Annotated in this window: 50 protein-coding genes and 12 pseudogenes (1 of these 62 running past the window's edge); 31 read left to right on the forward strand and 31 right to left on the reverse strand. The window is 68.8% G+C overall.

Annotation, left to right across the window (positions count from 1 at the left end):
* The 5 genes and pseudogenes from BG418_RS08040 to BG418_RS08060 all read right to left on the reverse strand — a co-directional run.
* Positions 1-1,620, reverse strand: a pseudogene (locus tag BG418_RS08040) (hypothetical protein); the annotation flags it as partial.
* A gap of 170 nt (positions 1,621-1,790) precedes the next feature.
* Positions 1,791-2,789 carry an ALF repeat-containing protein gene (locus BG418_RS08045; protein WP_317453557.1) on the reverse strand — a complete coding sequence of 333 codons (999 nt, stop codon included), beginning with the start codon at positions 2,787-2,789 and terminating at the stop codon, positions 1,791-1,793.
* A gap of 110 nt (positions 2,790-2,899) precedes the next feature.
* Positions 2,900-3,517, reverse strand: a complete 618-nt coding sequence (locus tag BG418_RS08050) for an RICIN domain-containing protein (protein ID WP_188273041.1) — start codon at positions 3,515-3,517, stop codon at positions 2,900-2,902.
* Between the two features lie 35 nt (positions 3,518-3,552).
* Positions 3,553-4,104, reverse strand: a complete 552-nt coding sequence (locus BG418_RS08055; protein ID WP_188273042.1) for an RICIN domain-containing protein — start codon at positions 4,102-4,104, stop codon at positions 3,553-3,555.
* A gap of 56 nt (positions 4,105-4,160) precedes the next feature.
* Positions 4,161-5,738 (reverse strand): AbfB domain-containing protein, encoded by a 1,578-nt coding sequence (locus BG418_RS08060; protein WP_188273043.1) that lies wholly within the window; start codon positions 5,736-5,738, stop codon positions 4,161-4,163.
* An 894-nt stretch (positions 5,739-6,632) separates the two neighbouring features.
* Between BG418_RS08060 and BG418_RS08065 the strand changes: the two genes are divergently transcribed.
* Positions 6,633-7,115 (forward strand): hypothetical protein, encoded by a 483-nt coding sequence (locus tag BG418_RS08065; protein WP_188273044.1) that lies wholly within the window; start codon positions 6,633-6,635, stop codon positions 7,113-7,115.
* A gap of 373 nt (positions 7,116-7,488) precedes the next feature.
* On the opposite strand, the gene BG418_RS08070 is transcribed toward BG418_RS08065, so the two are convergent.
* On the reverse strand, positions 7,489-7,995 hold the full coding sequence (locus BG418_RS08070) for an RICIN domain-containing protein (RefSeq protein ID WP_188273045.1): 507 nt from the start codon (positions 7,993-7,995) through the stop codon (positions 7,489-7,491).
* A 288-nt stretch (positions 7,996-8,283) separates the two neighbouring features.
* Positions 8,284-8,710: pseudogene (locus BG418_RS08075) on the reverse strand (IS5 family transposase); the annotation flags it as partial.
* Between the two features lie 73 nt (positions 8,711-8,783).
* Between BG418_RS08075 and BG418_RS08080 the strand changes: the two are divergent.
* The 5 genes and pseudogenes from BG418_RS08080 to BG418_RS08100 all read left to right on the forward strand — a co-directional run.
* Positions 8,784-8,930: pseudogene (locus BG418_RS08080) on the forward strand (VWA domain-containing protein); the annotation flags it as partial.
* A gap of 246 nt (positions 8,931-9,176) precedes the next feature.
* Positions 9,177-9,980, forward strand: a complete 804-nt coding sequence (locus BG418_RS08085) for a GNAT family N-acetyltransferase (protein ID WP_317453558.1) — start codon at positions 9,177-9,179, stop codon at positions 9,978-9,980.
* Between the two features lie 727 nt (positions 9,981-10,707).
* Positions 10,708-11,970, forward strand: coding sequence for a hypothetical protein (locus tag BG418_RS08090; protein WP_188273047.1), 1,263 nt, complete (start codon positions 10,708-10,710; stop codon positions 11,968-11,970).
* Complete coding sequence (locus tag BG418_RS08095) at positions 11,967-13,772, forward strand: ATP-binding cassette domain-containing protein (protein WP_188273048.1); 1,806 nt, start codon at positions 11,967-11,969, stop codon at positions 13,770-13,772. The genes BG418_RS08090 and BG418_RS08095 overlap by 4 nt, the downstream gene beginning before the upstream one ends.
* A 78-nt stretch (positions 13,773-13,850) precedes the next feature.
* The gene (locus BG418_RS08100) at positions 13,851-14,150 is read left to right on the forward strand and encodes a hypothetical protein (RefSeq protein ID WP_188273049.1); all 300 of its coding nucleotides are present in this window, start codon (positions 13,851-13,853) and stop codon (positions 14,148-14,150) included.
* A gap of 16 nt (positions 14,151-14,166) precedes the next feature.
* Here the strand turns inward: BG418_RS08100 and BG418_RS39675 are convergent.
* Positions 14,167-14,274, reverse strand: a pseudogene (locus BG418_RS39675) (IS5/IS1182 family transposase); the annotation flags it as partial.
* 129 nt (positions 14,275-14,403) lie between these two features.
* On the opposite strand from BG418_RS39675, the gene BG418_RS08105 reads away from it, so the two are divergent.
* Positions 14,404-14,877: a hypothetical protein gene (locus BG418_RS08105; RefSeq protein ID WP_188273050.1), complete on the forward strand. Its 474-nt coding sequence runs from the start codon at positions 14,404-14,406 to the stop codon at positions 14,875-14,877.
* A gap of 13 nt (positions 14,878-14,890) precedes the next feature.
* On the opposite strand, the gene BG418_RS08110 is transcribed toward BG418_RS08105, so the two are convergent.
* Positions 14,891-17,065, reverse strand: coding sequence for a ricin-type beta-trefoil lectin domain protein (locus tag BG418_RS08110; protein WP_188273051.1), 2,175 nt, complete (start codon positions 17,063-17,065; stop codon positions 14,891-14,893).
* Between the two features lie 945 nt (positions 17,066-18,010).
* Here BG418_RS08110 and BG418_RS08115 point away from each other — a divergent pair.
* Positions 18,011-19,162 (forward strand): protein-L-isoaspartate O-methyltransferase, encoded by a 1,152-nt coding sequence (locus BG418_RS08115; RefSeq protein WP_188273052.1) that lies wholly within the window; start codon positions 18,011-18,013, stop codon positions 19,160-19,162.
* Positions 19,163-19,309: 147 nt separating this feature from the next.
* Here the strand turns inward: BG418_RS08115 and BG418_RS08120 are convergent, their stop codons facing one another.
* Positions 19,310-20,068: a DeoR/GlpR family DNA-binding transcription regulator gene (locus BG418_RS08120; protein ID WP_188273053.1), complete on the reverse strand. Its 759-nt coding sequence runs from the start codon at positions 20,066-20,068 to the stop codon at positions 19,310-19,312.
* A gap of 49 nt (positions 20,069-20,117) precedes the next feature.
* Between BG418_RS08120 and BG418_RS08125 the strand changes: the two genes are divergently transcribed.
* Both BG418_RS08125 and BG418_RS08130 read left to right on the forward strand, forming a co-directional pair.
* Entirely contained in the window at positions 20,118-20,501 is a 384-nt protein-coding gene (locus BG418_RS08125) for a DUF4406 domain-containing protein (protein WP_188273054.1), read from the forward strand.
* Positions 20,498-21,175, forward strand: coding sequence for an NUDIX domain-containing protein (locus BG418_RS08130; RefSeq protein WP_188273055.1), 678 nt, complete (start codon positions 20,498-20,500; stop codon positions 21,173-21,175). The genes BG418_RS08125 and BG418_RS08130 overlap by 4 nt, the downstream gene beginning before the upstream one ends.
* Before the next feature lie 60 nt (positions 21,176-21,235).
* On the opposite strand, the pseudogene BG418_RS08135 reads toward BG418_RS08130, so the two are convergent.
* Together BG418_RS08135 and BG418_RS08140 are read right to left on the reverse strand one after the other, a co-directional pair.
* Positions 21,236-21,694, reverse strand: a pseudogene (locus BG418_RS08135) (transposase); the annotation flags it as partial.
* Between the two features lie 198 nt (positions 21,695-21,892).
* Complete coding sequence (locus tag BG418_RS08140) at positions 21,893-22,333, reverse strand: hypothetical protein (RefSeq protein WP_223184537.1); 441 nt, start codon at positions 22,331-22,333, stop codon at positions 21,893-21,895.
* 500 nt (positions 22,334-22,833) lie between these two features.
* On the opposite strand from BG418_RS08140, the gene BG418_RS08145 reads away from it, so the two are divergent.
* Positions 22,834-23,175, forward strand: coding sequence for a cyclic-phosphate processing receiver domain-containing protein (locus BG418_RS08145; RefSeq protein ID WP_188273056.1), 342 nt, complete (start codon positions 22,834-22,836; stop codon positions 23,173-23,175).
* Positions 23,176-24,051: 876 nt separating this feature from the next.
* A complete protein-coding gene (locus BG418_RS08150; protein WP_188273057.1) occupies positions 24,052-24,657 on the forward strand; it encodes a dihydrofolate reductase family protein in 606 nt (201 codons plus the stop codon).
* 58 nt (positions 24,658-24,715) lie between these two features.
* Here the strand turns inward: BG418_RS08150 and BG418_RS08155 are convergent, their stop codons facing one another.
* The 5 genes and pseudogenes from BG418_RS08155 to def form a co-directional block, all read right to left on the reverse strand.
* A complete protein-coding gene (locus tag BG418_RS08155) occupies positions 24,716-25,114 on the reverse strand; it encodes a GerW family sporulation protein (protein WP_188273058.1) in 399 nt (132 codons plus the stop codon).
* Positions 25,115-25,604: 490 nt separating this feature from the next.
* Complete coding sequence (locus BG418_RS39685; protein WP_223184538.1) at positions 25,605-25,760, reverse strand: hypothetical protein; 156 nt, start codon at positions 25,758-25,760, stop codon at positions 25,605-25,607.
* An 18-nt stretch (positions 25,761-25,778) separates the two neighbouring features.
* Positions 25,779-26,541, reverse strand: a pseudogene (locus BG418_RS08165) (IS5 family transposase); the annotation flags it as partial.
* 164 nt (positions 26,542-26,705) lie between these two features.
* Entirely contained in the window at positions 26,706-27,557 is an 852-nt protein-coding gene (locus BG418_RS08170; RefSeq protein WP_223184539.1) for an MOSC domain-containing protein, read from the reverse strand.
* Positions 27,558-27,617: 60 nt separating this feature from the next.
* Complete coding sequence (gene def, locus BG418_RS08175) at positions 27,618-28,280, reverse strand: peptide deformylase (RefSeq protein WP_188273059.1); 663 nt, start codon at positions 28,278-28,280, stop codon at positions 27,618-27,620.
* A gap of 111 nt (positions 28,281-28,391) precedes the next feature.
* Here def and BG418_RS08180 point away from each other — a divergent pair, with 111 nt between their 5' ends.
* Positions 28,392-28,973, forward strand: a complete 582-nt coding sequence (locus BG418_RS08180; protein ID WP_188273060.1) for a helix-turn-helix domain-containing protein — start codon at positions 28,392-28,394, stop codon at positions 28,971-28,973.
* A gap of 409 nt (positions 28,974-29,382) precedes the next feature.
* Complete coding sequence (locus BG418_RS08185) at positions 29,383-29,796, forward strand: nuclear transport factor 2 family protein (protein WP_188273061.1); 414 nt, start codon at positions 29,383-29,385, stop codon at positions 29,794-29,796.
* Positions 29,797-29,963: 167 nt separating this feature from the next.
* Here BG418_RS08185 and BG418_RS08190 read toward each other — a convergent pair.
* Positions 29,964-30,104, reverse strand: a pseudogene (locus BG418_RS08190) (IS5/IS1182 family transposase); the annotation flags it as partial.
* A 67-nt stretch (positions 30,105-30,171) separates the two neighbouring features.
* On the opposite strand from BG418_RS08190, the gene BG418_RS08195 reads away from it, so the two are divergent.
* Both BG418_RS08195 and BG418_RS08200 read left to right on the forward strand, forming a co-directional pair.
* On the forward strand, positions 30,172-30,648 hold the full coding sequence (locus BG418_RS08195) for a hypothetical protein (RefSeq protein ID WP_188273062.1): 477 nt from the start codon (positions 30,172-30,174) through the stop codon (positions 30,646-30,648).
* Between the two features lie 165 nt (positions 30,649-30,813).
* Positions 30,814-31,128, forward strand: coding sequence for a hypothetical protein (locus BG418_RS08200; protein WP_188273063.1), 315 nt, complete (start codon positions 30,814-30,816; stop codon positions 31,126-31,128).
* A gap of 504 nt (positions 31,129-31,632) precedes the next feature.
* Here BG418_RS08200 and BG418_RS08210 read toward each other — a convergent pair.
* Positions 31,633-32,142, reverse strand: coding sequence for a hypothetical protein (locus BG418_RS08210; protein WP_188273064.1), 510 nt, complete (start codon positions 32,140-32,142; stop codon positions 31,633-31,635).
* Between the two features lie 391 nt (positions 32,143-32,533).
* On the opposite strand from BG418_RS08210, the gene BG418_RS08215 reads away from it, so the two are divergent.
* Complete coding sequence (locus BG418_RS08215) at positions 32,534-33,631, forward strand: bile acid:sodium symporter (protein WP_188273065.1); 1,098 nt, start codon at positions 32,534-32,536, stop codon at positions 33,629-33,631.
* Positions 33,632-33,716: 85 nt separating this feature from the next.
* On the opposite strand, the gene BG418_RS08220 is transcribed toward BG418_RS08215, so the two are convergent.
* The gene (locus BG418_RS08220; protein WP_188273066.1) at positions 33,717-35,045 is read right to left on the reverse strand and encodes a HAMP domain-containing sensor histidine kinase; all 1,329 of its coding nucleotides are present in this window, start codon (positions 35,043-35,045) and stop codon (positions 33,717-33,719) included.
* A 173-nt stretch (positions 35,046-35,218) separates the two neighbouring features.
* Here BG418_RS08220 and BG418_RS08225 point away from each other — a divergent pair, with 173 nt between their 5' ends.
* From BG418_RS08225 to BG418_RS08245, 5 genes are read left to right on the forward strand one after another with little or no spacing between them, the layout of a single operon-like run.
* The gene (locus BG418_RS08225) at positions 35,219-35,851 is read left to right on the forward strand and encodes a hypothetical protein (RefSeq protein ID WP_188273067.1); all 633 of its coding nucleotides are present in this window, start codon (positions 35,219-35,221) and stop codon (positions 35,849-35,851) included.
* 5 nt (positions 35,852-35,856) lie between these two features.
* A complete protein-coding gene (locus BG418_RS08230) occupies positions 35,857-36,537 on the forward strand; it encodes an ABC transporter ATP-binding protein (protein ID WP_188273068.1) in 681 nt (226 codons plus the stop codon).
* Positions 36,524-37,186 (forward strand): ABC transporter ATP-binding protein, encoded by a 663-nt coding sequence (locus BG418_RS08235; protein ID WP_188273069.1) that lies wholly within the window; start codon positions 36,524-36,526, stop codon positions 37,184-37,186. The genes BG418_RS08230 and BG418_RS08235 overlap by 14 nt, the downstream gene beginning before the upstream one ends.
* Complete coding sequence (locus BG418_RS08240; protein ID WP_188273070.1) at positions 37,183-39,840, forward strand: FtsX-like permease family protein; 2,658 nt, start codon at positions 37,183-37,185, stop codon at positions 39,838-39,840. Before BG418_RS08235 ends, BG418_RS08240 begins: the two co-directional genes overlap by 4 nt.
* Positions 39,841-39,866: 26 nt before the next feature.
* Complete coding sequence (locus BG418_RS08245) at positions 39,867-40,619, forward strand: response regulator transcription factor (protein WP_188273071.1); 753 nt, start codon at positions 39,867-39,869, stop codon at positions 40,617-40,619.
* 347 nt (positions 40,620-40,966) lie between these two features.
* On the opposite strand, the gene BG418_RS08250 is transcribed toward BG418_RS08245, so the two are convergent.
* Positions 40,967-41,227 (reverse strand): hypothetical protein, encoded by a 261-nt coding sequence (locus BG418_RS08250; RefSeq protein WP_188273268.1) that lies wholly within the window; start codon positions 41,225-41,227, stop codon positions 40,967-40,969.
* 538 nt (positions 41,228-41,765) lie between these two features.
* On the opposite strand from BG418_RS08250, the gene BG418_RS08255 reads away from it, so the two are divergent.
* Positions 41,766-42,494, forward strand: coding sequence for an acyl-CoA dehydrogenase (locus BG418_RS08255; protein WP_188273072.1), 729 nt, complete (start codon positions 41,766-41,768; stop codon positions 42,492-42,494).
* A 48-nt stretch (positions 42,495-42,542) separates the two neighbouring features.
* On the opposite strand, the gene BG418_RS08260 is transcribed toward BG418_RS08255, so the two are convergent.
* The 5 genes and pseudogenes from BG418_RS08260 to BG418_RS08280 form a co-directional block, all read right to left on the reverse strand.
* On the reverse strand, positions 42,543-43,460 hold the full coding sequence (locus BG418_RS08260; RefSeq protein WP_188273073.1) for an SDR family oxidoreductase: 918 nt from the start codon (positions 43,458-43,460) through the stop codon (positions 42,543-42,545).
* A 206-nt stretch (positions 43,461-43,666) separates the two neighbouring features.
* Positions 43,667-44,299, reverse strand: a pseudogene (locus tag BG418_RS08265) (alpha/beta fold hydrolase); the annotation flags it as partial.
* 664 nt (positions 44,300-44,963) lie between these two features.
* The gene (locus BG418_RS08270) at positions 44,964-45,419 is read right to left on the reverse strand and encodes a heme-binding protein (RefSeq protein ID WP_188273074.1); all 456 of its coding nucleotides are present in this window, start codon (positions 45,417-45,419) and stop codon (positions 44,964-44,966) included.
* A gap of 18 nt (positions 45,420-45,437) precedes the next feature.
* Positions 45,438-45,755 (reverse strand): NIPSNAP family protein, encoded by a 318-nt coding sequence (locus BG418_RS08275; RefSeq protein ID WP_188273075.1) that lies wholly within the window; start codon positions 45,753-45,755, stop codon positions 45,438-45,440.
* Positions 45,756-45,781: 26 nt separating this feature from the next.
* The gene (locus tag BG418_RS08280; protein ID WP_223184540.1) at positions 45,782-46,765 is read right to left on the reverse strand and encodes an NADP-dependent oxidoreductase; all 984 of its coding nucleotides are present in this window, start codon (positions 46,763-46,765) and stop codon (positions 45,782-45,784) included.
* A gap of 154 nt (positions 46,766-46,919) precedes the next feature.
* On the opposite strand from BG418_RS08280, the gene BG418_RS08285 reads away from it, so the two are divergent.
* Complete coding sequence (locus tag BG418_RS08285; RefSeq protein WP_188273076.1) at positions 46,920-47,357, forward strand: helix-turn-helix domain-containing protein; 438 nt, start codon at positions 46,920-46,922, stop codon at positions 47,355-47,357.
* Here the strand turns inward: BG418_RS08285 and BG418_RS41115 are convergent.
* A pseudogene (locus tag BG418_RS41115) lies at positions 47,335-47,538 on the reverse strand (hypothetical protein); the annotation flags it as partial. The gene BG418_RS08285 and the pseudogene BG418_RS41115 overlap by 23 nt on opposite strands.
* Here BG418_RS41115 and BG418_RS08290 point away from each other — a divergent pair.
* Positions 47,537-48,103, forward strand: coding sequence for a TetR family transcriptional regulator (locus tag BG418_RS08290; protein WP_188273077.1), 567 nt, complete (start codon positions 47,537-47,539; stop codon positions 48,101-48,103). The pseudogene BG418_RS41115 and the gene BG418_RS08290 sit on opposite strands and share 2 nt — an antisense overlap.
* 165 nt (positions 48,104-48,268) lie before the next feature.
* On the opposite strand, the gene BG418_RS08295 is transcribed toward BG418_RS08290, so the two are convergent.
* The 4 genes and pseudogenes from BG418_RS08295 to BG418_RS08310 form a co-directional block, all read right to left on the reverse strand.
* Positions 48,269-48,823: a GNAT family N-acetyltransferase gene (locus BG418_RS08295; RefSeq protein WP_188273078.1), complete on the reverse strand. Its 555-nt coding sequence runs from the start codon at positions 48,821-48,823 to the stop codon at positions 48,269-48,271.
* 376 nt (positions 48,824-49,199) lie between these two features.
* Entirely contained in the window at positions 49,200-51,044 is a 1,845-nt protein-coding gene (locus tag BG418_RS40795; protein ID WP_398998115.1) for an FtsX-like permease family protein, read from the reverse strand.
* Positions 51,041-51,788 (reverse strand): annotated as a pseudogene (locus BG418_RS08305) (ABC transporter ATP-binding protein). The gene BG418_RS40795 and the pseudogene BG418_RS08305 overlap by 4 nt, the downstream one beginning before the upstream one ends.
* Positions 51,785-52,312, reverse strand: a complete 528-nt coding sequence (locus BG418_RS08310) for a PadR family transcriptional regulator (protein ID WP_317453561.1) — start codon at positions 52,310-52,312, stop codon at positions 51,785-51,787. The pseudogene BG418_RS08305 and the gene BG418_RS08310 overlap by 4 nt, the downstream one beginning before the upstream one ends.
* Before the next feature lie 635 nt (positions 52,313-52,947).
* Here BG418_RS08310 and BG418_RS08315 point away from each other — a divergent pair.
* From BG418_RS08315 to BG418_RS08340, 6 genes and pseudogenes are all read left to right on the forward strand, one after another.
* A complete protein-coding gene (locus tag BG418_RS08315; protein WP_188273079.1) occupies positions 52,948-53,208 on the forward strand; it encodes a hypothetical protein in 261 nt (86 codons plus the stop codon).
* 58 nt (positions 53,209-53,266) lie between these two features.
* A pseudogene (locus BG418_RS08320) lies at positions 53,267-53,359 on the forward strand (IS5/IS1182 family transposase); the annotation flags it as partial.
* Between the two features lie 741 nt (positions 53,360-54,100).
* A complete protein-coding gene (locus BG418_RS08325; protein ID WP_188273080.1) occupies positions 54,101-54,436 on the forward strand; it encodes a hypothetical protein in 336 nt (111 codons plus the stop codon).
* Positions 54,437-54,567: 131 nt separating this feature from the next.
* The gene (locus BG418_RS08330) at positions 54,568-55,212 is read left to right on the forward strand and encodes a CbrC family protein (RefSeq protein ID WP_188273251.1); all 645 of its coding nucleotides are present in this window, start codon (positions 54,568-54,570) and stop codon (positions 55,210-55,212) included.
* A gap of 57 nt (positions 55,213-55,269) precedes the next feature.
* Positions 55,270-55,524: pseudogene (locus BG418_RS08335) on the forward strand (transposase); the annotation flags it as partial.
* 39 nt (positions 55,525-55,563) lie between these two features.
* Positions 55,564-55,718: the 5' portion of a hypothetical protein gene (locus BG418_RS08340; protein ID WP_188273081.1), read on the forward strand. It continues 355 nt past the right edge of the window; the window shows 155 of its 510 coding nt (coding positions 1-155); it begins with the start codon at positions 55,564-55,566; the stop codon falls past the right edge of the window.

Raw genomic sequence — 55,718 nt, forward strand, 5'->3', positions numbered from 1 at the left:
CGCCGTACGTGCCTCGGCCTCCGCCCGTGCCCGTGCGGCCGCCGCGTTGTCGCGCTCCTTCTCGGCGCGGGCCCGCGCCGCCGCAGCCAGGTCGCGCTCGCGCTCGGCGATGGCGCGCTGCTCAGCCGCGATCTTCGCCTGGCGCTGGGCCTCGACGCGGGCCTCGCGGGTCTTCTTGGCGTGCTCCCAGGCCTGCTTCTCGGCCTTCTCGGCCTCGATGCGGGCCGTCTTGGCGCGGGCGGCCGCGTCGGCGGCGATCTTGGCCTGCTTGTCGGCGGCCTGGGCCAGCGTGGCCGCGGCCTTGGCGTGCTGCTCGGCGTTGGCGCGCCACTGCTTGGCCTGCTCCTCGTGGAGTTCGGCCTGGTTCTTGGCGTTGAGGCCCTTCGCGTCGGCCTCGGTGGCGTCGACCGCGTGCTGGGCGGTCGTGCTCGCCTTGACGGCCGCGTCCGCCGCCGCCGCGATACCGGAGGCGACCTCGGACCACTGCGTGCCGTAGGTGAGGCCGGTCTCGACGAGGACGTCGGCCTGGACCTTGGCCTGCGCGGCCGCGACCTGGGCGGCCTTCGCCGCGTCGGTGGCGATACCGACCTGGCGGGCGACCTCGGCCTTGACACTGTCGTACGAGGAAAGGTTCTTGCCAGCCCGGTCGGCGGAGAGCATACGGTCCGCCTGGCGCGCCTGACCGGCCGCGGAAGTCATCGCGTTGGACGCTTCCTTGAGGGCCTTGACCGCGTTGCCGTGGGCCGTGATCAGCTTGGTACGGGCGTCGGCGGCGCGGGCAGCCTTCTCGGCCAGGTCGCGCAGCTTGTCCGCGGCCTCCTGAGCCTCCTTCAGCGCCTTCTCGTGGGCGGCCCGGTCGTCTGCATCCTTCTGGGCCGCGACCTGGTAGCCCTTTTCGAGGAACTCGGCGATGGCCTTGTCGTCGTTGGTGGCCAGGGCGGCCGCGGCGGCCTTCTTGACCTCGGGCCCACCGGAGGCGACGAGCATCTCGACGCGCTTGCGCAGCTCCGCCGCGCGGTCCTTGGCGGTCTGCTCGTTCTTCTTGTCCTGCGCCCGGGCGATGTCCGCTCCGAACGCCAGGAAATCAGCACGTGACTTGGCGTCGGACTTCAGGACGCGCTCGACCTCGGCGTTGAACACCGGGCCACCGGTGCCCCGCAGCGCCTCGATCTGCTCACGGTTCTTCGTGTCGGTGCCGTCACGCTTGTCCTTGGCGCGCCGGCGCGCCTCGGCCTCGCCGTGCTCCAGGAACTCCTTGACCGCGTTCGGGTCGCTGCTCTCCAGCGCCTTCTTCGCGGCGTCGCGGACCTCGTCCTCCTCGTCGAACTCCGCGTAGTCCTCGACGAGTTGGCGGTCCCGCTCGGCGCTGATCCTGTCCAGCTCCGACTGCGGGGCGGCCGCCGGCGCACCAGGCGCCTTCGGCAGGGCCGCGGCCACGCGGTCCAGCGTGGCCAGGGTCTTGGTGTACGACGCCTGTTCGGCGTGGGCCGTCGTGGCGGCGGTGGCCTCGCTCGTCGAGCCACCGAGGATCGCCAGGACCAGGGTCGCCGACAGCGTCCCCGAGGCTGCCGCCGCCGTACGGCCTCGTAGCCTTCCGGCCCTCGGCCAGAATCTACCCATCACGGGATGAATTCCCCTCAATTGTGGAAACAGAAAGCACCCCCTGCCCCAGGCATCACCGCGATGGAGGGCAGGGAGGATCGGAAAAAGACAAAGAGAAAGAGCCGCGCGGCGGCTCAGGTGTCCGGCCGGCAGGTCACGCCGGCCGGACACCGGGGCGATCGATGCGATCAGCCCTTCACGCGGTTCTCCGCTTCCCGGGCCCGCTCGAACATGTCCTTCCAGAAGCCGGCCGACACGGCTGCTCCCGCCTGTTCCTCGGCCCAGGACGTCCCGTTGGCCTGAGCGGGATCGGTGATGCCCTGCCAGAGCCCGTTCGCGGACTCCTTGGCGGCCTTGGCGATGTTCCGCCAGTTCTCCGCCTGGGCAGCGGCGGCCTCCTGCTCCGCCTGCCACGCCTGCTGCGCAGAACCCGCGTGCTCGGACACGGCCTTCCACGCGGCTTCCGCCTCGGCCCGGGCCTTCGCGGCGTCGGCGGCGCCCCTGACAGCCTCCTCGGCGGCCGCCGCCTTCGCGATCAGCTGCGTCAGACCCGCGCGCCGCGCCGTCTCCGCGTCGCTCACGTACAGCCGGAACGCCTCCAGGTCCAAGGACCCGCCGGTGGCCCAGCCGTAGTGGTAGAACTCGGCGATGTCCGCGTCCGTGGCACCCGCCCGCAGCGCCCACCGCGCCGCCACCCGCACCTGCTCACCGGGGGCGTGTTCGGCGAGTGTGCCGACGAACTCACGGTCCCCGGCGGCGACTTCCAGCTTGTGCTGGACGTCGGCCTCACGGGTCGCCCGGTCGCGCTTCTGGGCCTCCGCGTAACCGCTCTTCACGAAGGCGGCACGGTCGGCGTCCGAGCCCTTCAGGGCCTTTTGCGCCGCCGCGCGCACGGCCGGGGAGAACTCGGCGGTGTGCGTGGCCACGACCCGTTCGCAGAAGCTCCGGTTCTGCGAACGCGAGTCCTTCAGGCGCTGCTTGGTGTACGCGTAACCGCCGCCGGGTGCCATCCACTCGGCGATCGCCTCGTCCCCCCGCGAGCTGCGCAGCGCGTTCCACGCGGAGACGCGCAGCTCGGCGGGCAGCTTCGAGGTCGCGATCGAGTGGACGTAGTCGCGGGCGCTCTGCGCCGCGGCGGCCTTCAAGGCCGCCGCCGGGTCGGCCTGCTGCTCCACCGCGACGGACACGGGCGCATCCGCCCATGCCGGTGCCACTCCTGACGCCAGGACGCCCCCGCCGGCCAGCAGAGCGACCATGGTCGCCCGCGCGACCCACCGCTGACGTATCACCGCCGGCCTCACTTGACCGGCTTGATCTGCCACAGCTGGGCGTCGGTCTGGTTGCAGTACCAGGACTGGGCCTTGACGCCGTTCTCCGTCTTGGAGTTGACGATGTCCAGGCAGCGGTCCGCGGTGTGCGTGGGGCGCAGCTGGAAGAGCTTCTTCGCCGGGTCAACGAGCACGGCCTGCCAGCGCATCTGCGCCCCGCCGGTGCACGTCCACTGCTGGACGGCGGCGCCGGCCTTGGTGCCGCTGTTCTCGACCTCCAGGCACTTGTTGCCGGTCACCGACCGCAGCTCGTACGAGGCGCTGGCCGTGGGCACCATGCGCCACTGCTGGGCGGTGTTGGCGGGGTTGCAGGCCCACTGCTGGGCGGGCAGGCCGTCGTTGATCGCACCGTTGTTGATCTCCAGGCACTTGCCGCTGTGGGCGACCTGCAACTGGACGACCGCCTCGGGCAGCTTCACGCGCGCGGCCGCCTCGGCGGTGTTGGCGCGGGCGGTGTTGGCGGCTTCCTGGGCGGCCCGGGCGGCCTCGGCCGCGTCCTGGGCGTCGGCGTGGGCGATGTTCGCGGTGCCCGCCAGGGCGGCGACGCCGGCGGTGACGGCCAGCGCGGCACGGATGATCCGAGTCATCAAGTGATCCGTTTCGTCTCGAAGTTCGGGGGTGCTCAGGCCTTGACCGGCTTGATCTGCCACTGCTGGGCCGTGGTGCCGTTGCAGTACCAGAGCTGGGCGTTCGCGCCCTCGTTGAGAGAGCTGCTCTTGATCTCCAGGCAGCGGGCCGGAGCGTGCGCGGGGCGCAGCTCGTACAGGTCCTTGGTGATGTCCACCAGGATCGGGCGCCAGTGCATCTGGGCACCGCCGGTGCACCACCACTGCTGGACGTTCGCGCCGCCCGTGGTGCCGCTGTTCTCCACTTCGAGGCACTTGCCGCTGTGCTTGGGCCGCAGCTCAAGGGTCCCGTCGCCGGTGGGCACCATGTCGAAGAGCTGGCTGTCGACGCCGTCGGCGCACTTGGTCTGCACCGCGTTAGCGCCGTTGCGCAGACTGCCCTTCTCGATGGTCAGGCACTGGCCGCTGTGGGCCGCCTGCAGCTGCACGGTGGCCGTTCCAGCCGCAGGGGCAGCCGTGTTCTCGTCGGCCTGGGCGGCGGTGAGGCTGCCGGCCAGGGCTGCGGCGCCGGCGGTGAGGGCCAGCGAGACTCGGATGATCCGAGACATCGGGTGTTCCGTTCTGTTCAGGTCTGCTGAGAAAAAAGGGGGGTGGCCGGGCCGGATCAGGGCGCGAGCGGGCCGGCCAGCTTCCAGGTGGCGTCCTGCGCGAAGTCCTTGCCGCCGTCGAAGCGGTTCTTGCCGTCCTTGTCGGCCGCGTAGACGTCACCGTCGAAGTGCCGCAGCCAGCGGTTCGGCTGACTCGCCGACTCGAAGGACTTGCCGGACCCGGCAAGTCCCGGGCGGGCGCACCAGGTTGCGGCGTTGGCGGAGCCGTCGCTGCCGTCGTGCGCGGCGGCGACGACCCGCAGGCCCTTCAGCGTCAGGTAGGAGCCGCGCTCACGGGCCGACTCGAAGGAGTAGCAGTCGGCCTTCTTGGCGAGGGCGGGCACGACGACCCAGGTGGCGTCCTCGCGGTCGGCCTGCTTGCCGTTGGGGCCGACGGGCGCCACGAATGCCTCACCGGCGTCCACGCGGGACTGCCGGACGAAGAAGCCGACCGGCTTGCCGCTGGCGGGCTGAAGCGACTGGCGCATGGCGCGGTACTGGTTCTCCTCCTTGAGGAAGTCGACCACGCCCTCGTCGCTGCCGCTCAGCACCTTGTCCGCCTTGGCCACGAACCAGGGGTTCACCCCGGTCTTGCCCATGGCGGCCGCGATCTGCTTCAGACGCAGCTTGTTGGCCTCGGCGACCTTCTGCCGCCGATTCTCGGCGTCGGCCTTGTACGCCTTCTCGGCGCCGGCGTGGATGAACTCGCGCCAGTCGGCCGGGTTGGAGCTCAAGGCCGCCTTCTGGGCGGCCGCGTAGAGCTCGGGACCGTTGGCGGCCACGGCCTGGCGCAGCAGCTCGCGGATGAAGTTGTCGTCGCCGAGGCCGAGCATGGCCTCGGAGGGCGTGAGGTTGAACAGCGCCGCCGTGCTCTTGCGCGCGGCCAGCTCCTGACGGCGCTGCGCCTCCTCGCGGTTCTTCTCCTCAAGTTCCTTGAGCTCGTTGGCGACGTCGCGCTGGTGGGCTTCGCGGGCGCCGTTGGTGATGAACTCGCGCCAGGCGGCCGCGTCACGGGCCAGCGCGCCTGCCGCGGCCGCCTTGACCTGCGGGCCTGCGGCCTCGTGCTTCATGACGGCCCGTACGAAATTGTCGTCGCTCAGCGCCAGCAGGTCGGGGCTGTTGGGGATGCCGACCGCGATCAGCGCCTGCGACTTCGCGAGCCGCTCGGCGCGGGCGGCGGCCTCGCGCTCCTGCTCGCGCTTGGTGTCGGTCGCGTACGCCTCGTGGATGCCCGTGACGATGAACCGTACGTGGTCCGCCGCGTCGGAGCTGAGCATGGCCTCCTCGGCGGCCATGCGCACCGCTTCGTACTTCTCGCCACCCTCCCGGGCCTTGCGCCAGAGCTCCTGGATGAAGTCCAGGTCGCTGCGCTGGAGGACGTCCCACGTGGCGTCGAGGCCGACGACGGACGCGGCGCCGACGCGCTGCTTCTCGTCGGTGCCGACGGCGGAGGCCGCGGCCACGGTGTCCCCCGGCGTGGCGGCGGCGATGCCCGGCGCGGCCACGCCGACGACGGCGGCCAGCGCGGTCGTGGTGACGACGCCTCGGGTGATGACCCTGCGCATGCGCGCAGAGGTGATGTCTCTCTTGTCCATGCTGGTTTGACTAGCCCTCTTCATCACGTAATGCCCCTGTAAGTAAAGGGGAGATGAGGGATGAGTCTTGAAGAGTGCCCCAATAAGAGTCAAACCGGACTAGTTGGATATGATCTCGATCGACATGCCCAAAAATGGGTTTGCTTTTGCAATTTCATGATGGGTGATTGGCCTGTTGTTTACTTGCGTCGAGTAACAGCCAAGGTCCAACTCCGGCTGTGGGCGCGGATACCGTGCACTGACCGGCCGACTGGCGACACGCGCTCGGTATGACCAACTACGGGCCAGGCGGGGGCTGAGACCGAAAGCGGCCGGCCCCGACGAACAGCCCGTCAAAGCGCCCACCCGGGACGACAAACGCGGGCGGTCAACCTCGCCGCCGCCCGCCAGTACCACGCCCGCGAAGGGCATCTGAACGTGGTCGACTGGCGACGGGGAAGCTCCGACACGTTTGCTCGCGATGGACGTGGGACCGGTGCTGCTGACGGTGATGGGCGCCTCGTTCCACTGACGGACCGGGAACGGATGCTGCGCGACCTGGACACCCTGATCGAGCCCGGGGGTGGTGTGGGACACGGTGTGACGCCGCCCCCCGGATCGTCGTCCCCGGCGGCGACGAAGGCCCCCCGCGCAAGCGGATCCTGAACGCCGTCAGCGCCCTCACCCCAGAGCAGCGTGCCGTGTTCAACGCGATCCGGGCCGCGCCTGGCGATCGCTCCCCTCTGACGTCGGGGGTGGTTTCCGGGGATCCGGCGGGTTCGGCCGTGGTGATCGTGTCCCGGGACATCGACCCGCGCAGCCCGTTCGCCCGCCCGGGCCGGCGACCCCGAGGCGCTCACACGGAGCAAGGCCGATGCGCTCCGGGCGCACGTCGATGCCGACCTTGAACTGTTCGTGGAGAACAGGCCGTTCAGCCCCGAGCTCTTCGGCGTCTCCTCAAGACACCCGCATTCCGAGGCTGTACTGCAACTCGTCGAGGCCGAGTGGTCAGATGACATCATTCCGGAAGTACGCGGCACGGACGGATCCTTGTTCCTCAGGTTCCGCCTGGACAACGAGGAGTTCCTCCAGCAGTTGATCGACCACCGGGACCCCGACGGGGGCCCCGAACTCGCCTTCCGACGCCGGATCCTGCACTGGGGCACGCAGAACTGGGGCGGCCTCACCTGGACCCTGTCGGCTCAGGGCACCCACCTGTACTGCTGCGACGTCGACGTGTTCCTCCCGGAGGAGCCGGTGGAGGTCACCGAGGACCTGTATCTGCACGTCCTCTCCTTTGACCCGGTGGCGTATGCGCGCGCCTGGTCGGACGAGGCGGGCGAGACCCCGCTGCGCCGCGTGAGCCTCAACGGATCCGAGGAGCGCGACCTGCCATAGCGTGATCTGCGTTGAATCGGCTGCCGAGGGTGATGACGGCTGGGTGCATCGGCATGTTCCGGATCTACTGTTTGTCCAGTGGATGCCCCGTTGGGGCGACTTTACGGCTGGGGACGTCGCTCAGCGGCGTCGAAGGCGGGCGCAAGCGGGCCAGTGCGGCGAACTTGGTGGGAATGGGCGATCCCTTCATCGGAATGTTCCCGGGTCAGAAGAACCGCTCCCCTTTGGCGGGGCACGTGCGGGTAATGCCGGAGACAACGCCGTCTACGGGCAAGCCGTTACGACTCCTGTGATGGCCCGGCACTTATTCGTTGTTTGAGTGGCGTGAGCCTGGGGCCGGCAGGCAGAGAGAGCCGACCCCATTCGCTGGCCGTTATACGAAGGTCCATTGCTGGTTGGCGCCGCCGGTGCAGTCCCATTGCTGAATGGTCGCCCAGTCCTCGGTGTTCCAGCCTGCGACGTCCAGACACTTGTTGCTGTTGACGTTCACCACTTCGAAGTGGCCGCTTCCCATATCGACCCTTGTCCACTGCTGGTTGGCGCCGCCGGTGCAGGTCCACTGCTGTACGACGGCCCAGTTCTGCGTGTTCCAGCCTGCGACGTCCATGCACTTGTTGCTGTTGGAGTTCACCACTTCGAAGTGGCCGCTCCCCATGTCGACCAGCGTCCACCGCTGGTTGGCGCCGCCGGTGCAGGTCCACTGCTGCACGCGCGCCCAGTCCTGCGTACTCCAGCCCGCGACGTCAAGACACTTGCCGCTGTTCACGTTCACGACCTGGGCGTTCGCAACGCCCAGGGCACTCGGCCGTGCCTGCTGGGCGGGCTGGGCAGCACTCGCCGTTGAGTTCGTGAACCCCACGATGGCCGCTCCAGCAGCCATCAGTACCCCACACTTACGAATCCAGCCAGATCCATGTGAGCCCTACCCGAGGTTGAATATTCGACGTGTTCGCGCACACCGGAATCTCGGTGGCGGCCAGCGCACTGGTGCGCGATTCGAGTGTGGCAAGGCAGTCCAGGCATGAAAATCCCGAGGGTTGGGGATTGACAAACGGGCGCTTATCGGGGAATCGATCCTGGGTGTGTGGTAACGCAGACTGGCGAGTTCGAGCCTCACTTCAGCAACCAGACGGCCTCGCGATTGTCTCAAATCGGTGGTGGTGTGCCGGAGCAGGCCGAGAATGTCCGTGACGATGAACCGCTTACTGCCCTTTGACCTTCTTGCCCGCGTCGAATCCTCTGGTAGCGGCCGGGACGGTGTCGGCGGTACGGATCGACTGCGGGTCGATCAGCCCGGCGCTCGGCTCAGCGTCGCGGCCGTCGGCCTCACGGACCTGACTGCGCAGGGCGTCATCGATCCGTCCGACCGTGCCCTCGTCATGCCACCACGAGAAGTACCAGTACACCGTGGGCCAAGGCGCGAAGTCCTTCGGCAACTGCCGCCATACACAACCGGTCCGCACCACGTAGAAGATCGCATCGACGATCCGCCGTCGCGGATGCTTCTCACGCCGCCCGCCCTTCGGGCCAACCCGTGCCGGCGGCAGCAACGGTTCCACCAGTGCCCACTGCTCATCCGTCAGGTCTGATGGATACCCACCCCGAACACCACTCACATGAGGCCCAACGACCACCCCGGCCCCGCGACACCGCAGATCTCAAACCGGTCTGACAGGCCGTCGTGTCGACAACACCGGCTTCTTCGCAGTCGACGACATCTCACAGGTCACCGACAAGGAGCTGTACGACCGGCTCCTCTCACAGTTCCCCTCCTGGCTGACGGCGGCCCGCGCGGCCGGCGTTCTGCCCGCGTAGCCGGTGAAGGGCCCTGGCCCGGAAAGGTAAGGAGTGGCACCTGGCACGAGGCGAGCCGCCAGCTGGTCCATCGGTCACGGGTCGCAGAAGGCGAATGGCTCCGAAATCTCGGTTGAGATTGGCCCAGTTGTCCGGGACATTGCGTCGTTAGGTTGAAGGCGTGGCGACGACCCGAGGCGACTTCTGCTCGGGCCTCGCCCGCCCCTTTGCCAGGATCACCGCACAGTGACTGAACAGGAGCCACCCGTGGCCGACACTTCGCAGACCACCCCCGACGCTCGCGTCGAGGATCGGATCAGGCAGGACCGTCCGGATCACCCCACGGCCCTCGACGATGCAGCGATGCGCCAGGCCCGCAACTCCGCCGCGTTCTGGGCCGCAACCGGAAACTCCCGCGGCCACGAGGTGATCCACCGGCGCAGCTTCCTCGCCGTGCTCGGCGGCAAGCGCGCCGGGACGCGCATCCTGCTGCAGGAACCCGACCCCGACGCGCACGAGCTCGCCGAGTTGACCGAGCTGGTTGGCCGGTCGACCGGCCCGGTGGATGCCGAGGACCCGTTCAGTTCCACCGACCTGAGCCACCTGGGCATGCGCAACTGGCAGATGCCGATAATGGTGCGCCCGCCTGGCCCTGTCTCCGCCCCCGCGATGGAGGTGATACGAGTCCAGCGGACGCAAGAGCTGCAGGCTGCCGAGCAGATCGCGATCGCGGGCTTCGAGCTGACCAGATTCGCCCCCTACCGTCCCGGCGAGATGTTCCCCGCAACGCTGACCGAACAGCCAGGCGTGGACGTGTTCATCGCCGTCCTCAACGGCAAGGCGGTCGGAGCCGGTGTCACCGTCGTCAACGACGGGTTCGGCAGCCACTACTGGGTCGGCACGCCGCCGACGCACCGCTCCCGCGGCGCCGGGCGGGCCGTCATGCTCGGCTCACTCGCGCCCATGGCGAACCTGCCGGTGACACTCACCGCCTCACGGCTCGGACGGCCGCTGTACGAGTCGCTGGGCTTCACCGCCGTCACCCCATCGACCTGGTGGTCCTCACGATGACCGCTGCTCAGACGTGAGGCCTGCACGTCGAGTATCCGACAGGTGGGCTTCTGGAACAGGCACACATCCCGCTGGCGCCAGGGCGTTGGCGCGTACGAGCCGTCCACGCGCCGGTCAACGAGCAGACCTCGTGGGAATGATCTGAGCGGGTGATGATCCTCGACAGGCGCAATGTCGTACGGGGCATGTGTGACTGCCCAGCGGGCAAGCGCGGGGCGTTTCCGGGCGACGTGGGCGATGCGTGGACTTCTCATTAAGGACGGGGGAACGACGTGCTCGACGACGCGTGATGCCGGATGGCGTGACGAGAACGGTGTGAGTGGGCTCGGTGATTGCCAGTGCCCGGGCGTCGATGTCAGACGTTCCGTGCGGGCACCGACGGGCGCGGGACTGGCATTCGAACAGCACATAAAGGGCATCTTTGTCATGTGTGCGATTGTCGGCTTGCCGGTCCTGCCTGCATGTTGTCGATATGGAAACATACGCGGCCCGCGCAGGGCGGGCATCTCAGGGGCCGGTCGGCGTGCCTGATGTGGACGTCGACACCGTTACGGAGATCGAGGAGATCTTTACCGAGCTCTTCCTCGCTCCGATGGCATGCGGGCACGTCGGTGACTCTTGCAGCGTCACACGCCCCTGCTGTGCAAACAGCGGCCTCATCTGCGTCTTGGGAATCTGCGTCGGCCTCTGAAGGGGTGTGTCGGTGGCGGTCCGGTTGCATCCGCAGGTGACCGTGGCTGGCCTGGGTGACGGTGGGGTGGTGCTGCACGGCGACCGCCCCGCTGCTGCTTACGTCGGGCCAACGGCGTTGGGCTGGCTGCGCGGCCGGGCTCCGGCTGCCGGGCAGGAGGGTGAGTACGAGCGCTGCGTGCGGATGTGGGAGTCGGCGGGCTTCGTGACAACCGGACAGCAAACCCCACCCGCGAGCAGCGTGCCTACTGAGGTGGCTGCTCGCGTCGCACTCCTGACGGTTGTCCACCCGACGTTGGTGGTGGCGGTGGCGGAGGCCTGCGGCTTCTGCCGACAGCTGCGCGCCGACCTGGCCGCGAACGCCAAGGTGTTGCAGGACCTGCGCGCCTCCGTGGTCCTGGTCGAGGACGGGCGGTGCACCGTGCTCGGCCTGCCTGCACCACCCGGTCTGGCGCCCCTCGCTGAGGGGCTGGCCCGCTCGGGCACCCCGAGTGCGGTGCTGCTGGTGCCGGGGGCCGCCCCCCGTGCCGCGATGGGGTATGACCAGGTGAGTGCGGTACTGATCGAGCTGACCGGCGGCCGTTGCGGCGGTGTGCTGGTCGAGGCCCCGACCAACTGCTCGGTCAAGGTGGCCTCCCATCCGGTGGATGGGCTGTTCGCCGTGCGGTGCGGCGATGGCCGCCTACTGGGGCTGGCGACCCGCGGGGAGCAGGCCAGGGAGGCGGCCGGGCCGCTGGCCTCGGTCCCGCATCCCGGATATCTACCCGTCACACTCATCGTCGAGCGCCCCGCGAACCTGTATCTGCTGTTCCGGGGCGGCGAGTTGCTGACCCGGGCTCGTACCGCCGAGGAACTGGCCGAGACCCTGGGACGGGTGCTGGCCGGCTTCACCGCACTGGCCGAAGGGCAGGTGACGCTGGGCTGCGGCACCCTGGTGCATCCACGCGGGCAGGCGGTGCTCTTCCCGCGAAACTGGATGTCGGACCTGGTCGTACGCGCAGCCCGGCTTCAGCGGGTCGGTTGGCGGATCCGGCCCGAACCCCATGCCGTCCTGCTGCCCGGCGGGCTCCTTCAGGTGACGGGAGCGGGAGCCACGATGCCTGTGGCGGCAGCATGGGCCAGCCCCCTGGGCGGCCCGCCCACCCGAGCCCGCTACCTGGCCCAAGTCGTCAACTGGCTGGTCCGCCCAGCGCCCCGGGCCGCCGTGAACGCCATGGCCGCGATCGCGCGCGAACTCACCGTCCACACCGGAACGTGGCAGGACGCCCTGGCCCACCTCACCGCTGGACCTCCCCCGTGACCCCCGATACCCCAAGATGGTCGGCGCGCCAGGCCGCCCAGGTTGCCCTCTTCACCGCCTCCTTGGCCTGGCGCGCCGACCGGCGGCGCCTGGTGTGGATCCTCGTCACCCAGGCTGCCCAGGGCGCCGGGCTGAGCATCACTCTGCTCCTCACCCGCACGGTATTGACCCGCACTACCCCCTGGTCGGGCGGCGCGGGGCTGGGCGGACGGCTGGCCGCGGCATGGGCAGAGGCAGCCGCAGTGGCCGCCATCACGCTGGCCAGCGGGGTGCTGAGCATCATCATGCAGAACACACTGCGACTCCTGCGGCTGAGGGTGGACCGTCTCGCCACCGCACAGGTCCTGGATGCGGCCGTCGGCGCCGATCTGGCCCACTTCGAGGACACCGGCTTCCACGACCGCCTCCAGCGGGCCGTCTTCGCCTCCCGCATGCAACCACTCGTCATGGTCATCACCATGACCCGGCTCCTGCACACCGCCGTTCTCACGGTCGCGGTCGCGGCCTCCTTTGTGGTCATGGCCTGGTGGCTGCTGCCCGCCCTGCTCCTCATCACCCTGCCCGTGCTGCGCACCGCCCGCCGCGTACGCCAAGCCCGTTACGGCCTGCACCTGGACCTGGCCGAGAACAGGCGGACCCGCCAGTACACCGAACAACTGCTCACCAGCCGCGAAAGCGCCCCGGAAATCCGCGCCTTCGGCCTCGGCCCACTCCTGCGCCAGCGCTGGAACGACCACTACACGGCTGAGATCGATCAGGAGAGTGCCCTGGTGCGCTCCCTTGCCTGGCGGCAGGTCGCCGCTCGCTTCACCAGCACCCTCACCGCGGCCGCCTGCCTCGCCACCGTGGCTTGGCTGGCCCATACCGGCCTGCTCGCCCCGGCCACCGCCCTCACCGCCGCCGCCGCACTCGCCGTACTCACCAACCAGGCAACGACAGTGAGCACCCTCCTGACCACCACCAGCGACCAGATCCTCTACCTCAACGACCTCCGCACCTTCACCCCACCACGCTTGCGGCAGCCAAGAGTGTCCCGCCCCAGCACTCTGCGCACCCTGGAGGCCCGCGGCCTCACCTTCACCTACCCCGGCGCAGACAGCCCGGTCCTCCGCGACATCAGCCTCACCCTCACCGCCGGCCAGATCATCGCCCTGGTCGGCACGAACGGCTCGGGCAAAACCACCCTCGCCAAAATCCTCTCCGGCCTCTACACCCCTCAGCACGGCTGCCTGCTTCTCGACGGCACACCCCTCACCGACCCCACCCCGCTGCGCGAGCGCACGGCCGTGGTCTTCCAGGACTTCACCCACTACAAATTCACCGCCGCGGAGAACATCACCTTCGGCCACCCCGACACGCCGCCCGACCCCAACGCCGCCCGCCGCGCCGCCGAGGCCGTGGGCGCGCATACCTTCCTCACTGCCCTGCCCAACGGCTACGCGACACCGCTCGGCAAAGAGTTCACCGACGGCACGGATCTCTCGGGCGGCCAGTGGCAACGCCTCGCCCTGGCCCGCGCCTTCTACCGCGACGCGCCCCTCGTCATCCTCGACGAGCCCACCGCAGCACTCGACGCCCAGGCCGAGGCCGAGCTCTTCGTCCATATCCGCGCGCTGTTCACGGGACGCACCATCGTGCTGATATCCCACCGCTTCTCCAGCATCCGCGCCGCGGACCACATCTACCTCCTCGAAGACGGCCGCATCACCGAAGACGGCAGCCACAAGGAACTCATGGCACAGGACCGCGCCTACGCCCGCCTCTACCTCACCCAGGCATCGCCCTACCTTGCCGACCAATGACTACCGGTTTGTTCGGGGTCCGTAAGACGTCAGGGCCTGTCCGATGGGTCGTGCAGGTGGCTGAGTAAAGATGGCGCCATGGCTACCGAACCCGTGCAGATCACGATCGATCAACTTCGTCGAGCTTTTGACATGGCACTTCGGCACATTGAATCGTCAGCCGGGCCCATGGTGACGCTCAAGGAAGACCTCTTCTGGTCTGTCCCAGCCGACGAGCTCTACAGGATCGACGCTGAGCCCCAGGACCTCACAATCGGACAGCTTTCGGAGTCATGGCAGCACGTTGAGGATCTGCTTGCTCGCCAGGACCCGGCAGTGGGTCACCACTTGGTTTGGCTCGCCGACGTGATCCGCGCGATCGGTCAGGATGTCCCCTGATCGGGCTGTTGACGTGTCACGAGCGGAGCCACAACCGGAGCGAGGCAACGGTCACCGTTCCGTGGAAGACGTAGGCACGCTCGTCGAAACGGGTGGCTACGGCCCGGAAGCGTTTGAGCGCATTGGACGCTCCCCACCCTGGGCATGCCGATCGTTCCGGGTGACCGGCGATGACCTTCGGGTGCACCACGTGTACCGTCGAGTGGCCGTCGCAAACGGAGCAGATAGCCCGCAGCCGGGCGGAGGGGCAACGATGCGAGTGTTCCGGGTAGAGGCCGTGGTGTGTGCCGAGAGCCACGAGGTGCTGGTGGGGGATGCGGCGCAGCAAGGGGACGCGGAGCCGCTGGTGGCCGAGTCCGCTCGGGAGCGGGAGCCGGAGGCCGAAGCGTTTCGATGGCCGGGAGGGGATCAGATACTGATCTTCACACGCGGCGAACTCGTGACACTCGCGATCGAGGGGTGGGATGCGCCGCCGCCGGGGAAGGCCGAGGGAGAGTCGGAGTGGGGGTGGGAGTCGCACGGCCGATGGGACGTCATGGACGACCTGTTTGCCGGGGACATGGGCCCGGGAGGCCCGGCGTTCACCTCGGCCGGTTTTCCGATGATGCCTCCTGGGCCGTATGTGGTGCGGGCCAGGGCTGCAGGGCGCTCCGCCCCGGAGCTCGCCGACCTTGATGAGGACGGGCCCGGGGCGGAGCGGTACCTGGTGCAGTACTGGCCGGAGTGAGCGGCGCGAGCGATCAGTCGTCGGCGGCGAACTCCCAGCGTTGCTGCGGTACTCCGCTGCACGCCCACATCTGCGGGACGTCACCCTGGTTCTGTTGCAGTGCGTCGATGCACTGTGCCTGGTCCGAGGCGGGCCGCAGGGTGAAGTCCTGGCGTGTCTGTGACACCCGCGCGAACACGAATTGCTGTGCGGAGGTGTTGTTGCAAGTGGCGACGCGCAGCGGGCTCGCGTTCGCGGTGCTCCCTGCGTCGTCGAGGCAGAGCGAGGTGTCGTGCGCCGGGTGCAGGACGGTCGTGCCGCCCGGCCCGTCTTCGAACCACCACCACTGCTCGTCGGCGTCGAGGTCGGACCATTCCACGGTCCGAGTGCCGGAGCCACCGGCTTGCGCAACCGCCAGCACGTACTCGTTGGCCTGGGTGAAGAGCTTGACCGGGCCGTGCCAGGCCTCGGTCGGATCGGCTGCCTGTGCAGCCTTCGGGACGCTATATGCCCCAGCGTTCGCGGTGGCCGGTGCGGTCGCGGAAGCCGGAGAAGCGACGGTGGAGTGCGCGGCATCGGCGTCGTTCACCACGTCGATGCTGAACTGGTCACCGTCCAGGATGCGATCGAGGGCGTACCAGTCGGCGAGCTCGTTGCCCGCCGCACGGTTCTGCGAGCCGTCGATGGCGCGCGCGGAGTAACGGTTCGCAAGGTTCCCCGCGTTGTCGAGTGTGGCCGCGCCCTCCTTCGTCGACGCGAACGGGAACTCGTCGCACTCGCGGCTGCGCCGCCCGGTGACCGGATCGACAACGTAGTCGTTCGGCGCCGACACCGCGATGCAGGTCTTCTTCGCGTAGTAGCGGTTCTGGCGGACAGTCTTCTTGTTCTCCTTCCCCGTCATGCGGTGGAGGAAGTCGCCGGCTGCGCCGGGGACGTAGTCCTTGCCCGGCCACTTGCCCGGGATCGTCTTGCCCGCCCACTTCGGGTCGGTGTTCGCGGGCTGGGTGAACGCGTCGAGGATGTGCTGGGCCGCCTGCGGCATGCCGTACGACGGGTCGGTGTGATACCGCAGGAACGGCATCACGCGCGGGAAGACCGTGCCCTGGTTGAACAGCAGGCCTTGCTTCTGAAGCCGAGGCGTCCACAGGTAGCGTGCGGAGTCGAAGCGCACGTAGTCCGGGAATGTGCAGGCGACGTCCTCAGTCCCCTTCAGGCACGCCTCAATGCGGCTCGTCGTCGGCGGTTTTTGCGGATCGTACGCCCCGAAGATCCCGGCGAACACCCCGGACGCCAGCTTCTCTCGGGTCTTCTGGTCGCCGACCGACGGGTCGGAGCCGAACGAGTACGAGAACTCGCTTCGCCCAGCACGACTCTGGGCGAGCCATAGGGAAACAGGCTCTACCCGATAGCCGCCGCTGCGTGGGGCACAGGATGAGGCGGGATTTGGACCCCCGACGCATTCCATCCCGATTTCCAATGGAGAGCCGAGCACAGCACCCGGGTTGAACTCCGGGATCTTGCCCTTGCCCTCGTCGACATCCATGTAAGGAAGCGAGAAGCGGTCGATGGCCAGCCGGAACCCGGCCAGGCGCCCGGTGGCCGGGTCGTTGCTGCGCGCGCCCCAGCCGACCAGCGTGGTCCGGAACTTGACGCTGCCGAAGTAGACCGCCTTGGAGACGTCGTAGATGCTGTAGGTGATGGTGTCCCACTGGCAGTACGAGTAGTGGTCCCGCACCCAGCCGTGGTACTTGCCGCTGCCGTCGCCGCGGGTCTTCTGGTCGCGGCAGTCGTCCAGGCTGATGTGCGGCGGGAGTCCGGCGGCGAGCGGCTGCAGCCTACCGGCGTCGGCTCCTTCTCCCTGGCCGGAAAGCGCCGCCGCCCGCTGCTGGGCATCCGGGCCGGCTCCCGGGGAGAGCGCCGCCCGTACGGCGTCGCCGGCAGCATCGGACGGGGAACCAGCGGGGCCATCGGCGCGGATCACCGCGTGGATGCGGCGCGCTGCCTGCGCGGCCTCGGCGGCGGTGTAGCCGCCAAGGAAACGGACGGGCGCGGGAGCGACGCGGACAGTTGGGGTGGTGGCGGGTGGGGTGGGGCGGATAGCGCCGACGCCCGCCCCGGCGCTGCCGAGGACGAGCAGTGCCGCAGTGCCGGCGGCTAACGCGAGGCGTAAGGCCCCTGGGGCTCGCGGAGAGCGAGAAGAGGCGGTCATGGAGTCTCCTGGTTCAACTCGGGTCGAGCCAACACATTCGACGGAGCCCAGGAGATTAGCATGTCCATGACCAATACAGGTTTCCCGCCCCCACACCTCCACAAGCGGACGCCGATCCACTCCGCCCAACGGGCCACAGGCCCCTGGCCCGCTCAGCCGGTACCGAGTCCCCCGATACCGAGAGCGCCGTACGCGGCCTGGCGAGGGCTCTCATGGTGGACCTCTACGGCGCGGCGGCCTCAATGGTGAAATTCTGCGGGGCCAAGGCGTCGCCGTCCTTGGTGCGGTCCTGTTCGTGGGCCTCGCCGCCCTCAGCCGACGCGGTCATGCATCCTGACCTGGTCCCCGCCACCTTGATGAACCCGTCCCCGGGATCTGGATGAACTGCTGGTCCTCATACGGCTCCTTCGTGCCGCACGGCTGCATGCCGAAGGTACGGGTGAGTCCGGTGAAGCACGCGGTCACGCATATGTCGTTCCGTGCCGCGGCGTTGTGGATGACTGGATCTTGTCGTCGCAGGAGAAGCGCTGTGCCTTGTCCGTCCGGCCGCAGGGCGTGGTGACGTCCCCGAACGAGGACGTCCTCAGGGATGTCCTCGCCGATCTTCACTTCACATGCGCCCGCAACCAGTGAAGATGCATACCTACTTGCTCAACCTGTCCACTGTCCTGCGTGTCGGCCAAGGGGGCTCTGCTCACGGTGGGCGGCAACCCAGGGCGACCGGAAGGGAACCAGCAAGTCTGGTGTGAGGGTGGCGAGTTGTCCCCGGACAGGGGCAGACAGGGTTCAATGGGAGCGCACGGATCCTGTCGGAACCCCTGGCGGGGCGAACCGGAAGGCGGAGCGATGGCGGGAAAGCACGGTGGGGAAACGGACGACAAGCCGTGGACGCCGCCGCCGGAGCCGCCGAGTCCTGACGGCTCCCGGCCGCAGAAGTAGGCCCCGGTGGACTATCGCACGGTCTGCCGACGCGCCCTGGAGGCGAAGGCGTGCCTGCATGCGCCCTGGCTGCGGGCGGCGTTCGACGCGGTGGACCGCGAGCTGTTCGTGCCCGCTCGGGCCTGGGTGCCCGAGCGGGACGAGCGCGGGCGCTGGCGGTTCCTCGACCGTGAGGCGGACGAGGATGCGTGGCGCCGCGCAGTGTGGGACTCCCATCAGTCCGTGATCACGCAACTGGACGACGGCCGTACGGCGCCGGAGGGGCCGGCCGATGGGGAGTTCACCTCCTCGGTGTCCGCCCTCGACATCGTGTGCACCAAACTGGAGCAGCTCGGCCTGGATGCGGGCCATCGGGTCCTGGACGTCGGCTACGCCTCCGGCTACCACACCGCGCTCCTGTGCGAGCGCGTCGGCAGCGAGCGGACCGTCGGGATCGAGGTCGACCGTCACCTCGCCGAATGGGGCGCCTCAAACCTCAAGGGCGCCGGGTATACGCCCAGCCTGGTGTGCGGAGACGGCATGGCAGGTGTGGCGCAGCATGCTCCGTTCGACCGGATCATCAGCACGGCCGCAGTCCGCACCGTTCCATCGGCGTGGGTTGGCCAGTGCGCGCACGACGCAGTGATCGTCACGCCGTTCGGCACCACGTACGCGAACTCCGGGCTGCTGCGGCTAACGGTACGCGGCGACCGGGCGCACGGCCACTTCGCCGGGAGTGCCGCGTACATGTGGATCCGAGGTGAGCGGCCCGCCCGAGCTCTGAACGTGCCCGATCAGTGCGCCACCCGCTCCTCTCCCCTCGACCCGGCAGAGGTCCTGGAAGCAGGCTGGGAGCAGGACTTCGTGATCGGACTGCACACTGCGGATGTCTCGTTCTCGCACCGGGGCGACCGTGTCGACCGCAAGGTCCAGTTCGTCGACCAGGCCGGCACCTCTGCCACCATCGTGCGCTACCGCGACTGGTGGGAAGCCGACGCCGTGAAAGCGTGGGGACCGCGAGACCTGTGGGCGGAGGTAGTGCGGGCCTTCACCTGGTACGCACAACAGGGCCGCCCTCCGGTCACCGAATTCGGCGTGACCGTGGACCCCTCGGGACAGCACGCCTGGTACGGCGAGCCGGACCACGTCCTCAACCCACGAACCGTGCCTCTCGCGTGATGCGCCAGTTGTACGGAAGTCGTCGGTCAGCACACCCGTTGAACGGGGCAGCGGCCGGAGTAACCGTCAATTCCTGTGGGTGTCTGAACCACGGTGGTGGGCTGATGCCTTGCATCTCCTGCGATTCGTATGTTCAGGCCGTCGCCTTCAGCCGGCTGTCAGGACCTCCACACCGCGCGCCGTGAGCTGCTCGACGACTGCGTGGTGGGGGTCGGCGTCGGTGATCAGTCCGCTGATCTCCTCCCAGGGCAGGACACGGAACCGTGAAGCCGTGCCGATCTTCTCGGACGAAGCAAGGATGTAGGTTTCCGCGGCCCGCGCGGCCAGGGCGCGCTTCATCGCGGCTTCTTCGGCGTCACCGGTGGTCAGCCCCGCTTCCGGGTGAACGCCGGTGACGCCGAGCAGGCAAAGGTCGGCGGAGATGTTCTGGGCCGCCTCGACTGCGGCCGCGCCGCAGGCGACCGCCGAGTGCCTGAAGACGCGGCCGCCGAGCAGGAAGACCTCGACCTGCGGACGCTCCAGTAGCGCGACCGCGACCGTCGGACTGTGGGTGATCGCGGTGCAGGCCAGGTCCGCGGGGAGCGCGTGCGCGACGGCGAGGGCCGTGGTGCCGCCGTCCAGGATCAGGGCACTGCCCGGCCGCACGAGCGCGGCGGCCGTTGCGGCGACCTTCCGCTTGCCGTCGGGGGTGACGGCCTGCCGGGCGGTGTAGTCCGCGACGGCCGGCGACGCGGGGAGCGCTCCGCCGTAGACCCGTTGGCACAGTCCCTCGGCCGCGAGGTCGCGCAGGTCCCGGCGCACGCTGTCCTCGGAGATGCCCAGGTCGGCGGCGACGTCCTTGGCGACGATCTTGCCCTCGCGGGCGAGCAAACCCAGCAGGTGGTCGCGCCGCTCAGCAGCTAGCATCCGTGTTCTCTCCCGTTCTTGCACGTTTCTGCGTGTATCGTAGCGCGCCATGACCGACAAGCCGATGCTCATCCTCATCGCCGGGCCTTACCGCTCCGGCACCGACGGCGACCCGCAGGCCATGGCCACCAACCTCGCCCGTCTCGAAGCGGCAGCATGGCCGGTCTTCGCCACCGGTCACCTCCCCGTGATCGGGGAGTGGGTCGCCCTGCCGGTACTGCGCTCGGCCGGCGCGGGCCCCAACGACCCCCTCGCCGACCAGGTTCTCTATCCGACCGCCGAGCGCCTGCTCGCCCACTGCGACGCGGTACTCCGCCTCCCCGGCGACTCCACCGGAGCCGATCAGGACGTCGCAACCGCCCGCCGCCGCGGCCTGCCCGTCTACTACGACGTGGCCGAGATCCCGGGCCGCACTGCACAGGAGACCGCGTGAACGCCCGTCCTGGCATCGACACGCCCGACCACCGCGGCCGCACCGGCCTCGACCGCACCGGGCGTGACCTGGACCGCAACCCCGACGTCGTGGTCCGCGACGTGGAGCTCACCTCCCAGGGCTGGCACGTACTGCGTCGCACCACCTTCGACTATCGGCGCCGCGACGGACGCTGGGTCACCCAGCAGCGCGAGACGTACGACCGCGGCAACGGCGCAGTCGTCCTGCCGTATGACGCCGAACGCGGACGGGTGCTGCTCACCCGCCAGTTCCGCTACCCGGCCTACGTCAACGACCATCCGGACGGCATGCTCATCGAAGCCGCAGCCGGACTCCTCGACGGCGACGATCCGCTCGCCGCCGTCCGGCGCGAGGCCGCAGAGGAACTCGGGATCACTCTCGGCCCGCTCACCCACGTCCTCGACGCCTACATGAGCCCCGGCTCGGTCACCGAGCGCCTGCACTTCTACGCCGCCCCCTACACCCCGGCCGACCGCACCGGAACCGGCGGCGGACTGGAGGAGGACGGCGAGGACATCGAAGTACTCGAACTGCCCTTCGCCGACGCCCTCGCCATGGTCCGCGACGGACGTATCACCGACGGCAAGACCATCGTGCTCCTGCAATGGGCTGCCCTGGACGGACCCTTCGCCCCCGCAGCGGGCACCGGCTGACACCGCCGTCCCCGGCCTGCCCTGCTTCGGGTACACGGGCCAGCCGGGGGCGGTCCATCAGGCGGCAGGCTGCGCGAACTTGGATAGCGCATCCATGACATTGGCGGTCTTGCGGACCCAGCATCTTTGCTCGCGGGTCTCGGGGAACACCTCGCGCAGTGCCTTCCGGAAACCGAGTGCGCCGTCGCCGACCGCGAGTACGGGGGCGCGCATGCCGCGGCGGGCGCAGTCGCGCAGCAGGTCCACCCGGGCACCGGCCGACGCGCGGTAGCCGTCGGTCATCGCGACCAGCTTTTTGGCGCCGTCGGCACGTACCCCGATCATTACCAGGACCACGGCCTTGGCTTCGTCCAGCCGGATACACAGGTGGATGCCGTCGCCCCAGAGGGAGACGTGGTCGGTGCAGGACAGATCGCGCTGCTGGAACGCGGCGTGGTCGTTCTGCCGCTGGGAGGTCAGCCGGGTGAGCGTGACGGACACAAACGCCACCTGGCCCCCGAAATCACCGCGGCCTGGGCCAACTCCGCCTACGGCGGCGAGCTGATCGGGTGGACCCGCTCCTTCCGCGGCATCACCCTCAACACCGTCCCCCGCCGCAAGGACCAGAGTGGAAGCGCGCAGCATCCGCCTCGCCCCCGCAGCCCACCGCTAAGCCGAGCCAACGCCGCTCGCTGGGCGCTGCCACAGCAATGGCGAGCGTGGCCGGCAACGTTCAGTTCAGAGCGCCCACCAGCAGAACAAGCGCATCCCCGACGACCTTGCACGGCCAGCCAGCCCAGCCAGCAGGGCCAGCACTTCGGCCGCCGTGTCGACCGTGACCCCGTTCCCGCGCAGCTCATCAGTCTCGGCCCAGGGTCCAGCGGCTTCGACAAGGGAATCGCGGGTTGCTGTCGCCAGAGCCTCCTGGAGGGTGTCGGACACACTGATGATGAAAGCACTCTCGGCCTCCGGAGACGAGAGCAACTGCCCGCTTCGCGGTCGCTTGGACGCTTCATCGAAGGTGCAGCCAGTCAGGATCGCTTCAAGCTGCGCCATCACGACAACCGGATCGATGCCCTTCAGCGCCACCACGTCGAACAGGGCACCATCCGGCCCACCGGGCTCGTCAAGGACGCGCACCGCCGCACTGTCATCGGCGGCCGAGAAGTAGTCACACATAACCAGGCCGCGATCTTTGCACCCAGCACTGACAGTGCCGCAGCGCGTGACAGCCCCAGCTTTGGCTACGCACTGAGTGCCTGGCACTCAGCGCATACAGCTTCGTCGAAGATACCGTGAGGGTTGAGCTTGGTGAGGGCTGGCGCAGGTTACGTTCGAAGGTGTCCTACGGTCGCCGAGCTGGGCGGGGCTGGAGTAGTTGTAGGAGAACTGCAGGCCCACCGCCTGGTCCAGGGTGCGGGTGACTCCGAAACCCTGACCGCCCGCAACCTCGCCATCTCCTAATTACTCGGTGTGAGGCCGCGAGACACCCAAGGTCAAGACAGTCGCGTCGGCAACGGCTGGTGAGCACCTACAGATAATGTCGGGTCTCCAAATTCGTGTCGGGATCTCACGAGCGCTGTCAAGCCCGCTGCCGGATCCGACAGCGGCCATGAGACGCCGTCACAAGTAACAACGGGGGCAAAGTCGCTCGACTGTTCTACTGGGATGATGGTCAGGTGAAAGAGAACCCGCCCGTACCAACGCCGCCCGTCATCCTCGGCATTGACGACCTCCGGCCGCTGCCCAGAGCCACACGGATCGCCCGCACCAGCAGCGAAGGTATCCAGCTCCTGCAAGAGCACCACGACACCTTCATCGACGAACTCTGGCTCGACCATGACCTCGGCGGCGACGACAGCATCTTGCCCGTAGTGACCCTTATGGAAGAAGCCGCCTTCAACGCACGGCCTTTCCGTATCGGAACGGTCTTCGTTCACAGCGCCAATCCCATTGGAGCCGAGACCGTCGTCCGGTCGCTCGCACGCTGGAGCTACCGAGTCCGGCGGGCAACGGCTTAGGAAAGCTGACACGGCGTTGAGATCCCAGCGTTTGACACGTTGGGAGACGGTGAAAGAAGCCAAGGGTCAGAGAAGCAGCGCCCGGTACGGAGTCGGTGGCGGCCACAGCTGGCCGGAGGGGTGAAGAGGTTCTCGCTGGGCTGGGCCGGAAGGACTTCCTTCAACCCGGGCCAGAGCGGCCGGATCCGTGCCACGTACCCGTTCTCCGCTGTTGAGACCCGGCACCGGGTCCGCCTGGCTGGCGGGGTGGAGGCGTGGTCGATATACGCGATCGACGCCCTGAACTTCTTCACCGGTCCCGCTTCTGCCGCGCAGCGGACGCGGAAATGCCTTGAGGTGAACGGCCAGGTCATTACCCAGGACCGTGCCCTGGAGGTCGCGGTGCAGACGGCCCGCTCCCTGATCATCACCAGCAACCGGGCACCCAGCGACTGGTATCCCCTGCTCCCCCAACCCCGTCGTCGCCGAATCGCTCCTGGACCGGCTGATCAACACCAGCCACCAAGTCATCATGAACGGCCCCAGCTACCGCCCCAACAAACGCCCCAGGAACCCCACCGACAAAAACGGAACGGCCACCGCGAAGGACAGCTGACCGCAGGAGTCCTCCGCTCGGCGCCTGAGCACTGAGGCCCAGGCGTTGAGTTCTGCCCATGTCTCCTGCGCTGGTCGATATTGATGTTGAAGTTGGAGACGCTGCCGTCGGCGGCGGTCAGAGTGACCTGACCGAACGTGATGATCACAGCGGAGTTGCCTGCCGGACCCCGGTTGTGGGATCCGGCATCGCGGTGAGACACCGTGGTGCTGCGTCACGGAAGTTCCGCCGATGAGTTTCCGGCGGCCGTACGGTCTACCCGTCGACGAAGGGAGCACATCATGCGCAAGATCATCGTTTGTACGTTCCTGACACTGGACGGCGTCATGCAGGCGCCGGGCGGTCCGGACGAGGACGCGGGGAGCGGCTTCAAGCACGGGGGCTGGCAGAAGCCGGTGTCCGACGACGAGGTCGGCTCGGCCATCACGGGTTGGTACGAGCTCTCCGACGCGATGCTGCTGGGCCGTAAGACGTACGAGATCTTCGCGTCGTACTGGCCGACCGCCGATCCCGATAACCCGTTCACCGATCGGATGAACAGCATGCACAAGTACGTGGCGTCTCGGACCCTGACGTCCGTCCAGTGGCAGAACTCCACGCTGCTGGAGGGCGACGTCGTCGACGCCGTGCGCACGCTGAAGGCATCCGACGGCGGCAACATCAACGTCGTTGGCAGTGGCGACCTCGCCCAGACCCTCATGCAGCACGACCTCGTCGACGAGTACCGGCTGACCATCCACCCGGTGATCATCGGCACCGGCAAGCGGCTGTTCGCCGACGGAGCGATCCCCACTGCGCTGGAACCCGTCAGCGTCTCGACGACGAAAGGCGGCACCGTCCTCGGCATCTACCGGCCGAACGGAAAGCCCAGCTACGACAGCTACTGATTCATTCGCTTTGAGAGGGCGGTACGTGAGTTGATGTCTGGTTCGTCGTTGCAGCTGTTCAGCGAGGGCTGCGCTTGGCGAGGCGGCGAACGAGCAGGGGGACGACGGTTCCTGCCAGGAGGGCGGCGAGCGGTACGGCGACATTCACCCAGGGGGCTCGGAGGGGTTTGTAGGTGGCGGTGCCGTCTTTGATCTCGATGTAGCCGCGGGGGCGGGCGCCGGCTCCGCCCCCTCCTTGGCCGGTGTTGGCGGCTCCGGCTTCGGGGCCCGTGCCCCCGGCGAATCCGAAGCCGATTTCGGCGACCGGAATGACGGTGATTCCGTCGCTGGTGACGGGTTCGCCGAAGACGGCTGACACCGAGGCCCGCCTACCGAGCTGTTCGGCCAGGCGCTCCATCAGGGCTGCGGCCGTGTCGGCCTGCGGGACGGGCTGGTCCGGCGTGTCTGAGCTGGTCATCGGATACCTCCGGGGTGGCGGGTACGGCGGTACCGAGGATATGGGGGCCTGGCATGGGCCGCGTGTGGATCGGTTGCGTAGCAGGGGGCCGGGCACACCACGACCCCCTCGAAACAGCTGTCGGGGACGGGTAGTTGCTGGGCTTCTGCACGGCAGAAGCCGTGGTGATGCTGCTGCGCTTCATGTTCGCCGAGCGGCACTATCAAAGGCCGGGGTGTCTGGTTCGTCGTTGCGGTTGAGACAAGCGGACTGATCGGGGCACTCGTCGAGGGGTTACGGTCGTGGTTGGGTGAACAGTCCCGGCTCGGTCTCGATCAGGACCCCGCGGCGGACCAGGCGCTTGGGCTTGGTGCGAACGTTGTTGACGTTGTTCGGCACGATCTCCAGGTCCATCGCCTCGCAGACGCGCCGTGCCGTGCCCGCAACGGACCGTCGGCATCGGCGGACACCGCCAGTTCGGTGGCCTGGTCGAGTTCGCTCAGCAGCGCGGTCAGTTCCGCGATCTTCTCGTGGGCGGCCCCACTTGCGTGGCGATCTGCTGTTCGCGGGCTTCCAGGCGGGCCAGCACCGAGCCGAGGGTGTGGTGCGGGTCCTCGCTCATGCGCCGCGCCAGGAGGTGGAGGTTGCCGGTCAGCCGACGGGCCATCACATCGCCTATGGCTCAGTGCACCCGTGATTCGGCGGTGGCGGGACGGTGCTCGTAGTCGCGGACGAGACGCCGGTGCAGCATCAAGATCCCGTTGGTCTGCTCGACCGCCCACCGCTTGGGTTGGGGCACGAAGCCGACCTCCGCCGGGTTGCGCTCGACGACTTCGACCTCGATGCCCACCTGCTGGCCGTGGGCCACGACGGTGTTCTTGAACCCCCTGGTCCACCAAGGCCTTCTTGACCGTGTCGGTCCCGGCGGCGACCTTGTCCAGCAGGGCGGTGCCGGCGGCGTTGTCGTGGGCGGAGGCGGCCAGCACCACCACCGCGATCACCAGGCCCAACACATCAACGGCCAGGCCGCGCTTGCGACCTGGCACCTTTTTTGCCGCGTCCCGTCCCGTCGTGTCCTCGGGCACCCCGGCGGCCGCGTGCAGGCTCTGGGTATCCAGCACCACCAGGCTGGGATCAACGAGGCGGCCCTTGCTCTCGCGGACCTGCCAGCGCAACAGGTCGTGGATGACCTGGTCGATGCCATCGTCGCGCCACCTGGCGAAGTAGCAGTACACCGCGCCGCGCGGAGGCAGGCCGTGCGGCAGGTAGTCCCACTGGCAGCCGGTACGACTCCCGTAGAGCTGCGCGTTTACGGTCTCCCGCATCTCGTACCGGTCCTCGTGCCCGCTGACGGAGGGATGCTGGGCCTTCCACGCGGTGATCACGGGCTCGATCAGCGCCCACCGCTCGTCGGACAAGTCGCTCCTGTAGGGCATGCGGTCGCTCACGCAGTCACTCCAGCACGGCCGAGCCTCGCGGCACGCCACAGGTCCGCACAGTCACACGTTCAAGCGACGACGAAACCGACATAAGTTCACGTATCACCCTCTGACGCAACCATGAGGTCACACTCAGCCACCCGCCTGATCGGCTGGTCGGCTGATCTGATCAATCAAGATCCGTTCTGCCGCGTGATCGAGTCGCCCAGCCGGACCGTGCCGGGTTCGAGGACATCCAGGTACACCCCAAAGCAGGCCAGCCGCCCCAAGTCGAAGACAGGGACCCGATGTTCTCGGGCGATCGCACGCATGATGCCAGGGTCGGCCTTCAGTTCGTCATGGCCGAGAGTGGGGACCACGCAGCGGGGCGTGGGCACCACCACGCGAAACAGCGCCTCGCCTACGCGCAACTGCCAGTCCTGCCAGCCATCCTCGATGAAGGCCGGTGCCCCACCGGTGTCGACGACCAGGTTCGGCCGGAAACGACGCGGATCGAAATCGCCGGTGGGATAGACGGCTTTGAGCCCTGCCAGTGAGGACGTGGTGACGAGGTGGACCCGGCCGTAGTCGAAGAACGTTCCCGACGCCACCTTGCCCACGGTGATCTCCTCGCCCGTGCTGTCCACAGATGCCGTTGCCCGCACGGCATCCGGGACACCGCCTTCGTACTCCGGCACCGCACGCTCCAGCGTGCTGTGAGCAGGAGCGCTCGCTGCGACGAAGACCGGGCGTTCCAGCAGCTTGGACAGCCGGGTATCCACATCGGGATCGTCGACCGTGCGGATCACTCCATCGGGCAGTTCAACCTCGACGGTGTCATCGGCAATCCGGCTTCGACAGCCCAGCAATCGGCCCCACTTACGCGGGTGCTTGGCGCTCCCGACCGCACCCGCCTCGTCGAGCACGGCGTGCGTCCGGTCGCCGGACAGTCCTGCCTGAGTCACCACCACGGACGCAAGATCCTCGCCGAGCATGGACTTGACCGGATACCGGCGTAGAGCCGCCACAGTACCTATAGAGATCATTTATGACGCTCCCGACCACACGGATGACTGGTGATGCCGATCACGAAGCTATGCGACGTCTCACCGCCCCAGACTGGCGGCCTTGATCGCGCGTTGCGCGAAGACGTCCTGCTGGCAGTCTTCCATCTGCCGCACGGCGTCCTTGCGGTCCCGCTTGGAGAGCCGGTCAAGATACGTGTGACCAAAGAGGTGGTCGGTCTCATGCTGCAGACATCGGGCGAAGTAACCCGTTCCTTCGATGACGAGCGGGTTGCCGTCCTTGTCGAGCCCACGAGCGACGGCACGATCGGTGCGGGGAACCGCCATGGTGGCGCCGGGCACGGACAGGCAGCCCTCGAAGTCGTCAACGAGCCGGCGGCTACCCGGATCGGGCAGGTCCAGAACCGCGTTGATGAGGTGACCGACATGCCGAATCCCCTCGTCATCCGGGCAGTCGTACACGAACAACCGCAGGTCTACGCCCACCTGGTTGGCAGCCAGGCCGGCACCGTCGGCCACATACATGGTCGCGAACATGTCGTCGATCAACGCCGACAACTCCGGAGTCCCGAACTCGGTCACCTCCCGGCATGGACGGCTCAGCACTTCCTCACCCACCACCGTGACCCTGCGAACCGAACCCCGCTCCGCCTCTGGCGGCAGCGCTGGATAGGCGTCCACCGGGTGGCCTTGCACACGGACTCGTCGGTCGACGGAACGGGACCGCTCCTGACGAACAGACACGGATGTCTCCCTTTTGTGCGCGCCACAGATGCCGCGGAGGTCACCGCGGCTGATTGCCTTCAGCAGGACTACTGCTTGCCAAGTTCTTTGCAAAGTAGCAGACTTTGCAAAGTGACTGAAGATGACGTCAACGTCCCGGACGGCCGGACAGCCAGCAGCAGCGACGAACTGCGCGAGCACGAAGTCCGCACAGCCTTGCTGGACCTGCTCGCCGAAGTCGGCACCGTCACGGCCACCGAAGCCGCCTCCCGGCTGGGCTACAGCTCTGGCCTCTGCTCATTCCACCTACGGCAGCTCGCACGTCACGAACACATCGAAGAGGCCCCCCACAGCGGGGGCCGCGCACGTCCCTGGCGTCTGAAGCAGCACAACCCCGCTGCCGACGGGCCGATGGAGGAGCAATTCGGCGACCTGGCCCGCGGACTGGAGGACGAGAGCTGGCAGCGATGGCTGACTCAGCGGAATGAGGCACCGTCCGAATGGCGCCACGACGAAGCCTTCAGTGCCGTCGCCTACCTGACACCGGCAGAGATGAGCCGGGTCGCGAACGCGATCCGACGAGCCCTCGCGCCCTACCAGGACCGCGAACAACGCCCCCTGGCCCGGCCCGACGATGCTCGACCGGTGGCCCTCATCACCCGACTGTTCCCCCTGCTCCCCCACCCAGCGGACGGCGCGGACCAGAACTCATGAGACGTCGGCCGTCTTGCACCCGCTTGAGGAAACGACACGACGCTGAGACGGCAGGCAGACGACCCGACGCGAGACCGTTTGAAAACGTCCAGGTCACCGCGCCGCTGCGTGACGCCAAGGCCGAGAACCTAGAACCACCCAGCCTACGTTCACGGTGCGGGGGCGGCATGCGGCGCACGACTGGTTGCGCCGCGGCACGCATTGCTGATGTGACTGAGTGCCTGAGTTGGCGGTCCTCGCCAACTCAGGTGCTCAATTCCTGGGGCCGGGCGTGGCCCCGTGTCGTGCACGATCGCGATTGGTGATGACTGCAGGTGCGGAATGCTTCTTGATCAGCGCCGTGCCTGCGGCTTGACTTCGGGCAGGGCGGAAGGGCCGCCCCGACTCAACGAAGGGGCGGAACAACCTCATGACCAGCATCGAACCCAGGGACGTGCTGCAGCGCTACTTCGACGCGCTGGCGGTCGGCGATCAGGACGTGATCTGGGACTCCTGGGCCGAGGACGGCAGCTGCTGGTACGGCGGTGACCTGCCGATTTCCGGCACCTGGCAGGGCCGGGACCAGGTGATCAACGGGTTCCTGGCGACCGCCTTCGCTCACCTGGACCCGGACCGTGAGATCGGCGTGCGGGTCACCAACGTCTTCGGCGAGGGCGAACAGGTGCTCGTCGAGTGGGACTCCTGGGCGACCGGCAAGACCGGCAGGCCGTACCACCAGAAGAACATCGGCGTCTTCACCGTCCGCGACGGAAAGATCGTCACCATGCGCGAGTACGCCGACACCCAGCACTGGCAGCGCGCCCTGGTCCCCAACCCGTCCTGAACCACCGGACCCCGCCCCTCCGGGATATCGGAAGAGCCTCCCGGATGTGGGCGCGGTGGTTCTTGATGGCGGGCTGCACAGGTCGTGGCGGAAGCGGGTCTGTAAAGCCTTCGGTCTAACTGGTGTGGTTTGCGGTTCAGTTGTGGGCTGCTGAGAGGCGTCCATCGAAAAGGAAGCGAGCTGCCGCAGGGGCAGGTTCGTGCGCCAGTGCGCGGCAACCAGAAGAACCGGGTCCCCAGTGGCAGGCTCCACGGTCGGCCCCTGCGGACGGGGTCCGCGCCATCGCGCCGTAGCGCGGTAATCAGCTTGCGCCGGCTTGCCGCTCGCAGGCGTCACCGCGGATCTCGATCTCCATAGGATCAACAGCATGGGACGATGACCGCCATGTCGGGTCAGGTCTGGGTATCACTCATATCGTTGGGCGGCGTCGCCCTCGGCAGCATGCTGTCCTACCTCGTCCAGCACAGGACTCAGCAGTCAGCTGAACGTGCCGAACAACAGCGCCAGCAGATCGCGTTGTCGGAGACCCGGCGAGCGGAGCGGCTGACACTGCTGGAGCGGTTCATCGAGGTCGGCGCCGAGGCCGAACGCGCCGCCTTCAGCCGACCGGCAGAGTTCGACGACACCCACCCCTGGCACCGCACGACCCAGGACGTCATGAACAGGCTGTGGGTCGCGGAGCGGCTCCTGCGCATCCAGTTCCCCCTGCCCGTGCATGACGCCGCACGCGCCTACTTCCTCGACCTCAACCGGACCGTGTGGGAAGGCCTGCCCGACGGCGAGAGCGTGCGGGACTATCTGGAAGACAACCGGCTGGCGTTCCTCGACGCGGCCCGAGCCGTCATGGGATAACCCACAGGCAATCCGCGAAGATCTTTTGCGTGACAGCCCTCATGCCGTGTATCGGAAGTGGATGTCGCACTCGACGTCACCACTGGAGATCCACATCGGTGCCGTGCAGCAGGCCGAGCAGGCGACGGTCCGTATAGTTCCGAGGGCGCTGAAGAGGGGGACGGCATGGGTGAGGTACTGAAGCGACGCCCGGTTCTGGGGAGACTTGTGATCGCGGCCTTCGGCCTGACGATGCTCGGCGTTTCGAGTTGGTTCTTGAGCAAGGTGGTCGGCGCCGACTTCCCGCGGCGGCCTGTTTGGGACGTTGGAAGTGCAGGGCCCTGGGTGGCTTCATACACGCGCGCCATCGCTGCAGGGTCCTGGACGGCGGCGCATGCCTGCCTGATGCTGGCCGCCCTGATCCTGGTGCGGGATTTTGCATCGCAGCTCATAGGCGCGATCCGCAGGGTCACCCGGCGGCCTGGCCACCGGGTGTCTTGAGGCAGCCATGGCGTAACTGTGCTGGTCACAGCCACTCGTTGATGGCCGCGATGAGAACGGTCGCCTCGTAGCGGACCGCGAGCTTGTCATATCGTGTGGCCACGGCGCGGTGCCTTTTGAGGCGATTGATGCATTCGACCGCGTGCCGAGCCTTGTAGTCCTCCGCGTCGAACCTGGGGGCCGGCCGCCGCGAGAGCCGAGCTTGTTGCGGTTGCGGGCCTGGTCGGCCTGGTCGGGGATGGTGCGTCGGCGCAGGTAGGAACGGTTCTTGCGGGAGGCGTACGGATTGCCAGCGCGCGCTCGATCGGGGCGAACGCGAGGCCGGCCCTGCCCCAGGACCTGCTCGCAGGTAAGCTCCTCAAGGACCAACTCCTGCTCCTCGTCGACGTCGACGAACCGATCCCCGCCTACGCAGCGGGAGTTGGAGCGACGACAACGACCGCCAGGACATCGATCCCGGCTGGTGCCCCGCATGAGGTGTCCGCTGGCAGCGCTGCTTCCGCCTCACCAGCGGCGGAGGCAGTCCGGGTCGCGGACGGCCAACGTCGATGCCAGGGCGCGCAGGTCGGTATCGGTGACGTGCTTTCCGTATGTGGAGAGCACGATCACGAAGCCCTCCCGGCGCACGAAGTAGAAGACGCTGTATGGATTGACGGTGCGCCAGGTGTTCACGGCCAGCTGCTCGCATGCGCCCCGCACCGTGCTTCCCAGGTCGACCGTGTCGCAGGCCGGCGGCTGGAAGCTGGGCTGCACGGGTGCCACGGTCACGTGGACGGTCCAGCCGTTGGGGTCGTTGGTGTCGACGTCTGTCCGCCTGGGCCACAGGACGAAGCCGAACCACGGGCCGTACTTGTCGGCCATCGGATGCTCGATGCGGTAGCCGGCGACATCGGGTGCGAACAGCGGAACACCGGCAGCGACGAGTTCGCTCCGCCTGCGCGCATCCGCGCGGTGGTCGCCCACGAGTGCCGAGAGCGGCCAGAGCAGGGCGCCCACATCTGTGTCTGGCAGCACGGCGTCTCGATCTACGGGTGGGGCACCGACCGCGATGGTGGCTTCAGCTCCCTCCTTCCCACATCCCACGCTCATCAGCGGAAAGGCGACCATTCGACTGCGGTCCACGGACATGGCGGCCGTGACCGACGATGAACCGCGCGCACGGCCTACCGTGTTCCGCCCCTGCGGCTGGATGTGCGGCAATATCCGGCGGTCCGACCATTGGGGGCGTGGTGATACAGCCGGTCCGCGTGCACCCTGACCGGCCAGGAAGGGCGGAAACTGCCTCGGCCGACGGGAAACGGATCCCGATGATCGCGAGGCCGGTGCGGGCGGGGTGCAGGCTGACGAGTGGCGCTCCGAACCTCACCCCACCCCAGTGCTCTCTGTAGTCGATATGATCCGCTGCGTGATTATCCGTGGGGTGGCGGCAGCACAGCAGTGGCTGCTCGGTCTGATGCTGGGCTGTTACGTCGTGGCCGGGATCGTGCCGGGCCCCGGTGAAGTGATGCGCGGGCTGAGACTCCCCCTCGCGGTCGGCGGCAGAGAGTTGACGCTGTCCATGGGGCTGCTAGCCATCATGCTTTTCAATGCCGGTCTCGGAGTCCGCGTCAGGGACATCGGCGGTGTACTGCGCCGACCACTGCCGCTCCTGCTGGGCATTACTGCCAACGCGCTGCTGCCCGTCGTGCTCCTGCCGGCCCTCGCGCTTTTCCTGCGCTCATGGCCGGACCTACTTGAGGTGGAATGCCTCCTTGTCGGAGTGATGCTGGTACTGGCGATGCCCATCGCGGGCGGAGCGGCATCCTGGGGACAGAATGCCGGCGGGAACGTACCGCTGGTCGTGGCCATGGTTCTCGGCTCGACGCTGCTCAGCCCACTCACTGTCCCCCTCGGACTGCATCTGGCCGGCCAGCTCGTCGGTCCTGGCGGCACCGGCGGCCTGGACGACACCACCCGCCTCGACAGCCTCGCCGACACCGGGGCCGGCCCGTTCGCTCTGGCTTCGGTCGTACTCCCCTGCCTGGCAGGGATCCTCGCGCGAGCCCTGCTCGGCGATCGCCGGATCAGCCGGGTGCTGCCCTGGATCAAGGCGCTCAACCTCGTGAACGTCCTGCTGCTCTGCTACATCAACGCCGCCGGGGCGCTCGGCCAGGCGCTCACCCACCCCGATCCGGATCTGCTGGTCCTGTCACTTGCGGTGTCCGCCGCAGCGTGCGCACTCTCGTTCCTGCTCGGCCGGTGGCTGTCCCGCTGGACCCGGTGCAACGGTCCGGACCACATCTCGCTCACGCTCGCCACCGGCATGAACAACACCAGCGCGGCCGCAGTCCTGGCCGCCGCATGGTTCTCGCACCGGCCCGAAGTGCTCCTGCCCATCCTGTCCTACAGCCTTCTCCAGAAGACCATGGCCACAGCGATGGGCAGCTCTCCGGGCGCAAGCGGCTCCCTCCCTTCCGCTGCCCCGGCCGCACTCAAACTCAGCAAGGTTTCCGGAAAGCGATAACGACGCCATCAGCGGCGGTCGCAGCTGCCCTGGTGAGGACAGGAAGGCCCGGCCATGCCAGCGTTGTGGTCTCCCACCGTCGCGGTTACGGCCGGCTCCCCGCGGCAGGCCGACGGCTGTCGTCTCCCGGGAGGCCGAGGGGGACGAGGAGGGTGAACCGGGTGGGTGCGTGGGAGGCAAGGGAGAGTCTGCCGTCCAGAGCGCCTGCCAGGTCTTGGGCCAGGGACAGGCCGATGCCTTCGCCGGGGCCGGTCGTGTGGCCTCGTGTGAACAGCTCCGCCGGGGCGATGTCCAGTGTTCCCTCGTCGCTCACGTCGAAGGCGAGGGCGTCCTCGAAGTCCCGGACTGTCACTTCGACCGTTCCGCGGCCGTGCAGGCGGGCGTTGTCGAGCAGAATGTCGAGGATCTGGGTGACGGCCCTGCCGGGAATCAGTGCCTGGGCGGTTGCCTCAGGCGCGGCGCACTCCAGGCGTCGGCCGTCGTCGGCGAAGAGGCCGTGCCAGCGGCTCGCGAGGTCGTCAAGGATGCGGCCCACCGGTTCCCCGGCGGTCGCTGCTGCGGGCTGTCGGACCGTCCGGGTCAGGCGGAGCACGTCCTCCACTGTCTGGTGAAGGTGGCGGGTGGATGCCAGGGCCTCCTCGACTGCGGGACGCAGCCGGGAATCGTCCTGGGCAAGGGCCGTCTCCAGGGTGAGCTGAAGACCCGTCAGCGGGGTGCGCAGCTGGTGGGAGGCATTGGCGGTGAAGTTCTTTTCGTGTTGCAGGAGTTCGGACAGGCTTTGCAGCATGTCGTTGTGGGTGCGGGCGACCTGGTCGATCTCGTTGATGGGGCTGGGCCGGGCGCGCGCGGTGAGGTCGCCGTCGGTGACGGCCCGGCATTGGCGTGAGAGGTCTTCCAGCGGGGCTGCGAGGACGCGTGCCTGGTGGCGGGCGACGAGTATCGCCACGGCCAGCGCCAGCAGGGCCACGCCGAGCAGCGCTCCCCAGCCGGCCAGGACCCGGTTCCAGACCGCACCGGCGGGAGCCGAGGCGCGGACGACACCAATGACCTGCTCGTTGTGGGAGACGGGTACGGCGATGACCAGATCGCTCCCGGTCTGTGAGCGGACCGCGGCTGCGGCCAGTGCCTGCTGGACGGCCCGGTCCCCGCTCTGCGGCCCAGCGCCTGTTTTCAGGCGCGGGCCTGCATCGTAGAGGCCCAAGTGCTCGCCCGCTGCGGGAGTGGGCAGTTCCACCGGGTCGCCGGTGGTGAAGTCCGGGCTGACGCGGACGGCACCGGCGAGGGCGTCGCGTTCAAGGGCTTCGCGCTGGTGGGCGAAGAAGTAGGACTTGATGGCGAGGCCGAGTGGGATGGCCAGCAGGACCAGGGCAACCAGTACCGCTGTGACGGCCACGCGCACCACACGCTGTCTCATGCCCTTCATGGTGATGCCTGCCTGTTCACCGGCCGAGCCCGCCTCGCGGTTTTGCCGTCCTCTAACCCTCCTCGGGCGGGACGTTAACCGGCTGCTCACTAGCGTTGCTGCCATCACCGTCCGCCCCCGGCGAGTCCCGGCGGGGCTCCGAAGGGCCCGAGAAGGGCAGTGCCATGAAGCACGGAAGCACCCTTGCTGTCGCCGCACTGGTACTCACCGCGGCGGTGAGTGCCGGCTGCTCAAACTCCGGTCCGAGCCACAACGCCGAGCCGGGAAATTCGGTGAGCGCGGCGCGCAGTCATCTCCCGGGCGCCCATACACCGGCGCCGACCGAGACGAATCCGCCCGGAGACATCCCCGACAACCAGGCGTTCGTCGTCTACCAACCACCAGCCGGTGGCTTCACCGTGAAGGTGCCGGAGGGCTGGGCCCACAGCGCCCAGGGCGGCACGACGGTGTTCACGGACAAGCTGAACCGGATCGAGATCGCCACGGCCGGCGCGGCAACGGCTCCCACGGTGCAGTCGGTGAACGCGCAGACCGTCCCCGCACTGCGGCAGCGGGTGGCGAACTTCGCCGCGCCTACTGCCTCCCAGGTGACGCGGCATGCCGGCACCGCCGTACTGCTCACATACCAGGGGGATTCATCCCCCGACCCGGTCACCAACAAGGTGATACGGGACGGATTTGAGCGGTACGCGTTCTTCCACCAGGGTCGCGAGGTGGACCTCACGCTGTCCGGACCGGTGCATGCCGACAACGTCGATCCGTGGCGCCTGGTCACCGACTCCTTCACCTGGCAGTGACAGCCATGAGCACCACGGTCATGGCCCTGCAGGCCCGGGAGCTCTACCGGTTCTTCCGGGCCGGTGAGGAGGAGACGCAGGCGTTGCGGGGTGTCTCGCTGTGCGTCCGGCGTGGCGAGACCGTCGCGGTCGTCGGCCCGTCAGGGGCCGGCAAGTCCACCCTGCTGGGGTGTCTGGCCGGCCTCGACGAGCCGTCGGGAGGCGACGTCCGTGTCGACGGCGTACGGATCAGCCACCGGCCGGAGGCCGAACGGGCGAGGCTGCGGGCGCGGGGCATCGGTGTCCTGCTTCAGTCCAACAACCTGGTGGCCCATCTCAGCGTGACGGACAACGTGCGGCTCGCCCGCAGCGCCGTCCGCGGCTCGCCCGCCGTGACGGTAAAGGACCTGCTGGAACAGGTCGGTCTGGCCGGGCGGGCGCGGGCGCTGCCCCGGCAGCTGTCCGGCGGGGAGCTCGCCCGGGCGGGACTGGCCGTCGCCTTGGCCAACTCCCCCGGTGTGCTGCTCGCCGACGAGCCGACGGGTGAACTCGACGGCGGCAGCGAGCGGCTGGTGCTGGAACTGCTGCGCAGCCGAGCCGATGACGGGTGCGGGGTTCTGATCGTCACGCACAGCGCCGAGGCCGTCCAGGTCGCCGACCGGGTGATCACGATGGCCGACGGGAGGGTCCACGATGACGGCCACTGACCTGCTGATCGACTGCCGGGACGTGGCCCGGACCTTCGGCCGCGGACCACGCGCCGTCGTGGCGGTGCACGGCTCGTCCTGCCAGATCCGAGCCGGCGCGCGCCTCGCGGTCACCGGGCCCTCGGGGTCGGGAAAATCCACCTTCCTGCATCTGCTGGCCGGACTGGAGCGGCCCACCAGCGGCACCGTCTCCTGGCCGGCATCGACCGGTCCTCACGACATCGGCCTCGTCTTCCAGGGCAACAGCCTGATCCCGTCCCTGGACGTCGCCGAGAACACCGCACTTCCGCTCGTCCTCGCCGGGATACGCAACGACCGCGCCCGGCAAAGCGCCGAGGCGGCGCTGGCTCTGGTCGACGCCGCCGAACTGGCCGACCGGCTCCCGGAGGAGCTCTCCGGCGGGCAGGGGCAACGGGTCGCCGTCGCCCGTGTGCTGGCCCAGGCCCCACGCGTCATCCTCGCCGACGAACCCACCGGACAACTCGACCACGCCACCGGCCAGCGCGTGCTGGATGCGCTGCTGGCCGTCGCGGACCGGATCGGCGCCGCCCTGGTCGTCACCACCCACGATCCGTCCATAGCCGCGCGATTGGCCGAGCAGCGTCCCATGCACAACGGGCGGCTGCTCCCCGCCGAGGAGACATCATGATCGCCGCATGGGTCGGCGGACTCGCCCGCCACCGGACCGGGCGGCTGCTGGCAACGATCGCCGGCATCGCGCTGGCCGTCTCCCTCATCGCCGCGCTGGGCTCGTTCCTGACCGCGTCCAAAGCGACCATGACGCAGCGCGCGGCCCAGTCAGTGGCGGTGGACTGGCAGGTCGAGGTGCAGAACGGGGCCGATCCCCAGGCGATCCTGACGATCGTGCGCAGCACACCGGGAGTGCGGGCCGCCCTTCCCGTCGGCTTCGCCCACAGTGCGGCCTTCGCGGCGACCGTCGCCGGGACCACACAGACCACCGGTCCCGGCATGGTCCTTGGTCTCCCCGACCAGTACCGCACGCTGTTTCCCCACACGATCCGCCCCTTGACGGGCCAGACCTCCGGGGTTCTCCTGGCGCAGCAGACCGCCTCCAACCTCCACGCCGCTCCCGGCGACACCATCGACATCACCCTGCCCGGCGGCAGCACCCGTCCCGTACGCGTCGACAGCGTCATCGATCTGCCGCAGGCCGATTCGCTGTTCCAGAAGGTCGGCGCGCCGAGCCAGTCCCAACCGCCCGCGCCACCCGACAACGTCATCCTGCTGCCTGCCACGCTCTTCGCCGCACTCACCGCATCCCCCGCTCCAAGCCCCGCAGCCGCCGTCACCACCCAGATCCATGTGGCACGAGACGGCCGCCTGCCGGCCGACCCGGCCGCCGCGTTCACCGCAGTGACCAGGGCCGCCCACAATCTGGAGGCCCGCACCTCCGGCGGCGCGACGGTCGGCGACAACCTCGGTGCGGCCCTGGACGCCGCCCGTCAGGACGCCCTGTACGCGCAGCTCCTCTTCCTCTTCCTCGGCCTGCCGGGGGCCATCCTCGCCGCCGCGCTGACCGCCGCGGTTGCCGCCGCAGGCAGTGAACGGCGCCGCCAGGAACAGAGCTTGCTGCGCCTGCGGGGGCTGCGGCCCCGCCAGATCGCCGCGCTGGCCGGCTTCGAAGCGGGCCTGACCGGTATCACGGGCGCGCTGCTCGGACTCGGCGTCGCGGCGCTGGCGGGGCGGATCGCCTTCGGCACGGCATCGTTCGGAGCCGGTACGGGTGCGGCGGCCACCTGGTTCGGGCTGTCCCTTGCCCTGGGTGTCGCGGTGGCCATGGCGGCCGTACTCGCCCCTGCTCTGCGGGATCTCCATGCCGTCACCGTCGCGGACACCCGCAGGCCGGCCCGCAGGTCCGCCTCGGCATGGTGGCGCCGCATCGGTCTCGACTTCGCCCTGCTGATCGCCTCCTGGCTCGTCTTCCGCGCCTCCTCGGGCAACCAGTACGCCCTCGTCCTCGCCCCGGAAGGGGTGGCGAGCATCTCCGTGTCGTACTGGGCCTTCCTGGGGCCCGCCCTGCTCTGGACAGGCGCCGCCCTGCTCCTGTGGCGGCTGTGCCTCCTTGGCCTCACCCACGGCCGCCCCCTGCTGGCCACTCTGTCCCGGCCGCTGACCGGGACCCTGTCCGCGACCACCGCCGCCACTCTGTCCCGCCGCCGACGCACTGTGGCACGCTCGATCGTCCTGCTCGCGCTCGCCGTGTCCTTCGCGCTGTCCACCGCCACCTTCAACGCCACCTACCGGCAACAGGCCGAGGCCGACGCCCAGTTGACCAACGGTGCCGACGTCACCGTGACCGAACCCCCCGGAGCCCGGATACCACCGAGCGCCGCCACCTCGCTCACCGTGCCCGGGGTGCGCCACGTGGAACCGGTCCAGCACCGGTTCGCCTACATCGGAAGCGACCTCCAGGACCTGTACGGCGTACGCCCCGACACCCTCACCGGCGCGACCTCTCTCCAGGACGCCTACTTCTCCGGCGGCAGCGCCCGCACCCTAATGAACCGTCTCGCCCAGCACCCCGATTCACTGCTGGTCAGCGCCGAAACCGTCGCCGACTTCCAGCTTTCCCCAGGCGACACCATCAACCTCAAGGTCCAGGACAGCCGCACCAAGGCCCTGCGCACCGTGCCGTTCCACTACGCGGGCATCGTCAAGGAGTTCCCCACCGCACCCAAGGACAGCTTCTTCGTCGCCAACGCCTCCTACATCGCCCAGGCCACCGGCAGTGACGCCGTCGGCGCGTTCCTCCTGGACACCGGCGGGACGCAGCAGCAGGCCGTCGCCGCCCGCGTCCACAACCTGCTCGGCACCACCGCCACCGTCACCGACCTCACCCAGACCCGCAACCAGGTGGGCTCCAGCCTCACTTCGGTCGACCTGTCCGGACTCACCAGAATCGAGCTGGCCTTCGCGGTGATCCTGTCCGCCGGGGCCGGCGGGATCGTGCTCGCCCTGGGTCTTGCCGAACGGCGCCGCACCTTCGCCATCGCCGCCGTGCTCGGTGCCAAACCACGCCAACTGCGCGGCATGGTCCTCACCGAGGCACTTCTGATCGCCGCAGGCGGCCTCGCCGGAGGCGCACTGATCGGCTGGGCGCTGTCCGAGATGCTGGTCAAGGTACTCACCGGAGTGTTCGACCCACCACCCGCCACCATCGCCGTCCCCGGCGCCTACCTCGCGCTCACCGCACTGGCCGCCGTCGTGGCGGTCATCGCCGCCGGCCTCAACGCCGTCCGCCACTCCGGGCGACCCGCCGTCGAAGAGCTCCGCGACCTGTGACCCGGCCACCGCCTACCCTGCACACCATGCGCCTGCCCGCCGCCCCGACCCACGTCCGCGTTCTCGTCGTCGAGGACGATGCCACCATCGGCCGCCACCTCGACACCGGGCTCCGCAGCAACAACTACCTGCCGACCTGGAGCCGCACCGGCGCAGGTGCGCTCACCGAATCCGAACGCGCCCGCTACGAAGCCGTCCTCCTGGACCTGGGCCTGCCTGACATGGACGGCCTGGACGTGGCACGCCGGCTCCGCGCCCGCTTCCCCGACCTGCTCATCGTCATCCTCACCGCCCGTACCGACGAGATCGACGTCATCGCCGGACTTGATGCCGGCGCCGACGACTACCTGGTCAAACCCTTCAGCCTGACCGTCCTGCTCGCCCGGCTCCGCGCCCATCTGCGACGCCGTATCCCCGCCTCACCCGAGGAGGAGCCGATCCGCCTCGGTGACCTTCTCCTCGACACCGCAGCCCGACGCTGCACACTCCACGACCGCGAAGTGTTGCTGCGCCCCAAGGAGTTCGAGCTCCTCGCCGCCCTCGCCCGACACGCGGGATCGGCCGTCCCCCGGGAAACCCTGATGGCCGAAGTCTGGGACGAGAACTGGTTCGGCCCCACCAAGACCCTCGACGTCACCATGGCCACGCTGCGACGCCGCCTCACCGAGGCAGCCGCCCAATCGCCCTCCCCGAGCACGCTCCCACAGATCACCACCCTCCGGGGCCACGGCTACCGCCTGGAGACCACCCAGCCGAACCACCCACCGAAAACGCCGTAGCCAGGCGCTGAACCGAAGGCGACAGCAGGCGAGGAGACTGAGCCCAGGACCTGACGTGTGAGCCGGCACTCCCCCTCACAGGGACCGGGTCCTTTTTGCGGTGGACGCCGAGTGACCGGCCTATTCCTCGGTCTGGTGCCGTGGACGCGATGAGACTTGGCCGCGGTGTGACTGCCGGCCACCGCCAGATTGCTCCGGGCCGGGTTGTACGCGGCGGCGCCGATCCGGCTCGGGTCTGCCGACAGAGCGTGTCGAAACGAGGCAGCCTCGCCGGTCGATCCGCCTGGGAAGTCGGGCCGTCTGGGCCGATGGTGTGAGGTCCGGGCGGCCCGATGCGATGCAGGGGTTCAGGGGTTGACCACGCTCCAGCGCTCGGCCGGGATGTCCTCGCACTTGTAGAGGGTGACCACTCCGTGGTCAGCGTCCGGGGCCAGCAGGCACAGATGGTTGGCCTCGTTGCGGTAGCGGACGGTGCCGTCCGCGTATGCCTCGGCCACCACTGCATGACGGCCGGACCCGCCCTCGACTACGGCGCGGCCGAACAGGACGTCGCGGATCTCAGCTCGGGACGGTGGATCGGGGCCGCGCTCATGAACGAACTGGGCCACGGCAACAGCAGTTCGGCCATCCGCACCGAGGCCGAGTACGACCCGCCGACCCGCGAGTTCGTCCTGCGCACTCCGGTACCCGAGGCGACGAAGTTCCCGGCGAGCGTGGGCCTGGACGGCGTACCGAGGCTGGCGGTGGTCAGTGCGCGCCTCCTGGCCGACGGGACGGACCGGGGCACCGCGCTGTTCCTCGTCGCCCTGCGCGACCAGGACGGCCCCTGCCCCTGCCCCTGTGTCACGATCGCCCCGCGCCCCCAAACCGCCCTGCTGCCCCTGGACTACGCCGCCGTGCGCTTCGACGACGTACGGGTGCCGTACGAGCGCTGGCCCAGCGACGGGGCCTCCCTCTCCGACCAGGGCGACTACCACGACCCGCTTCGGGATGCGGACGCGCGCTCCCGGCGCAGCGTGAGCATGAGCCGCTTCGCCTGGGGCGCGGTCACGGTGGGTCTGGCCGCAGCGGCACGGGCGAGCGTGGCGATCGCCCTGGCGCCTCTCGCCCGGCGGCGGCAACGGACGTGGACCGTCCGCCGACACCATGCGCACACTGGCGCTGAGCAAGGTCACCACCGACACGCTGGCAGACGACGCGGTGACCCGCTGCCGCGCGGCATGCGGCGCACTCGGCTTCTTCTCCGAGAACCGCCTCATGGACTACCAGGCCCTGACCATGGCCTTCCGCTCGGCCGGTGGCGACAACCGGCTGATCCTGCTGGACGCGGCCTGGACAATGGTCACCGGACCCGACTACCTCCCGCCCCGCGACAAGCCGGGGACGAGCGGCTGGCTCGCGCTGTTCCGCACCCGGGAACGCCTCCTGCACACCCAACTGACGGCGCTCGCCACGGACGTTGCCACCGTTCCAGGTCCCTTCGGCTTCGCGACATGGAACAACCACACCGATCTGGCGCACTCGCTCGCCGAGGCACACGCGGCGCGGACGACAGCCGAAGCACTCTGGGAAGAATGGTGTGCTCCGGTCGCACCGGCATCCGTGCTGCACGATCTGTACGAACTGCACTGCCTGGAAAGGACGGCCGCCCACGCCGACTGGTACCTCGCCCATGAACTCCTCTCCCCGCACGAGGTCCTCGCCCTTCCCGGGCGCACCGACGAGATCTGCCGACGCCTCACCGAACACGCCGACTCCCTCACCGACCTGCTGGAGGTTCCCCCCGAGCTCCTCCACGGCTCACTCGCCACGGACGACTACGTCCGCGCTCTTGCTCCGGGCCCGTGGCCCGCACCTCTCGTTCCGCGGTCTTGAGGCGCGAAGCTCCTCCCGGGACCGTGCGTCTGGTGCCGCCGTGGCTGGTCAGGAGGTGGGAGTGTGGAAGTAGTGGCCCTTGTCGAGGTCTTCGAGGAGGCCGGGATGGGCCGGCTGCCAGCCGAGGAGTTCACGGGTCAAGGTGGCGGACACAGGGGTGTCGATGCTGAGGAAGCCGCTCAGCCAGCCGAAGTGTTCAGCTGCGGCGTCGCGGGATATGGAGGTCACCGGCACGTCGAGGTGGCGGCCTATGACCTCGGCGACATCGCGGATGGCCACGCCCTCCTCGGCGACACCGTGCAGTATCGACCCGGCGGGGGCCTGCTCCAAAGCCAGGCGGAAGAGCCGTGCGGCGTCCAGGCGGTGGGTGGCGGGCCAGCGATTGGCGCCGTCACCGATGTAGCCCGAGACGCCCTTGGTACGGGCCGTGGCGACCAGGTTCGCCATGAACCCGTTGTCCCCGTCGCCGTGGCAGGTCGGCGCGAGCCGCACGACCGACACGCGCACGCCGCGCGAGGCCAGGTCCAATGCTGCCTGCGCGGTGGTCGCCCGGAGTGAGATCGGCGAGCCGTCGACCGCCGGCATGTCCCGTTCGGTGGCGAGACGTCCCGGCTGGAGGCCCGCGACGCCGGACGCGAGGACGAAGGGGCGACCGGTTCCTGCGAGCACGGCACCGAAGGCGTCGACCGCGCGGCGGTCGGCCTCGGCAGCGCCCTGGAAGTCGCCGGTGAAGGCGATGTCGTGTTTGAAGGCGAGGTGGATCACGCCGTCCGAGGCGGCGGCCGCCTCCGCCAGGACGTCCAGGTCGTCGATGGTGCCGCGGACGGTTTCGGCCCCCGCCGCCGTCAGGGCGGCGGCGGAGGCGTCGGAGCGGGCGAGCCCGACGACCTGGTGTCCCGCGCCGATGAGCTCGGGGACGACAGCGGAACCGATCCAACCGGACGCGCCGGTCACGAAGATACGCATGAGGGAACCTCCAACAGACGATGTCAGTGCCTGTCATCGACAGTACACCTGATGTCAGGTGCTGTCATCACACAGGATGTGCCCCCCTGGGCAGATGGGAGTCGAACGCACACGGCGCCTGACGGAAGCGGCGCTGGAGCTGTACGGCGAGCGCGGCTATATCGCAGCGGAATGGGACCGTCCCGCACACGACGGTCCCCTTCCGCCTACCGGACTTGGTTCACCATGTCCTGCACGGCGCTGATGACCACGTCCGGACGGTCGACGGGTACGTCGTGCGAGCTGCGCTCGGCCGCGAGGAGGCGGCGGTTGGGGGCGGCGGCCACGAACTCCTGCTGGGCCTGCCGCCATAGCCGCGCGTCCGTGAGCGTCGGGAACGGGGTCTGGGCGGACACGATCGCGGTGGCCGGGATGTTCTGGGGCCAGGACAGCGCGTGGTAGGCGCGGTGCACGGGCCCGTAGTCCTCGGCTTCCGCGAGGAGTTGGCGGGTGGCGCAGGTCTGCGGTGCTTGCTTGAGCGAGGCGATCTGTGGTGCGTTCGCGGCGACGAGCCTGGCGGTTTCGCTGTCGCTGAAGAACGGCGGGAGGTTGGCATCGACCAGTACCACGCCGGCTGTCGCCTGCGGATGCTGCTGCACGAAGGCGGTCGCGATCTCTCCGGCGAGGGAGTGGGAGACCAGGACTACGTCCTTGGTGATTCCCAGCTGAGTCAGTCCGGCGGCGAGGTCGGCGGCGGCGTACTGCGCCTTCCAGGGGCCGGGGACGTCATCGCTCCGACCTCCTCCGGAGCGGTCGTAGGTAATGACCTCGGAACCGGTGCCCTTGGCGAGGCTCGGCGCGACCTTGTTCCACTACGAGGCATCCAGTCCCCCACCGGCGTCCAACACGATGGCGGGGAGGCGGCCAGGTGTGACGTAGAAAGCCAGCTTGTGTCCCTTGTTGCTGATCATGTGGAGTGCCGGCTGGGCAGGGTTCGCGGTGGGCGGGGATGTGGATGCGGTTGCACCGAACGCCGTCCGCCATCCATCAGGCTCCTCGCACGTATGGCCGACCGCGATGGTGCGCACCCCCGGAACCGGGCGGGGGGCTGGCACCACCGCGCCGGGGCCTTGCACCACCCCGAGAGGGTGCGGTCTCACTGGGCTGCCGTGACGGCATCGGTGGTGAGACGGGAGGCCCCGGTAGCCCAGGTGTCCCATGCGAAGTCATCACCCGCCTCGCCACATACGACAACGTCGCAGTCGAGCAGGACGTCGCAGGTGAACGGGTGCCCTGCGGGTAGCGCAGTTGCCATGTCTCTGGTCAACTCGCCCAGATCACAAGGCCATTGCCGGGCCGGATGCCCACCATCCCGTTGTATGTGCTCTGATACCGGCGCCACGACGACGACCGCACCCACACCTCTGCGCGACCTGGCCACGGACGCCGTCCATGAACTGTTCACACCACCGGCCGACCGATCATCACGGCAATCCAGCCGAGGCATCTGGCAGTCGCCGTCGGTCAGGGCAGGTCGAAGCCGAGGGCGGACAGCGCCTCCTCGGCGGCCTGCTGGTCCTGCTCGTAGGTGCCGCCGGATATACCCAGGCCCCCGACGCACCGGCCGTTCTCGATGATCGGGTAGCCGCCGCCGACCGCCGTCAGGCGCGGGCGGTTGGCCAACGGAGCGACCTGCCGGTCGGTCAGATACGCGTTCCACGCGTGGGTGGAGATGCGGAAGGACGCGGCGGTCCAGGCTTTGTCGACGGCCACCTCAGCGGTCAGGAAGGGTGCCTCGTCGGCGCGGTCGAACGCCTTCAGATGCCCGCCGACGTCGGTGACGGCGACAGCTGCCTCGAATCCGATCCGGTCGGCAGCCGCGTGGACGGCCGTGATCAGCGCGCCCGCCGCGGACCGTGTGATGGAGGGGGCCGCCAGGGATCTGGCGGGGACGCTATCGGTGCTCGTGCCAGTGTTCATGGGGGGATTCCTTTTCTGCTACTGCAGTGGTGAGGCGGGTGTGGGTGTGACGCGGGTGACGACGGACTTTTCCGGTAGCAGGCCGTAGACCACCGGGCCGATCTCGTTCTTCCAGCGGTCGGTCTCGTAGACGGCCGCGTACAGCGCCTTCCGCTGGGCCTCGTCCTCGAAGCGCCGGACCCAGAGGTAGCCGTCCTCGTCCTGGTCGTCGGCGAAGGACGCGGTGACCGTCATGCCCGCGGCGCTCTGGAAGGGGATGACCACGTCTTCCATGTAGCGGATCCACTCCGCGCGGCGGCCGGGCCTGCTCTGGTATCGGCGGATCTCGTAGAACATGCGCGCACTCCTCTCGGCGTGGGAGATCAGGCCGTGGCCGCGGTGCGCAGGACGAGCTTGCCGCGGGTGCGGCCATGTTCGCCGCGCATGTGGGCGTGAGCGGCCCGTTCCAGCGGGAAGACCTCCTCGACCTCGATCGCGACCTTGCCGGCGTCGACGAGCCCGGCGATGCGCGTGAGCGCCGGGCCGTCCGGCTCCACGAGAAACGGACTGACCCGCACCCCGCGTGCCGCCGCGGCGTCGGCCAGTTCCGGGGAGACACCGGCCGGGATGGCGACCAGCAGCCCGCCGGGCCGCAGGACTTCCAGGGAGCGGAGGCTGGTCTTGTCGTGGGCGTCACCGACGAGATCGATGACGACGTCGATGTCCCGGACGACGTCCTCGAATCGGACGGAGGTGTAGTCGATCACCTCGTCGGCGCCCAGCTCCTTGAGCCACGCGTGCCGAGCGGAGCTGGCCGTGGCGACGACGTGGGCGCCGAGGTGACGGGCGAACTGGACCGCGAAGTGGCCGACGCCACCGGCGGCGGCGTGGACCAGGACGCGTTGCCCGGCCCGGAGGCCGGCGGTGTCCATCAGTGCCTGCCAGGCGGTGAGGGCCGCGAGCGGGACCGCGGCGGCGTGCTCGTGATCGACCGTCACCGGCTTGCGGGCGAACTGCCGGGCAGGCGCGGCGACATACTCCGCGTAGCCGCCGGCGGCGCGGGGGAACCACGGCATCCCGTAGACCTCGTCGCCGACCTTCAGGGTGGTGACTCCGAAGCCGACCGCCTCGACGACACCGGAGACATCCCAGCCGAGCACGAAAGGCGGCTCCCCGAGCACACCGGCCATGCCGGTACCCGACCGGGTCTTCCAGTCCACCGGGTTCACACCGGCGGCGTGCACGCGCACCAGCACCTCCGTGGGCAGCGGCTGCGGCTGGGGCACCTCCTGGACGCGCAACACCTCGGCGCCGCCGAAAGCGTCCTGGACCACCGCGCGCATCGTCTTCGTCTTCTCCGTGGACATGGCTCTTCCCCTGAAATCGCATGGTGCGGAAGGCCGTTCGATACCCGTGGGCCCCGGCCTCCGCGCTGGCGGGAATGACGCTAGGCCCGCAGGCGTAGTTACCCGCAAGGGGAACTACTTCCCTTGGGGAAGCATCCAGGTGAGGAGCACATACATGTCGACCAGCTGCCCGAGTGGCCAGCATGCACACCACGACGTCTACGCCGCGCAGTGCCCATGTCGCGCCCTGCTCGACCTGCTGGCCAACAAGTGGTCCGCCCTCGCCATCGGCGCCCTGGAGGAGGGCCCGCAGCGGTTCGGCGCACTCCAGCGCCGGCTCCAGGGCGTCAGCCCCAAGGTGCTGACCCAGACCCTGCGCCGCTTGGAGGACTTCGGCCTGCTCGACCGCACCATCTACCCGGTCGTGCCTCTGCACGTCGAGTACTCCCTCACCGCCCTCGGCAAGAGCGCCGCAGTCCCACTGAACCTGCTGCGCACCTGGGTCGAGGAGAACATCGACAACACGTACGACGACAACGGCGCAGCCGACCGCGCGGACAGCGTGGAATCGCTCGGTGGCCCGTCGGCGACACGTGATGATCTGCGGCGATGAGCTCGGGAACGACCGCGGAACCGATCCATCCGGACGCACCGGCGACGAAGATGCGCCTGAGAGGAGACCTGCTGGTCGAGGTGACTGCCGACACGGCGATCGGCAGCGACGCACTATCGATGTCAGTCACTGACGGTAACGCTGGATGACAGCGGCTGTCATCGCATAGGATGCGGAACATGGGTCGATGGCAGCCAAACGCACGCGGACGGCTGGAAACGGCCGCCCTGGAGCTCTACGCCGAGCGGGGTTTCGAGCAGACCACCGTGGTCGAGATCGCCGAGCGCGCGGGGCTGACGGAGCGCACGTTCTTCCGGCACTACGCCGACAAGCGCGAAGTCCTGTTCGGGGGATCGGGCACGCTCCAGGAGCTCTTCGCCACCACCCTGGCCGACCTTCCCCGATCCACGACAGCCATGGACGCGGTCGGTACGACCCTGGAGACCGTCGCCGCCGAGTTCCGCGACCGTCACGCGTTCGCCCGACAGCGCCAGGCCGTGATCACCGCCAACGCGGAGCTACGGGAGCGCGAGTTGGTCAAGCTCGCGTCCCTGGCCGCGACCATGGCCGACGCTCTGCGCCAACGCGGCGTCAAAGAGCCCGCCGCGAGCCTCGCCGCCGAGACCGGCATCGCCGTCTTCAAGGTCGCCTTCGAACGCTGGACCGCCTCGACCGGCCGCCGGGACCTGTCGGCCTTCGTCCGGGAGGCACTCACCGAACTCAAAGCCGTAACCGCAGGCAGCTGAGCACTCCAACGTCGTCTCGGGGCACCGGGATCGGCTGCAGCCAGGTACACAGGTACCTGGCTCTCTGTAGTCGCCCGGCAGCTCGGTGAGGGTGGCGCGGGAGCCGTCCCGGGTCGCCGAGGTGAACCCAACAGGGGCCCCTGCCGTCAGCCGCCTGTTGGTGGCTCAGGGGCAGGGCATACTCATATACAGGGCCTGCTCACCGGCCGACGGCGTGCCCTCGTACAGGGCCGTGTCCAGTCCGCAGAAGGTGAAACCCATCCGCCGGTAGGCGTGGATGGCCGGGGCATTGATGTTGGTCACCTCAAGCCAGACGTGGCCGGCCCCGCGCTCGCGCGCGAAGTCGACCGCGCGCTCCATCAGGGTGCGGCCGACGCCCCGGCCGCGATGGGCGGGCGCGACCTCGATGTCCTCGATGGTCAGCCGCCTGTTCCACGCGTTGTACGAGACGGCGGCGAACCCGACCAGCTCGCCACTGTCGAGCGCGACGAAGGTACGGGTATCCGGGTCATCGTCAGCCTCGGCGTCTGCGGTCTCCTCCTCGGGAAAGACCTTGTGGATCGGCGGATTCACCGCTTCCTCGCGGAGGCCGAAGCCGCCCTCCGTGACGGTCACCCGGAACACGGAGCGCGTGGTGAAGGAGCCGTCGAGGGCTTCGATCGCCTTGGCGTCCTCGGGGCGGGCCAACCTGTACTCAAAAGGCATGTCGTCAACAGTCATGGCACGACCGTACGACCGGTCCGACCCGCATTGAGCGGCTTTCGGCCGCCCAGCCTCCACCCTCCGAAACTGAGGAACGCCTCGCTGTCAATTCCCAGAAAGCGTCGAGGACTTCCTTGCTCGGCCCTCCTGATGCGCCCGCGTCCTGGCCTCGGTGACGGTTTGTCGGCTCGCCGCGCGCATCACCGTGCCGCGGCCGTGACCCACCACCGCCACACAGGACACGCCCAACCCCGTACCCCGTCGCCATCCCCTCCCCCTGTGCGGCAACACCTATCCCGAGACGCGCCGCCATCCGGGTGACCGTCACCCAACCAGGTCCCTGGAACCGGTAGTTGTGGTCGGGTGATCATCCGTACCTGGTGGCGCCCGGTGGTCAGGCGTTCTCCGCCTGGAGGATCTCTGCGAGGGACCGGCGCGCGCCGACCCGGGCCGGGAGGACGGTCAGCACGGGGATGAGCACGACCGCGCCGAGGAGGACGGCGGCCAGCCACAGGGGGTTGGGGAGCGTTACGGTTCCGCCGTGTCGCACCGCGGTGTAAAGCAGGATCCCGCCAGGGAGTCCGAGTACGGCGCCGGCGAGCACGGGGATCGCTTGGGCTGCGACCAGGGCCGACGTGACTTGCGGGGGGCTGGCGCCGAGTGCCCGCGCCACCGCCGAGGAGCGCCGGGCATCGAGCACGGTCGCCCAGGCGATGAAGATCGCGTTGATCGAGGCGAGGATGCCGATCATCGCCGTGATCACGAGCATCGTCTGATCCAGCTGGTCGGCCAGGGGATTGCTCAGGGCGTCCGGGCCGAACGGCTGGGAGTTGATGCGCTGGTGTGCGATCAGCACGGCGACGATGCCGCTGACGGTGATGGCTGCACTCGCCGCTCCGAGCGCGGCGCGGCGCGGCCGACGGGCCGCCAGGCGCAGGCCGAGCAGCAACGGCACCGGGAGCCAGGCTGAGAGTGCGATGAGCCACGCCCGGCGCTTCGGGGTCCGTGTGGCGTCCAACAGGGCCCGGACGGTGCTGGTCCTGGCGGCCCGCACCGCGGGGATGAACGTCGCGCTGATCGCCACCAGCAGCGCCACCGCCAGCACGATCGCAGCCTCGGGGACGGTGACCGGTGGCAGCCCGGAGCTGCCGAGCAGTCCCGCGCCCGTGCTGGTCAGCATCGGCGCCGCCAGCGCGCCGACGCCGATGCCGGATGCCGCCGCCGCGACGGCGATGACCAGGTACTCGGCGAGCAGGACCGCCGCGACCAGCTTCGGCGTCCCGCCGACCGCTTTGAGCAGCCCCACCCGCCTGGTCTGGTCCGCCATGCGGCCGCCGACCAGGACCGCGACGCTGGCGACGGCGAGCATGCCGAGCAGCCAGCTGCCCACCAGCAGGTCCATGCGCACGGTGTCCGTCGTCCGGGCGTCCCGGTGCCGGATGTCCAGCCACGTGTCCACGGACGCGATGGCGGGCGCCTGGAAGGACATCTGGCGCATGACCTGGTCGGCGAAGGTGCCGGCCGACTCGGGGTCGGCGAGCTTGAGGTTCATGACGTAGTACAGCGGGTTCGTCGCGGTCGCCAGGGCCCGGGTGTCGGCGCGGGTGGCCCAGACCAGGCCGGAGTTGTCCCGCTCGGGTTTGTCGGCGTCGGGCTCGCAGGTGGCGAGGCAGGCCGCCGGATAGGGGGCGACGGCGGTCGTGACAGCGAGGCCGAAGACGGTGAACGGCCGCCCGGAGACGGTGACGTGGTCGCCGACGTTGACACCCAGCGCGCCGGCCAGACCTGCCTCCATCACGATCGCTCCTTCGCTGCCGACCCACCGGCCCGCCGTCAGCTTCGGCTGGTCCACCGTGGCGGTCTGCGGATCCCGGCCCTCCACCTGTGCGCCAGTGGCGTGGCCGTGGGCCCGCACGACACCCCAGGTCGAGGGATACGGACCGCTCTGGGCGACGGACCCGGGCCGCTTCGCCACCGCCGTCAACATGCCGAGGTCGTCATCGGTGAGCACATGCGAAGGGTGGGTCGCGTTGAGTCGGACCACGGCGTCCGGGCCATGGGTCGCGGCCCTCGTCCGCTCGTACGGCTGGCTGGTCACACCGTGCAGGGCCAGGCCCAGGGTCAGGGTCGTGGTCGCCGCGGTGAAGGCCAGCAGCAGGAGGACCCGCTTCGGCCCGGCGCCGGCGCAGGTCCCGGGCAGCCAGCCGGAGGATGAGGCGCAGCCGTCCCATCGACTCAGCCCTCCAGACCGACGAGGGAGCCGAGCGTGCCCCGGCTTCCGCCGGTCAGCCGGGTCTCGTCGAGGAGGGCGCCGTCGCGCATCGTGATCATCCGGTCGGCGGTCGCCGCGATCCGCGAGTCGTGGGTGACGATCACCAGGGTCTGCCCCGCTTCGTGGAGGTTGTCGAACAGGCGCAGGACGTCGAGCGTTGCCTCGCTGTCCAGGTTGCCGGTGGGCTCATCGGCCAGGACCAGCAGCGGTTCGTTCATCAGGGCCCTTGCCACCGCGACGCGCTGGCGCTGGCCGCCGGAGAGCGCGGACGGCACGTGTAAGGCCCGGTCGGTGAGCCCCACCTGCTCCAGGAGGCCTAGCGCACGCTTGCGCGCTGACCGGGGGGATCGCCCGGCGAGCAGCGCGGGCAGTTCCACGTTCTCCACCGCGGTCAGTTCGTCCATCAGTTGAAAGGCCTGGAAGACGAACCCGCTGGCATCGCGCCGGAACCGGGACAGCGCACGCTCACTCATGGTGTCGATGCGCTCGCCCGGCGATCGTGACCTTGCCTTCGTCGGGTCGGTCCAGCCCGCCCAGCAGGTGCAGGAGCGTGGACTTCCCGCATCCGCTGGGGCCGGTCACGGCCAGGGTCTCACCGGTCGCGACATCGAGGTCGAACCCGTCGAGCGCCCGTACCTTCCCGTCCCCCGAGCCGTAGTGCTTGCCGAGCCCCCGGGCAGTCAGCAGGACGGCACTGTCGGTGTCACTCACTGTTTCCTCCTCGTACGGGTCCACGTGCGTTCACACGCCTCCAGCCAGCGCAGGTCGGCCTGCAGCCGGAGCACGATGCCTTCCAGCAGCAGGGCGGCCTGCGAGTCGGCCGGCTCGTCCAGTGCGGCGCGCTGCGTGTCCCGCAGCCGAACAAGCAGCTCCCGCCTCTGCGCGTCCACGATGGCGATCGGATCGGCCAGCCGCCCCGCTGCGGCCGCGCTCAACTTCAGGTGGAACTCGGCCAGATCCGGCTTGGGCCAGCTCACCTCGGCGAACCAGCCCGCGACCCGCTGTTGGCCGGCCGCGGTCAGCAGGTACACCTTCCGGTCCGGCCGGTCCGGAAGCCCCGTCGAGGCTTCGGAAACCACCAGGCCGGCTTTCTCCAGCCGGGTGAGGGTGACGTAGATCTGCCCGGCGTTCATCCCCTCCCCGAGCGGACCGAGCGCCTCACGCAACCGCTCGCGGAGCTCATAGCCGTACGACGGTTCCTTGGCCAGCATGGCCAGCACAGCTTCCTGCCGCACGACACCCCCTCAGATAACAGCTAGCCATATAGATAGCGGTTGGCTAACTGCCGGTCAACTCCCTTGCAAAGAGTGGGAGTTCAGACTGATCTGCCAACCCTGCTCATACCGGGCCAGACGCCGACGCAGGGCGAGGTTCTCGCCCCGCGCGATCTCCAGGGCCTTCGCAGCCTCTCGGCCTTGCGCGGCGAGCCTGCTGCTGCCGCGCGAGGCGGGCGGCGCTCAGCGCTCTCACTGCAACGGTCGATGAGTCGCCCGCGGGGCCGCCGGGCGCCGCAGAGGCCAACCCGCCCTTGGCGCGGTGCTGTTCGATCCGGGTGCACGGTTCCGGGCTTCGGTAGAGGAAGTCTGTGCTCACCCCGGCCCGGCGGGCCACCGCCGTGAAGTTGATGGGCCAGGGCGTGTCCGATGGGTCGAGTGGCTTTGAGGAAGTCAACCTCGCCACCGCTGGAACCCCTTCGATTCAGCAGGGCCTCACGTCTGGCCTACAGGGCGGACAACCCCCCACCGAGCACGCGACGTTGAGCGACTTGTGATCTACGTTCAGCTATCAAGTGGCTGCGGTGGTGCGGCCGCGCGACGCTGAAAGAGGTATGCGCATGATGCGACGCATGGCGAGGGTGCTAGGGACTTGCGTGGCGGCCGCGACGCTCGCACTCGCAGTTCCGGGCACCGCCTACGCCGCCCACGGGTTCCTGGTCATCGACGGTGTGGCCCACCGGGATCCCAGCGGCTGCTTCCCACTTGGTGACTTCGTTCCACCTGCGGTGTCCAATCACACGGACGCGATCGCGGAAGTGCACTCCGGGCCGGACTGCACGGGACAGGTCACCTGGCTCATCTATCCCGGCGAGACTTACCACCCGAATGGCAGCAGGAGCGTCTTCGTGTTCTGACTCCATCGGAACCACTCCGTAGCTCAAGGCTGTCCCGAAATTGCTGTGCGATACGGCACTCCGCGCCCGCGTCGAGCACGTCTTCGCCCACATGAAGACCTGGAAGATCCTCCGTGACTGCCGTCTCACAGGCGGCGAGCTCAAGCACGCCCCCGACCACCAGGCAGACGCACAGGAACACCTCCGCAGCTCGGTTTCCCCGGCATCCACAACGCCCTCGGCAGCTGCCACCGCCACGGCAGCGCAGCGGTCGAGGCCGCCCCGACGCCGGGCGCGGAGAAGGTCCGGGACGCCTTCACCGGACTCCAGACCGCCCTCTTCGACAGCTGCGCGACAGACTGCGCCTAATTCCTCGGCCGCGTCCACGACGAACTCGACCGCCAGGACAAGGCGATGAAAGCCGACCCCAAAGGCCCCGGTCACTTCCCCAAGCCCACCGAGTAACCGCACTCATGCTCCGACTCCGGCACGTGGGAAGGGTCGGTGCACGTTCCCAAGGAAGATCCGCTTTGGTGTTGTCACTACGGCTGCTGTTCTCGCGCTGACAGGGTGCGGGGTAGCCGAGGATGACCTGTTCTCCAATCTCAACGGCCCGCCTTCTCACCGCACGGATGACTCTCCGGCGTCCAGCGGGCGGACCCCCAGAACCGACGCACCACCGAACTACCATGACAACAACTGGTCGGCAGAGCGGGCGAGATGAGCCCGGGCACCAGAAGCGGGCCAGGCTGAAGGCCGCCGAGGTCCAGCGGGCGCTGGAGGCAATGCGGCAGCAAGGGAAGGTCAGCCCGGCCGCGCAATTGTCAAGACTTGCGGGTCTATTGGGGCCCGCGATCAGGCCGATGACGGAGCCGGGGTAGGTTGAGGGTGAACCGGCCCGAGGAGTGTGGTGGTGGGCAAGCGGCCGTACCCGTTCCGCGAGGGCATGAACGTCGCATGGGATCTTGTGGTCTGGCGTGGTGACCACGAGCGAGTCACAATCGCCGTGCTGCGCCGCGAGGACATCGTTCAGGTTCGCGAACATTTCGACCGTGGCGACGATCCGTGGATGTATAACGTCTACCCCGTCCCGGATGCCGTCCTGCCCAGAGTCGATGATCTTGTTCCGGGGATCCAACTCGCCCGTAGGGCCGAGCACTATATCGAGGCCCGCCAAGACCTTCCGGACGGAGAACTCTGGTTCCCCGAGCCTGGAGAGCGACCCCCGGGACACGTGCCGCCTCCGTAAGGGCATTCGTTATGGACGCGGCGATCGGTGCGATGTGATCATGCAGCTGCGGTTTCTTCACGTTCGATGAGGACGCTGTGAACGATCACCGAATTCGGCTCTGTCGGCGATCTTGTGATGTTGCCGGGATCATGGGCTGTGGAGAATGCGTTGGCGGAGCAGGTCTGCGCTTGTCCTTTTTATGGTCTACAACCCGCACCAATGGCCGTTCGTGTTGGTTGTTACGGTTATGGGTTGTGACTGAGCTGCTTCCTGAGTTCCCGTACCACCCTGACCCCGTCGCCACGGGCGTGATCGCACCGTCTGGCACGGCCTGTGTCTGCTGTGGTCGGGAACGCGGGTATGTCTACAGAGGCCCGGTCTACGCGGCCGAGGAGCTTGGGGGTCGGCTGTGTCCGTGGTGCATTGCAGACGGCAGTGCTGCGGAACGGTTCGACGCTCATTTCACGGCGGGAACGTGCCTGGGCGACGACGTGCCCCTTGAGGTCTTCGCGGCGGTCGACCGGCGCACTCCGGGTTTCGTCGCGTGGCAGGAGCCGCAGTGGTTCTTCCACTGTGGCGATGGGGCCGCGTTCCTCGGCCTGGTCGGGGCCACCGAACTCGTTGCCTGTCCCCAAGCACTGGAGATGCTGCGGCGGGAGGCGAACGACTGGGGCTGGCAGTCGAACCAGGTTGAGCACTTCCTCGGCTCGCTGGACAAGGACGGCGAGGTGACGGCGTATCTCTTCCGGTGCCGGATCTGCGCAACCCACCTCGCATACTCCGACTTCACGTAGGCCCTGCCGACGGGGCGAACGGTGTCACTTACCAGGGAGTTTTCGGGGCATGAGGAGATGAGTGTGCTGGATCACGATGCCCGGCGGGACGCGTTCGGCTTCGCGTCACACTTCCGGGAAGACCTGTGCGCGTCCCTGACCGGGCGAGGTAACACGCTGTTCGAGCTCACGGACGCGATGCTCTGCGCGGACGGCCCCGTGACCTCGCCGGTCGACCTGACGCTGCTGGCCGAACACCGGCGTGGGCACGGCACGTTGTACGACGCGCTCAACCACGGTCGCGGAGTGCTACCTCGATATTCGAATGCGCTCGTTCATTGGCTACTCATGGGCTCGGTAGTCAGGTGACGGATGAGCCAACTCGGGGTGTTCCACTACGTACCGATCGCCGTGGATCGCCAGCATCGCCCAGTGCCACGCCTCGTCGTGAAAGACCAGCCCGCGGAACGGAGCACCGTTCGGCTCGTATGGGTAACGCTCCATGGCGGCCGCCCTGGCCTCCTCCG

It is taken from the genome of Streptomyces sp. CBMA152, from assembly GCF_014596475.1.
In the GTDB taxonomy this organism is placed as follows: Bacteria; Actinomycetota; Actinomycetes; order Streptomycetales; family Streptomycetaceae; genus Streptomyces.

What these genes read in the sequence shown, in the direction of transcription:
- BG418_RS08295 (WP_188273078.1), bottom strand. Translation starts at nt 48,823, where the DNA reads ATGACTGTTGACGACATGCCTTTTGAGTACAGGTTGGCCCGCCCCGAG.
- BG418_RS08100 (WP_188273049.1), top strand. Translation starts at nt 13,851, where the DNA reads ATGGCTACCGAACCCGTGCAGATCACGATCGATCAACTTCGTCGAGCT.
- BG418_RS08200 (WP_188273063.1), top strand. Translation starts at nt 30,814, where the DNA reads ATGGGTGAGGTACTGAAGCGACGCCCGGTTCTGGGGAGACTTGTGATC.
- BG418_RS08140 (WP_223184537.1), bottom strand. Translation starts at nt 22,333, where the DNA reads ATGTGTGACTACTTCTCGGCCGCCGATGACAGTGCGGCGGTGCGCGTC.
- BG418_RS08245 (WP_188273071.1), top strand. Translation starts at nt 39,867, where the DNA reads ATGCGCCTGCCCGCCGCCCCGACCCACGTCCGCGTTCTCGTCGTCGAG.
- BG418_RS08060 (WP_188273043.1), bottom strand. Translation starts at nt 5,738, where the DNA reads ATGGACAAGAGAGACATCACCTCTGCGCGCATGCGCAGGGTCATCACC.
- BG418_RS08330 (WP_188273251.1), top strand. Translation starts at nt 54,568, where the DNA reads ATGGGCTGTGGAGAATGCGTTGGCGGAGCAGGTCTGCGCTTGTCCTTT.
- BG418_RS08235 (WP_188273069.1), top strand. Translation starts at nt 36,524, where the DNA reads ATGACGGCCACTGACCTGCTGATCGACTGCCGGGACGTGGCCCGGACC.
- BG418_RS08285 (WP_188273076.1), top strand. Translation starts at nt 46,920, where the DNA reads ATGTCGACCAGCTGCCCGAGTGGCCAGCATGCACACCACGACGTCTAC.
- BG418_RS39685 (WP_223184538.1), bottom strand. Translation starts at nt 25,760, where the DNA reads ATGGCCCGTCGGCTGACCGGCAACCTCCACCTCCTGGCGCGGCGCATG.
- BG418_RS08155 (WP_188273058.1), bottom strand. Translation starts at nt 25,114, where the DNA reads ATGACCAGCTCAGACACGCCGGACCAGCCCGTCCCGCAGGCCGACACG.
- BG418_RS08275 (WP_188273075.1), bottom strand. Translation starts at nt 45,755, where the DNA reads ATGTTCTACGAGATCCGCCGATACCAGAGCAGGCCCGGCCGCCGCGCG.
- BG418_RS08225 (WP_188273067.1), top strand. Translation starts at nt 35,219, where the DNA reads ATGAAGCACGGAAGCACCCTTGCTGTCGCCGCACTGGTACTCACCGCG.
- BG418_RS08055 (WP_188273042.1), bottom strand. Translation starts at nt 4,104, where the DNA reads ATGTCTCGGATCATCCGAGTCTCGCTGGCCCTCACCGCCGGCGCCGCA.
- BG418_RS08290 (WP_188273077.1), top strand. Translation starts at nt 47,537, where the DNA reads ATGGGTCGATGGCAGCCAAACGCACGCGGACGGCTGGAAACGGCCGCC.
- BG418_RS08185 (WP_188273061.1), top strand. Translation starts at nt 29,383, where the DNA reads ATGACCAGCATCGAACCCAGGGACGTGCTGCAGCGCTACTTCGACGCG.
- BG418_RS08240 (WP_188273070.1), top strand. Translation starts at nt 37,183, where the DNA reads ATGATCGCCGCATGGGTCGGCGGACTCGCCCGCCACCGGACCGGGCGG.
- BG418_RS08105 (WP_188273050.1), top strand. Translation starts at nt 14,404, where the DNA reads ATGCGAGTGTTCCGGGTAGAGGCCGTGGTGTGTGCCGAGAGCCACGAG.
- BG418_RS08230 (WP_188273068.1), top strand. Translation starts at nt 35,857, where the DNA reads ATGAGCACCACGGTCATGGCCCTGCAGGCCCGGGAGCTCTACCGGTTC.
- BG418_RS08150 (WP_188273057.1), top strand. Translation starts at nt 24,052, where the DNA reads ATGCGCAAGATCATCGTTTGTACGTTCCTGACACTGGACGGCGTCATG.
- BG418_RS08195 (WP_188273062.1), top strand. Translation starts at nt 30,172, where the DNA reads ATGACCGCCATGTCGGGTCAGGTCTGGGTATCACTCATATCGTTGGGC.
- BG418_RS08070 (WP_188273045.1), bottom strand. Translation starts at nt 7,995, where the DNA reads ATGGCTGCTGGAGCGGCCATCGTGGGGTTCACGAACTCAACGGCGAGT.
- BG418_RS08050 (WP_188273041.1), bottom strand. Translation starts at nt 3,517, where the DNA reads ATGACTCGGATCATCCGTGCCGCGCTGGCCGTCACCGCCGGCGTCGCC.
- BG418_RS08270 (WP_188273074.1), bottom strand. Translation starts at nt 45,419, where the DNA reads ATGAACACTGGCACGAGCACCGATAGCGTCCCCGCCAGATCCCTGGCG.
- BG418_RS08220 (WP_188273066.1), bottom strand. Translation starts at nt 35,045, where the DNA reads ATGAGACAGCGTGTGGTGCGCGTGGCCGTCACAGCGGTACTGGTTGCC.
- BG418_RS08120 (WP_188273053.1), bottom strand. Translation starts at nt 20,068, where the DNA reads ATGCTAGCTGCTGAGCGGCGCGACCACCTGCTGGGTTTGCTCGCCCGC.
- BG418_RS08125 (WP_188273054.1), top strand. Translation starts at nt 20,118, where the DNA reads ATGACCGACAAGCCGATGCTCATCCTCATCGCCGGGCCTTACCGCTCC.
- BG418_RS08260 (WP_188273073.1), bottom strand. Translation starts at nt 43,460, where the DNA reads ATGCGTATCTTCGTGACCGGCGCGTCCGGTTGGATCGGTTCCGCTGTC.
- BG418_RS08280 (WP_223184540.1), bottom strand. Translation starts at nt 46,765, where the DNA reads ATGTCCACGGAGAAGACGAAGACGATGCGCGCGGTGGTCCAGGACGCT.
- BG418_RS08110 (WP_188273051.1), bottom strand. Translation starts at nt 17,065, where the DNA reads ATGACCGCCTCTTCTCGCTCTCCGCGAGCCCCAGGGGCCTTACGCCTC.
- BG418_RS08255 (WP_188273072.1), top strand. Translation starts at nt 41,766, where the DNA reads ATGCGCACACTGGCGCTGAGCAAGGTCACCACCGACACGCTGGCAGAC.
- BG418_RS08170 (WP_223184539.1), bottom strand. Translation starts at nt 27,557, where the DNA reads ATGATCTCTATAGGTACTGTGGCGGCTCTACGCCGGTATCCGGTCAAG.